This window comes from Pseudomonas sp. LBUM1652 (genome assembly GCF_059716105.1).
This window is the reverse complement of record NZ_CP166804.1, coordinates 646,544-704,214: the sequence shown is the minus strand read 5'-3', so window position 1 is coordinate 704,214 and position 57,671 is coordinate 646,544. Positions and strand designations below refer to the sequence as shown.

Genomic DNA, 57,671 nt, shown 5'->3' with positions numbered 1-57,671 from the left:
ATTCTGCATTCGTTGTCCGGCACCATGGCGATCTCCGAAACATCGCTCAAAGACATGGCGCTGATGACCATCGACGAGATCAACGCCAAGGGCGGCGTCAACGGCAAGATGCTTGAACCTGTGGTGGTCGACCCGGCGTCGAACTGGCCGCTGTTCGCCGAAAAGGGCCGGCAGTTGCTGACCCAGGACAAGGTAGCGGTGGTGTTCGGTTGCTGGACTTCGGTGTCGCGCAAATCGGTATTGCCGGTGTTTGAAGAACTCAACGGTCTGCTGTTCTACCCGGTGCAATACGAAGGCGAAGAGATGTCGCCGAACGTGTTCTACACCGGCGCCGCGCCGAACCAGCAAGCGATCCCGGCGGTTGAATACCTGATGAGCGAAGAAGGCGGCAGCGCCAAGCGCTACTTCCTGCTCGGCACCGACTACGTCTACCCGCGCACCACCAACAAGATCCTGCGTTCGTTCCTGCACTCCAAAGGCGTGGCCGACAAGGACATTGAAGAGGTCTACACCCCGTTCGGTCACAGCGACTATCAAACCATCGTTGCCAACATCAAAAAGTTCTCGGCTGGCGGCAAGACTGCCGTTATCTCCACAGTCAACGGCGACTCCAACGTGCCGTTCTATAAAGAGCTGGCCAACCAGGGTCTGAAGGCGACTGACGTACCGGTCGTGGCGTTCTCGGTCGGCGAAGAAGAACTGCGCGGCATCGACACCAAACCGCTGGTGGGCAACCTCGCGGCGTGGAACTACTTCGAGTCGGTGGAGAACCCGCAGAACAAGAAATTCGTCGCGGACTGGAAAGCCTACGCGAAGAAACACAACCTGCCGGGCGCCGACAAAGCGGTGACCAACGACCCGATGGAAGCCACTTACGTCGGCATCCACATGTGGGCGCAAGCAGCTGAGAAAGCCAAGTCCACCGACGTCGACAAAGTCCGCGAAGCGCTGGCCGGCCAGACCTTCGCCGCACCGTCTGGCTATACGCTGACCATGGACAAGACCAATCACCACCTGCACAAACCGGTAATGATCGGCGAGATTCAGGCCGATGGTCAGTTCAACGTGGTCTGGCAGACCGAAGGGCCGATCCGCGCCCAGCCGTGGAGCCCGTTCATCGATGGCAACGACAAGAAGCCGGATTATGCGGTGAAGAGCAACTGAGTCACTGGATGTCAGCCTTGCGCTTGGCGTGGGGCTGATGCAATTCCCCTGTGGGAGCGGGCTTTTGTGGCGAGGGGATTTATCCCCGATGGGTTGCGAAGCAGCCCCCAATCCAGCAGTCGCGGTGTATCAGATTGATCGCGTCGACTGATTTCGCGACTGCTTCGCAGCCGATCGGGGATAAGTCCCCTCGCCACAAAGGCTCGCTCCCACAATGTCCGCGTCAAGGCGACTGACTATGCCCACTGCCCTCTACCGTTTTATCTGCGCCATCGCACTGTTGCTGCCGATGGCCACCCACGCCGGCGACGCCGAAGACTTCGTCGCGGCCAATCCCATGCAACAGGCCAAACTGCTCGAAGCCTGGGCCGCGCAGCCCGACCCGGCCCGTATCGAACTGATCAACGCCCTGCAACAAGGCGAACTGACCGTCGACGGCCAACCAAAAACCCTGCGCCTGAACAACCGCCTGCGGGGTCTGATCGACACCGCCATGGCCAGCCACCAATTGCTCGCCGCCGACGCCAAAATCCGTCTGACTGCCGCGCAGCAATTGCAGAAAAGCGCGAAACCCGCGCAGCTGAAATTCCTCGACCAGCAACTCGCTGGCGAAAAAGATGAAAGTGTCCACGCCGCTCTGAGCCTGGCGTTAGCCAATCTGCAATTGGTCGATACCGATCCGGCGGTGCGTCTGGCCGCCGTGCGTCTGCTCGGTGAAACCGGCGACCCACTGGCCCGCACCCGCCTCGAAGGCTTGCTCGAACCCGGCGTCGAAGGCGATGCTGGCGTGCGCACGGCCGCCGAAACCAGCCTCGCCCAGGTCAAACGCAAACTGCTGATCGGCGAAATACTCGGTCAGGCATTCAGCGGTATGTCGCTCGGTTCGATCCTGCTGCTGGCGGCCCTCGGCCTGGCGATCACTTTCGGCTTGCTCGGCGTGATCAACATGGCCCACGGCGAGATGCTGATGCTCGGTGCCTACTCGACGTATGTGGTGCAGCTGATGTTCCAGCGTTACGCCCCGCAGGCCATCGAGTTCTATCCGCTGATCGCGCTGCCGGTGGCGTTTTTCGTCACCGCCGCCATCGGCATGGCGCTGGAGCGCACGGTGATTCGCCACCTCTACGGGCGACCACTGGAAACATTGCTCGCGACGTGGGGCATCAGCCTGATGCTGATTCAGCTGGTGCGCCTGCTGTTCGGTGCGCAAAACGTCGAAGTGGCGAACCCGGAGTGGCTGTCCGGCGGCATTCAAGTGCTGCCGAATCTGGTGCTGCCGTACAACCGCATCGTCATCATCGCCTTCGCGCTGTTTGTGGTTGTCCTCACCTGGCTGCTGCTGAACAAGACTCGCCTGGGCCTCAACGTCCGCGCGGTCACCCAGAACCGCAACATGGCCGCTTGCTGCGGTGTGCCGACCGGACGCGTCGACATGCTCGCCTTCGGACTTGGCTCGGGCATCGCCGGCCTCGGTGGTGTAGCGCTGAGCCAGATTGGCAACGTCGGCCCGGACCTGGGTCAGAGCTACATCATCGACTCGTTCCTCGTGGTGGTGCTCGGAGGTGTTGGCCAGTTGGCCGGCAGCGTGCTCGCGGCGTTCGGCCTCGGTATCGCCAACAAGATCCTTGAACCGCAGATCGGTGCGGTGCTCGGCAAGATCCTGATCCTCGCGCTGATCATTCTGTTTATCCAGAAACGTCCGCAAGGCCTCTTCGCACTGAAAGGACGGGTGATCGACTGATGAACCAGCCTCTGTTAGTCACGGCCACGCAAAAGGCCGGCCCGAAAGTCACGATTGCCATCGGCGCGGTGATTCTCGCGTTACTGATCGCATTGCCGTTGCTGTCGCTGTTGTCGCCGGACAGCGCGCTGCACGTCTCCGCTTACACCCTGACGCTGGTCGGCAAAATCCTCTGCTACGCCATCGTCGCCCTGGCGCTGGATCTGGTCTGGGGTTACGCCGGTCTGTTGTCTCTTGGCCACGGTTTGTTCTTTGCGCTTGGCGGTTATGCGATGGGCATGTACCTGATGCGTCAGGCCGCCGGTGATGGCTTGCCGGCGTTCATGACCTTCCTGTCGTGGACGGAGTTGCCGTGGTACTGGACCGGCACGAGCAGCTTTGTCTGGGCCATGTGCCTGGTGGTGTTGGCGCCGGGTTTGCTGGCGCTGGTGTTCGGCTTCTTCGCCTTCCGTTCGCGGATCAAGGGCGTGTACTTCTCGATCATGACCCAGGCCCTGACCTTCGCCGGCATGCTCCTGTTTTTCCGCAACGAGACCGGGTTTGGCGGCAACAACGGCTTCACCAATTTCCGTACGATTCTGGGCTTCGGCATCACTGAACCGGGCACTCGCGCGGTGCTGTTTCTGGCGACCGTACTGCTGCTGGTGGCGAGTCTGTTTATCGGCTGGCGTCTGGCGCAGAGCAAGTTCGGCCGGGTGCTGACCGCGCTGCGCGATGCGGAAAACCGTCTGATGTTCTGCGGCTACGATCCGCGTGGTTTCAAGCTGTTCGTCTGGGTACTGAGCGCGGTGCTGTGCGGTTTGGCCGGTGCGCTGTATGTGCCGCAAGTGGGGATCATCAACCCGAGCGAAATGTCGCCGACCAACTCGATCGAAGCGGCAGTCTGGGTCGCCCTTGGCGGTCGTGGCACGCTGATCGGGCCTTTGCTCGGCGCCGGTGTGGTCAACGGCATGAAGAGCTGGTTCACCGTGGCTTTCCCGGAATACTGGCTGTTCTTCCTCGGCGCGCTGTTCATCGTCGTGACCCTGTACCTGCCCAAAGGCGTGATCGGTCTGCTGAAGAAACGAGGTGAATCATGAGAGTCACGGCAAGCGCTGAATTCATGCTGGAGCCAGCCTTCTTCCCCGTCGAGCCGAACAAGGACGCCGGCACCAGCCGCGATTCCATCGGCCTCGGCCAACGCGTCGGCCCGGGCCTAGATACCCGCCACGGCACGATCCTGACCCTGGAAGACATCAGTGTCAGCTTCGACGGCTTCCGCGCGTTGAACAATCTGAACCTGTACATCGGCGTCGGCGAGTTGCGCTGCATCATCGGCCCCAACGGCGCGGGCAAGACCACGCTGATGGACGTGATCACCGGCAAGACCCGCCCCAGCCACGGCAAGGCATGGTTCGGCGAAACCCTCGACCTGACACAGATGAGCGAAGTGCAGATTGCCCAGGCTGGCATCGGCCGCAAGTTCCAGAAACCGACGGTGTTTGAAGCGCTGAGCGTGTTTGAAAACCTCGAACTGGCGCAGAAGACCGACAAGTCGGTGTGGGCCAGTTTGCGGGCACGGTTGAGTGGTGAGCAGAAAGATCGCATCAGCGAAGTGCTGGAGACCATTCGCCTGACCACCTCGGTCAATCGCCCGGCGGGCCTGTTGTCCCACGGCCAAAAGCAGTTCCTGGAAATCGGCATGTTGCTGATGCAAGACCCGCAACTGCTGCTGCTCGACGAGCCGGTGGCGGGCATGACCGATGCCGAAACCGAGTTCACCGCCGAGTTGTTCAAGTCGCTGGCAGGCAAGCATTCGCTGATGGTGGTGGAACACGACATGGGCTTTGTCGGCTCGATTGCCGACCATGTGACGGTGTTGCACCAGGGCAGCGTGCTGGCCGAAGGGTCGCTTGAGCAGGTGCAGGAAAACGAGCGGGTGATCGAGGTTTACCTCGGCCGCTGACTTTCCCCTGTAGGAGCTGCCGGAGGCTGCGATCTTTTGATCTTGCTCTTCCACAACAAGATCAAAAGATCGCAGCCTTCGGCAGCTCCTACATTGGGACTTGAGGAGAATTTGAGAATGCTGCAAGTCGACAAGCTGCACCAGTATTACGGCGGTAGCCACATCCTGCGCGGCCTCACGTTTGACGTGAAGGTCGGCGAAGTCACCTGCCTGCTCGGCCGTAACGGCGTGGGCAAGACCACCCTGCTCAAATGCCTGATGGGCCTGTTGCCGGCCAAGGAAGGCGCAGTGAATTGGGAAGGCAAACCGATCACCACGTTCAAGCCACACCAGCGGGTACACGCCGGTATCGCTTATGTGCCACAGGGCCGGGAGATTTTCGGGCGGCTGACGGTGGAGGAAAACCTGCTGATGGGCCTGTCGCGTTTTCCCGGCGCCGAGGCCAAGGAAGTCCCTGCGTTCATCTACGAACTGTTCCCGGTGCTGTTGCAAATGAAGCAGCGTCGGGGCGGTGACTTGTCCGGTGGCCAGCAACAACAGCTTGCGATTGGCCGCGCACTGGCCAGCCGTCCGCGCTTGCTGATCCTCGACGAACCCACCGAAGGCATTCAGCCGTCGGTGATCAAGGAGATCGGCGCGGTGATCAAGAAACTGGCGGCTCGCGGCGACATGGCGATTCTGCTGGTCGAGCAGTTCTACGATTTCGCCGCCGAACTGGCCGATCAATACCTGGTGATGTCCCGGGGTGAGATCGTCCAGCAGGGTCGCGGAGAAAATATGGAGGCCGAGGGTGTGCGTGGGCTGGTAACCATCTAACCTGTAGCTTCCTAACGATAATTAGAAAATATGAACTCGACTGTCTCACCTGCCCTGTTTACCCCGAGCTGGCACGCCGAGCTGGAGCTGGCCTACGCCCGTTTCGGCGACTGCACGCGCCCGGTCATGCGCCGCCACCTCGGCCCGCTGCGGGTGCAAAAGCATCTGTACGCCGAGGGCCCTGAGGTCTGTCAGCACATCATCGTCCACCCACCGGGCGGGATTGCCGGCGGTGATCGGCTCGATATCAGCGCCCGTGTCGAACAAGACGCCTGGGCACAGATCACCAGCCCCGGCGCAGCCAAGTGGTATCGCGCGGCGGGCCCCGCTTATCAGAAGCTCGACTTGAAGGTGGCTGCCGGGGCGACACTGGAATGGTTGCCGCAAGAGACCATCGTCTACAGCGCTGCGCAGGCTGAACTGACCACCTCGATCGATCTTGAGGGTGATGCGCGGCTGTTCTACTGGGATGTGGTTGCGCTGGGTCGACCGGCCAGTGGCGAGCGTTTCGACCTCGGGCATTTTCAATCGCACCTGGATATTCGTCGCGATGGTCGATTGCTCTGGCATGAGCGTCAGCGCATTGTCGGCGGTGACGGTTTGCTCGATTCGCCGATCGGGCTGGACGGGCAACCGGTGTTTGCGACGCTGTTGGTCACTGGCGAAATTGATGCCGAACTGCTGGAGCGCTGCCGCTCGCTGGGGCATGAAGTGCGCGGGGATCTGACGCAGCTGCCGGGGCTTTTGGTTGCCAGGTGTCTGGCCAGTGAGGCGTTGTTGGCGCGAGGCTGGTTGATTGATCTGTGGCGATTGCTCAGACCCGCCCTGCTCGGTCGCGAGGCCATGCCCCCACGAATCTGGAACACCTGAAATGCAATCTAATGTGGGAGCGAGCCTGCTCGCGAAAGCGTCATGTCAGCCAACAAATTCGCTGAATATGAGTCCGTATTCGCGAGCAGGCTCGCTCCCACAGGGATCTGTGCCAACAGTCCCGACTCTTTTCAATCTGCCCTGATGGAAATCCACAATGGACCTGACCCCACGCGAAAAAGACAAGCTGCTGATCTTCACCGCCGGCCTCGTCGCCGAGCGCCGACTGGCTCGCGGTGTGAAGCTCAACTACCCGGAAGCCATGGCCTACATCTCCGCCGCGCTGCTCGAAGGCGCCCGTGACGGCCGGACCGTGGCCGAGCTGATGCACTTCGGCACCACTCTGCTTTCCCGCGAACAAGTGATGGAAGGCATCCCGGAAATGATCCCGGAGATCCAGGTCGAAGCGACGTTTCCCGACGGCACCAAACTGGTGACCGTCCACCAACCGATCGTCTGAGGCCGCGCCATGACTTACAGCATTCGCGATGCGCTGCACGCCGACCTGCCGGCGATCCGCGACATCTACAACGACGCCGTGCTCAACACCACGGCGATCTGGAACGAATCCGCCGTGGACCTCGGCAACCGTCAGGCGTGGTTCAGCGCCCGTCAGTCGCAGGCCTATCCGATTCTGGTGATCTGCGACATCGACAACACAGTGCTCGGCTACGCTTCGTTCGGTGACTGGCGGCCCTTCGACGGCTTCCGCCACACCGTCGAGCATTCGGTTTACGTACGCAGCGACCAACGCGGCAACGGTCTTGGCCCGCAACTGATGACGGCGCTGATCGAGCGGGCAAAAAACTGCGGCAAGCACGTGATGGTGGCCGCCATCGAAAGCGGCAACGCCGCCTCTATTCGTCTGCATGAACGTGCCGGTTTCATCATCACCGGACAGATGCCGCAAGTCGGCACCAAGTTCGGCCGCTGGCTCGATCTGACCTTCATGCAACTGACCCTCAACCCTGGCGCGGAGCCGCCCGAAGCCAACAAGGAGTGACACCGATGAACGCCGCCCAACTGCGCCGCGTCAACGCTGAAAGTTTTGCGCACTATCGTCAGGGCCTGATCGATCTGTTGCTCGATGCGGTGGGCTATGGCGCGAGTGTCGGCTTCATGGCCGACCTCGACGCCGCCCAGGCCCGCGCCTACTTCGATGACGTTCAGGACAACGTCAACAAGGGCAGCGTATTGCTCTGGGTGGTGGTCAAGGACGAGCAGGTGCTGGCCAGCGTGCAACTGGGGCTGTGCCAAAAGGCCAACGGTCTCAATCGCGCCGAGGTGCAGAAACTGCTGGTGCGTGAACACGCCCGTCGTCGCGGCCTCGGCCAACAATTGATGCATGCGCTGGAACTGGAAGCGCCCAAGCACAAGCGCGGCATGCTCTTCCTCGACACCGAGGCCGGCTTCCCCGCTGAAGATTTCTATAAAGCCCTGGGTTACACCCGCGCCGGCGAAATACCCGACTACGCCTGCGACCCGAACGGCACGTATCGACCGACCGCCCTCTACTACAAGATTCTGCAAGGAGCCCAGTGATGATTCCCGGTGAATACCAGATCCAGCCCGGCGACATCGAACTCAACGTCGGCCGCCGCACCGTCAGCCTGAAAGTCGCCAACAGCGGCGACCGGCCGATCCAGGTGGGTTCGCACTATCATTTTTTCGAAACCAACGACGCGCTGACCTTTGATCGCGCGGCCAGCCGTGGCATGCGTCTGAATATTCCGGCCGGCACGGCGGTACGCTTCGAGCCGGGGCAAAGTCGCGAGGTTGAGCTGGTGGATTACGCCGGGCATCGACGGGTGTTCGGTTTTGCCGGGCGGGTCATGGGTGATCTCTGAATTGCGTGCGCACCGCTGCCCCTCACCCCAGCCCTCTCCCGAGGGAGAGGGAGCCGAGCACCGATAGCCGCCACACCGCGATCAGTCCCCTCTCCCTCCGGGAGAGGGCTAGGGTGAGGGTCGACGGCTCACCACTATTTTCCTGAAGGACGCAGCATGAAAATCTCCAGACAAGCCTACGCCGACATGTTCGGCCCCACGGTCGGCGACAAGGTGCGCCTGGCCGATACCGAGCTGTGGATCGAAGTCGAAAAAGACTTCACCACCTACGGCGAAGAAGTGAAATTCGGCGGTGGTAAAGTCATCCGCGACGGCCAGGGCCAGAGTCAACTGCTCGCCGCCGAAGTGGTCGACACACTGATCACCAATGCGCTGATCATCGACCACTGGGGCATCGTCAAAGCCGACGTCGGCCTCAAGGACGGCCGCATCGCCGCGATCGGCAAGGCCGGCAACCCGGACGTGCAGCCCAACGTGAACATCGCCATCGGCGCCAGCACCGAAGTGATCGCTGGCGAAGGCATGATCCTCACCGCTGGCGGCATCGACACGCACATTCACTTCATCTGCCCGCAGCAGATCGAAGAAGCGCTGATGAGTGGCGTCACCACCATGATCGGCGGCGGCACGGGACCTGCCACCGGCACCAACGCCACCACCTGCACCTCGGGCCCATGGCATCTGGCGCGCATGCTCCAGGCCGCCGATGCCTTCCCGATGAACATCGGCCTCACCGGCAAGGGCAACGCCAGCCTGCCGGAGCCGCTGATCGAACAGGTCAAGGCCGGCGCCATCGGCCTTAAGTTGCACGAAGACTGGGGCACCACCCCGGCGAGCATCGACAACTGCCTGAACGTGGCCGACCAGTACGACGTACAAGTGGCGATCCACACCGACACCCTCAATGAATCGGGGTTTGTGGAAACCACCCTCGGCGCCTTCAAGGGCCGCACCATCCACACCTATCACACCGAAGGTGCCGGTGGCGGTCATGCGCCAGACATCATCAAGGCCTGCGGTTTTGCCAACGTGCTGCCGAGTTCGACCAACCCGACCCGGCCGTTCACCCGCAACACCATCGACGAACACCTCGACATGTTGATGGTCTGCCACCACCTCGACCCGAGCATTGCCGAAGACGTGGCGTTCGCCGAGAGCCGCATCCGCCGCGAGACGATTGCCGCCGAAGACATCCTCCATGACCTTGGCGCGTTCTCGATGATCAGTTCCGACAGCCAGGCCATGGGCCGCGTCGGCGAAGTCATCACGCGCACCTGGCAGACCGCCGACAAGATGAAAAAGCAGCGCGGCCCCCTGCCCCAGGACGGTGAAGGCAACGACAACTTCCGCGCCAAACGCTACATCGCCAAATACACGATCAACCCGGCGATCACTCATGGCATCAGCCATGAAGTGGGCTCGATCGAAGTAGGGAAATGGGCGGACCTGGTGCTGTGGCGCCCGGCGTTTTTTGGCGTGAAGCCGACACTGATCCTCAAGGGTGGCGCCATTGCCGCCAGCCTGATGGGTGATGCCAACGCATCGATTCCGACACCGCAACCGGTGCACTACCGCCCGATGTTTGCCAGTTATGGCGGTTCGCTGCACGCTACCAGTCTGACCTTTATCAGTCAGGCCGCGCAGGAGGCCGGGTTGCCGGAAACGCTGGGGCTGAAGAAGAAAATCGCCGTGGTCAAAGGTTGCCGCGAGGTGCAGAAAACCGATCTGATCCACAACGATTACCTGCCGAACATCGATGTCGATCCGCAGACTTACCAGGTCAAGGCCGACGGCGTGTTGCTGTGGTGCGAACCGGCAGACACCCTGCCGATGGCTCAGCGCTATTTCCTGTTCTGACCTCAACGCCATAAAACAGGCCCCGATGCCGTGCCCTGAGCACGGTCTCGGGGCCTTTTTGATGGCGGTAGAAAACCGCCGCACAAACGGTCGTGTATTTCCCGCCAAAGGGACTAATATTCGATTCGCTTCACTATTTTCAGGGACCGCCCATGCGTCTTTCCGAGTTCATCGTGGCCAACATCGACCCTATCGTCGATGAGTGGGAACAATTTGCCGCTACCATTACCCCGGCCGCCGACCATCTGGACTCCACCGCGCTGCGCGATCACGCCAGCGAAATTCTGCGGGCCGCCGCTCGCGACATGAACAAACCACAGAGCCCCGCCGAACAGGCTGCCAAAGCCAAGGGCGAAGGCCCGGAGAAAACCCCAAGCCTGGACGAGGCCGGCGCCAGCCATGGCGAGTTGCGCCACACCGTGGGTTTTGATCTGGTGCAGATGACCAGTGAATTCCGCCATCTGCGGGCCTGTGTGATTCGCCTGTGGGTCAACAGCCTGCAATCCCCTGACGTCGCCTATTTCCAGGACATGATCCGCTTCAACGAAGCCATCGACGAAGCCCTGGCCGAATCGACCGCCGCCTATGCCGAACAGGTCAACCGTTCGCGCGACATCTTCCTTGCCATCCTTGGCCATGACCTGCGCGCGCCGCTGCAAGCGGTGAGCATGTCCACCGAATTGCTGCTGCGCAAAACCCGTCTGGAAGGCGATGCCCTGACGTGCGCCCTCAATATCAAACGTGGCGCACGACACATGGCGGCCATGGTCAGCGACTTGCTGGAACTGGTGCGCAGTCGTCTGGGCAGAAGCCTGCCGATCGAGCCGGCGCCGATGGACATGGCCGACGCGGTGCGGGCAGCGATTGCCGAGGCTTGCGCGGGCAATCCGGAATGCGATCCGACGCTGACTGTAGAAGGCGATACCAGGGGAACATGGGATGCCGGGCGCATCGATCAACTGCTGCAAAACCTGATTGGCAATGCCTTGCAGCACGGTTCAAACCAGCACGACGTGACCGTGAGCCTCAGCGCAGAAGGCGATAGCGTGTGCCTTACGGTGCATAACTTCGGCACACCGATTCCCGAAGAAGCAGTCGGTACGATCTTCGACCCGCTGGTGCGCAGCGCCGACGAACAGCTCGGGCAGCCTTCTACCAGCCTCGGTTTGGGGTTGTTTATCGTCAAGGAAGTAGTCATCGCCCATGGCGGGACAATCGAAGTCAGCTCGAACGCGGCTGACGGGACGCTGTTCAGTGTGGTGTTGCCCAGAAAGGTTTAAGCAGATAAACCGAGGGGAATTCATCGCTGGCAAGCCAGCTCCCACAGGGTTCTGCGTCGGTTGCAAAATATGCATTCGACGCGATACTTGTGGGAGCTGGCTTGCCAGCGAAGAGGCCCTTCAGTGCAAACTGTAAACAACGGTAAAACTACTCGACCACCAGCCGCCCCAATCGCTGGCGCAACATACGGTTCTCGGCCCGCAGTTCCTTCACTTCTTCCAGCAGATTCAACGCCAGGGCGACGCCTTCCCACTCCAGATCCAGGTCGCGCCGCAGCTTGGCGGCGCGTTTGGCCAGAGTCAGCTCGTAATCGGTGAAACGCCATTCCCGGGGCTGCGCGCCCTGAGGTTCGAGGATGCCGTGTTCGACGATTTCGATCACGTAGACGTCCGACAAATCGGCTGCCTCACAGAATTCTGCCATGTCCAGTTGAACGATCAGGGGGCTGCTCATGATGGGCTACTCCGTCGCTGGGTTCAGAAGTTCTCTCGCGGATTGAAGGCGGCTTTTTTCGCCAGTTCCTGCCACAACGCTTTGACGTCATCGTCCGCTGCTTTCGGCATCACGGCCTTGAGCTGCACGAACAGATAACCTCGCTCGCCGGCCTTGTTTTTCAGACCATGGCCCTTGGCGCGCATGCGCTGACCGTTCTGACTGCCGGCCGGAACCTTGAGGTTGATCTTGCCGGTCAGGGTCGGCACGGCCACTTCAGCGCCCAACGCCAACTCCCACGGTGCCAGCGGCAACGTAATGATCAGGTTTTCGCCTTCGACATCGAACTTCGGATGCGGCGCGAAACGAATGGTCAGGTACAGATCGCCATTCGCCCCGCCACCTGCGCCAGGTGCGCCCTGACCTTTGAGGCGGATGCGCTCGCCGTCGGTCACGCCCGCCGGGATCTTCACGTTCAGGCTCTTGCTGGTGTTGCTGAGGTGCTGGCCGTTGGCGTTGTATTGCGGCACCTGAAAGGTGACCTTCTTCGATTCGTTCGAGAGCGTTTCCTCGAGGAAGATCGGCAGTTCCATTTCCACGTCTTGCCCTCGGCGCCCTGCACTGCGTTGTTGCCGACCTTCACCGCCACCGAAACCGGGGCCGCGATTGCCGAAGATCGAACTGAAGAAGTCCGAGAAGTCGCCGGTGTCGCCACCGCCGCCGCCAAAACCGCCCCGGCTCTGCCAGCCCGGTGGCCCCTGGAACGGCTGACCGTGCTGGCCATAGCGGCGCAGCTCGTCGTATTCGGCACGTTTGTCGGCGCTTTTCAGCGCTTCATAGGCTTCCGAGGCGTCCTTGAACTTGGCCTCGGCGTCCTTTTCCTTGCTGACATCGGGGTGGTATTTGCGCGCCAGCTTGCGATAGGCAGCCTTGATTGCCTTGTCGTCTGCTGTCGGCTCCACGCCGAGTATCTTGTAATAGTCTTTGAAGTCCATTGAAGGAATCACCGTCCGTTATCGATTTCGCGCCGATGCCAGCATGCGCCGATTCGCGCATGCCGGGTTGACCGATCTCAAACTTGTGACCGGGTGGCGCAGCAGAAGTTTATCGGCAGTGGGCGACGGTTCTTGCGACCGCCGGTATGTCTGCCGGCCCATGCCAGCAAGTTTGGGGCGAAGCTGCGAGTTTCAACCCAGTCTAGTCGCGAAATAGCTGATGACCGGCCTTCGAATCTGCCGCGCACTGACATACACTGCGCGGCCGTTTTTTGACCGGAACCCGAAAGACATGAATAACGCCTCTCCAGCCCGTGCCTGCGGCATCGACTTCGGCACCTCCAACTCCACCGTCGGCTGGCTGCGCCCCGGCATGGAAACGATGATCGCGCTGGAAGACGACAAGATCACCCTGCCGTCGGTGGTCTTTTTCAACATCGAGGAGCGCCGCCCGGTCTACGGTCGCCTGGCGCTGCACGAATACCTGGAAGGCTACGAAGGCCGCCTGATGCGCTCGCTCAAGAGCCTGCTCGGCTCCAAGCTGATCAAGCACGACACCAGCGTTCTCGGCACGGCAATGCCGTTCAAGGACTTGCTCGGCCTGTTTATCGGCCAGCTCAAGAGCCGCGCCGAAACTGCCGCCGGTCGGGAATTCGAACAAGTGGTGCTGGGGCGTCCGGTGTTCTTCGTCGATGACGATCCGCTGGCCGACCAGGAAGCCGAAGACACCTTGGTGGAAGTGGCACGCAAGATCGGTTTCAAGGACGTGTCGTTCCAGTACGAACCGATTGCCGCAGCATTCGACTACGAGTCGACCATCGAAAAGGAAGAGCTGGTACTGATCGTCGACATCGGCGGTGGTACATCCGACTTCTCGCTGGTGCGCCTTTCGCCCGAGCGTCGCGGTGTGGAAAACCGCCACGACGACATCCTCGCCACGGGCGGCGTACACATCGGCGGGACCGACTTCGACAAACAACTGAGCCTGCAAGGCCTGATGCCGCTGTTCGGCTACGGCAGTCGCATGAAAAGCGGCGCCTACATGCCAACCAGCCACCACATGAACCTGGCGACCTGGCACACGATCAACTCGGTGTACTCGCAGAAATCCAGCCTGGCGCTGGGCAGCATGCGCTACGACATCGAAGACACCGGCGGCATCGATCGCCTGTTCAAGTTGATCGAACAACGCGCCGGCCACTGGCTGGCGATGGAAGTGGAAGAAACCAAGATCCAGCTGACCCACGCCGACAGCCGCCATGTGCCGCTGGATCGGATCGAACCCGGGTTGAGCGTGGAACTGACGCGGGCTTTGTTCGAGTCGGCGATTGATGCATTGCTGGAGCGCGTGCGCGGCAGCGTCACGCAGTTGTTGAACGACGCGAATGTGTCAGTGGCTCAGGTCGATACAGTGTTCTTCACCGGCGGTTCCAGCGGCATCCCGGCCCTGCGCAACAGCGTTTCGGCGATGTTGCCGAATGCGCGGCATGTCGAAGGGAATATCTTCGGCAGCATTGGCAGCGGTCTGGCGATTGAGGCGATGAAGCGTTACGGCGCAATGGCCTGACCCAGAATCGGCGGCGCGCCCTTCGCGAGCAGGCTCGCTCCCACAGTGGATCGCATTTCAACTGAAGGAATGCGCTCAACATGTGGGAGCGAGCCTGCTCGCGAAGAGGCCAGCTCAAACACTACAAATTCTGAATCAAACCATCCCGCCCAGCTTCAACTCACTCTTCAGATACGCATAGTAAATCGGCCCCGCCACTACTCCCGGCAGGCCGAATGCGGCCTCGAACACCAGCATCGCCAGCAGCAACTCCCACGACTTCGCACTGATCTGCCCGCCAACAATGCGCGCATTGAGAAAGTATTCGAGCTTGTGGATAAAAATCAGATACCCCAACGCCGCCAACGCCACCCAGATCGACAGCGACAGGCCGACGATGGTGATCAGCGTGTTCGATATCAGGTTGCCGATCACCGGCAACAGGCCGAGCAGGAAGGTCAGGACGATCAGGGTCTTGGTCAGCGGCAGATGGATGCCGAACATCGGCAGGATCAACGCCAGAAAGATCCCGGTGAAGAAGGTGTTGAGCAGGGAAATCTTGATCTGCGCGAAAACGATGTTACGAAACGCCTGCACCAGCAGGTGCAGGCGATCGAACAAAGCGGCGGCCAGCGGCTTGCGTTTGGTGACATCCGGTATGCGCTGCAGGGCAATGATTGCGCCGAGCACCATGCCGATCAACAGCGTCACGAACATGTGCGCCGCGTCCTTGCCCACCAGTTGCAGGTCGGCCAGGTGCTTGCTCGCCCATTCGCCAATCGCTACGCGAAATTCCGCGGCACTGGCCGGCAGATAAGCGTCGATGAACGGCGGCAACTGACCGCGCGCGCGGTCGACCACTCCCATGAATTTGTCGAGGGAAGCCCCGGGATTTTCCGCTTCGTGCAGGAGGAAACTGATGGCGCCGGCGAAGATCAGCGCCAGCACACTGACCACCAGCGTGCCCAACAGCGCCACCGCCAGCCAGCGCGCGCGCCGGCCTTCGATCAGCCGTTGCAGTTGCGGAGTGAGCATGTTGACCAGCTCGAACACCAGCAACCCCGCCAGCAGGCTGGGCAACAAGCGCAGCGGGAGCACCAGCAGCAAACCGCCGAAAATAATGATGCAACTGACCCAGAACACAACATGACGCTCAGAAAACGTTGGCATACAGCCTCAAAACGAACGGCGTAAAAGGATTGGCAGTCTGCCAGCGATCCGGGGGGAGCACTAGGGATATGCGGTGTTTGCAGCCCTCACCCTAGCCCTCTCCCAGAGGGAGAGGGAACTGATCGGGGGATGCTGAGGATATCCGGCGACCTGAAAGAGCTGATTGAATCCATAATCAACAGCTTTGTTCTGGTCGACGAATGTCTTGAGACAACGCGGTCAGTCCCCTCTCCCTCCGGGAGAGGGTTAGGGTGAGGGCGAATCTCAAGACGGACTCAAAAAACTCAGGCAGTACGCGAACCCGTTTATTTTTTCTTCAGGCATTCACTCATGAACGTCTTGCGCGCATCACCGGCCAGCGCCTTGGTTTTCGCATCGGCATTACACGTTTTCATCTTTTCCTGCTGCGGGGTCAGGGCCTTGGCGTCGTTGGCTGCCGGCGCTGCCTTGAGGCAGGTGCTCATGAAGGTTTTGCGCTCATCGCCTTTCAGACTCTTGGCGGTCGCATCGGCATTGCAGGTGGTCATTTTGTTCTGTTGCGCCGTGGCGGCGAAACCTTGGGAACACAGGAGCAAACCAATCATCAACAAAGGGACACGCAACATCTTCATGGAGTTTTCTCCTTGTCGCCGCTTCGATGGAGGCGGCCTCTTCGGCAGTGTAGCCAAATCTTGTTACACCTTCCTGCCTTCCAGGTGGCTGCGGCGGTACTGCTCCGGCGTGCAGCCCGCCTGACGGGCAAACATGGCGATAAAAGCCGAGCCGCTGCTGTAACCCAGGTCGAAAGCGATCTCCTGCACACTGCGCGAAGTTTCCAGCGCTTCGATCGCGGCGAGATAGCGCAGGCGCTGGCGCCACTCGCCAAAACTCATCCCCAGTTCGCGAGCAAACTGCCGCGCCAGCGTGCGCTCGCTGACATGCACCTGCGCCGCCCAGTGCGCCAGCGGTTGATTGTTGCCAGGCTCAGCCTGCAACGCTTCGAGGATCGCCAGTAACCCGGGATGGCTCGCATAGGGCAGATAACACTCATGCACCGGTGCCTGTTGCAGTTGATCGACCAGCACTTGGGCCAGACGCTGATCGGCATCGAGTTCGGGGATCTTCACGTCGCGGGCGGCGAAGTCTTTGAGAATCGCCTTGAGGATGTCGCTGATCGCCAACGTGCAGGCGCGCGCCGGCAATTCGGCACAGACCTTGGGATCGAGACACACCGCACGATAGTTGACCGGTTGATGGCTGTAGAAACTGTGCTCGACCTGCGGCGGCACCCAGACTGCGTATTGCGGCGGCGACATGAAACGACTGCCGTCGACGTCCATGTGCAGCACGCCATGGGCCGCGTATTCCAGCGTGCCCCACGGATGACGGTGGGGCGCGGCGAATTCGTGGGCGTTGAAGTCGGCGTAGCGGAAGTACACCGCCGACGGCAGTTCGCTGAAATCCAGCAGATCGATGTGTTTACTGTTCATGCTGTCCGGTTTCAGAGGCAGGTTGTCCGGTTCGAAGTATAGGCCTGCATCCAGACAAGGGATAATCGCGCTTCATCAACGTAATGGTTTCAACGCATGCAATACGCTTTTCCTCTGCTGGCGATTTTTATCTGGGCCGGCAACACCGTGATCAACAAACTCGCGGTCGGTGCGATCTTCCCCGCCGAGATCGGTTTTTACCGCTGGCTGCTGGCGGGTCTGTTGTTCACGCCGTTCATGCTCAAACAAGTCATCGCGCACTGGCCGCAAATTCGCCCGAACCTGGGCAAGATTTTCGTCCTCGGCGTACTCGGCATGGCGGTCTATCAGAGCCTCGCCTACTTCGCCGCGACCCTGACCACCGCCACCAACATGGGCATCATCTTGTCGCTGATGCCATTGATGTCGCTGGCCATGGCGATCATCAGCCTCGGCCAGCGCCTGACAGCCGGTGCGCTGGTGGGTGCGGTGTTCTCGTTCGCCGGCGTGCTGGTGGTGGTGTCGTCCGGCAGCCTCGGCGCGCTGTTGCAACACGGGGTGAACCTGGGTGACGCGATGATGCTGATTGCCACGCTGGCCTACGCGATTTACAGCACATTGCTGAAAAAATGGCAGCTGCGCCTGCCGCCGCTGGTGTTGTTGTATTTGCAGGTACTGGTGGCGATTGTGGTGTTGTTTCCGCTGTATGCCACTTCGCCGAAAACCGGGCTGACCCTGCAGAATATTCCGCTGGTGCTGTACGCGTGTCTGCTGGCTTCGATGCTCGCGCCATTGGCGTGGATGCAGGCGGTGCAGCGCCTGGGGCCGAGCCGGACGACATTGTTCTTCAATCTGCTGCCGTTGATTACGGCGCTGATTGCGGCGGTGGTGTTGAAAGAACAACTGGCGATGTATCACCTGGTCGGCGGCTTGTTGACCTTGGGTGGGGTGATTTTGTCTGAGCGCTGGACGACGGTGCTGAGCCGCAGAGTGAGCGTTACCTGATCCGGCCTGTGGTGAGGGGATTTATCCCCGATGGGTCGCGAAGCGGCCCCTCTCTTCATCCAATAATTGGGGCTGCTGCGCAGCCCATCGGGGATAAATCCCCTCGCCACAAAAGCACAGTCAGACCCCGGCTGCTTTAAGCCGCGCCGCATGCTCGACAAACAGCCGCACCGGATCGGCGCCCTTGCCCACCAGCCCCAGCGACTGGTTGACGATGTCGAAATGATCCAGCGGATAGTCATCGCCAATCACTGTGCCCAAGTGCGAACTGTAACGCCCGACCATGCCATCGCACTGCCCAGGTTCACGCACGAATGTCTTGGCGAACAACCGGCAACTGCGATTGGTCCCGTCAAACAGATTGCCGCCACGATCCGTCTTGCCCGGCTGCAACGTCCCCGACCACGAGTAATACCTCACGCCGTTGACCTCTTCCGGCCCATGCCCGCCCCAGGTTTCGGGCAGGCCCTGTGGATAACGCTGATTGAACAGCGCCACACCTTCAAAGGTCAGCGATTGGTGCGAGGCGTGGATATCCACCGGCAGTTTTGGCCCGTGATAGCCGGTCTCCAACAGCGCCATCAACCAGCCGACAAAGCGCAGCAGCGCTTCAAGAATGCGCCCCTTGGCGCTGTCCGCCGGGTAGTGCTTTTGCAGATAGTCGGCCAGTTCGGAACCGTGATTAGGCCCGGCGACCGACGTCACAGAAGCCACCAGATCCGGGCGTTTCGCCGCGGCATAACGCGCCGTCAGCGAGCCTTGGCTATGACCGAACAGATTGACCTTGGCCGCGCCGGTTTCGCGCAGGATCTCCTCGATCCGTGTCAGCAATTGCTCGCCACGCACCTCGGTCGAATTCAACGGCGACACCTGCACGGCAATCACCGTCGCACCACCACGGCGCAACGCTTTGATGATCCCGTACCAATATGGATAGAGAACGAGCCGGATAAACCCGAGCATTCCCGGCACCAGCACCAGTGGATAACGCGTACGCGAGGCGTGCGACATGGGCAAACATCCTTGTGGTCGGTGAATGGATGCAAGGCGTGCAAAACGCCCGCCAAGCATCCTCCCTGAACATGACAACTCGATGAGCAGCCTACTTCAGCCCCACCACCCCCGCCACAATCAGGCCTACCGACAGCAGCTTGACCAGCGTCAGGCTCTCGCCGAGCAAGGCAAAGCCGAGAAACACTGTGCCCAGCGAACCGATGGCGGTCCAGATCGGATAGGCGATACTCACCGGCAATTCACGCATGGCCAATGTCAGGAAGTAGATCCCGCCGACCGCAGCGACCACGGTGATCATCGACGGCCAGAGCCGGGTGAACCCTTCCGCGTACTTCATGCCCATGGCGAAGGTCACTTCAAACCCCGCGGCGATCAGCAGGAACAGCCAGGCCACCTAGAACGCCCGGGCGAGGTCGAGCAAACGCTGCTCGGCCTCGGCCAGCGACACCGCGAAGGTGCGTTCGGCAGACTCTTCGCCCTCGGCCGCGACTACCGTGACGTCGTTGATGCCGATAAATCCCAGCGCCGTGCGCAGCCATGGATCGGCGTGGTTCAAAGCCTCCAGCTCACCGCCGGGACCGAAGCCGAAACCGCCGCGACTGGTGACGATCAAGGCTTTCTTGCCCTGCAACAGCGGCGTGTACTGGGCAATGCCGTTGTCCAGCGTGTGGTCAAACGTCAGGCCCAGCCGCACGATCTGATCGACCCAGGCCTTGAGGCCACTGGGCACGCTGAAGTTGTACATCGGCGTGGAAATCAGCAGCAGGTCGTGGTCGAACAACTCGCCGACCAGTTGATCGCTGAGCGCCAGATCGGCCTGCATCGACAATGGACGCGCCTCGGGTTCCGGGTAAAACGCCGCCGCGACGAAGGCCTCGTTGACCGCCGGAATCAGCGCCCGACCAACTTCACGCCGAGTTACCTGAGCCTGCGGATGGCGCACTTGCCAGGCACTGAGAAAACCTTCCGTCAAACGCCGCGAATGGGAACGGTCGCCACGGGGGCTGGCATGAAGCGCAAGAATCCTGTTCATCTATAAATCCTCCGGACTAGAATCAACCTGCTTGTGGCTTGCAGCTTGAGGCGCGTCACGGCATCTCTTCAAATGAACAGAAATCAGTCTGGATGAGTTTATTTCATCCATGGAGTAACAAATGTTCGCCTCGCTGCCGCTAACCGCCCTGCGCGCCTTCGAATCCGCCTCGCGCTTGCTGAGCTTCAAGGCTGCCGCTGAAGAACTGTCGGTGACACCCACAGCGATTTCCCATCAGATCCGAGCGCTGGAGGACTGGCTGGGCGTCGCGTTGTTCGAACGCCTGCCGCGACAGGTACGCCTGACCGAGGGCGGTGAACGGTTGTTCCGCAGTCTGCACGGCGCCTTGCTGGAAGTGGCGCAAAGCGTCGACACCCTGCGCCCGCAACGCAGCGGCAGCAGCCTGACGCTGTCGACCACCGCCGCGTTCGCTGCGCTGTGGCTGGTGCCGCGACTGGGGCGGTTTTATGCGAAACACCCCAACATCAACGTGCGTCTCGACACCCATTGTGAAGTGATCGATCTGCATCAGGACGCCAGTGTCGATCTGGTGCTGCGCTACAGCCTCGATGACTACCCGAATCTGTATGGCCTCTGCCTGTTCGATGAATCGTTCGGCGTGTACGGCTCGCCGGAGCAAGTGGCACTGGCCGCACGCCGCACACCGACCTTGATCAGCGTGCACTGGCACAACTCCAAGCTGTATGCCCACGGCTGGGAAGCCTGGTGCGCCAAGTCCGGCGAGAACTGGCTGAATCAACATCCGGCGATCCGCGAATACGACGAAGAGCATTACGCCCTGCAAGCCGCGATTGCCGGGCAAGGGCTGGTACTGGCGAGCAATATTCTGGTCTCGGAGAGCGTCGCCAGCGGTTTGCTGGTGCCGTACAAGGGCGAGGTTCAGGTCGATGGGGCCGGCTACAGTGCGTTGTGTGTGCCGGGGCGCGAGCGGCATCCGCCGGTGCGCGCATTTTTTGCGTGGTTGCGCGACGAAGCGCAGCTTTCAGGGTTGGCGCCGAGGTTGCCGAAAATCCCGTAAAACTTTTTGCATCGCTCAAGACTCACAACCTGGGTAGGCGATCACGTCAGTAGAGCGTGACGCCAATCGGATTAGCCTCCAGGAGACTGAAATGAGCGACCTGCATTTATCTGATGTTCAAACCCTGCGCGAGCGCGCACGACAAAACGTGGAAAACGGCGCGGTGACCGAGGGTTACAGCGCCAACCGTGAAGAGGTGCTGCGCTTGCTCAATGAATCGCTGGCCACTGAACTGGTCTGCGTGTTGCGCTACAAGCGCCACTACTTCATGGCCAACGGCCTGAAAGCCCACGTGGCCGCTGAAGAGTTTCTCGAACACGCCACCCAGGAAGCCGAGCACGCCGACCGCCTGGCAGAGCGCATTGTGCAACTGGGCGGCGAACCAGAGTTCAACCCCGACTTGCTGTCGAAAATGTCCCACGCACAATATGTCGCGGGGAACACTTTGAAAGAGATGGTCTACGAAGACCTCGTGGCCGAGCGGATCGCCATCGACAGCTACCGCGAGATCATTCAGTACATCGGCGAGAAAGACCCGACCACTCGACGCATCTTCGAAGACATCCTGGCGCAGGAAGAAGAGCATGCCGATGACATGGCCGACATCCTCAACGACCTCTAAACCTTAAACGCAAAAGATCGCAGCCTGCGGCAGCTCCTACACTGATCTCTGTAGGAGCTGCCGCAGGCTGCGATCTTTTGATCTGCTGTTACTTGCTTGGCTTGACGGTCACCGGCGCCTTGCCCGCCTTCATCTGCTCCAGCAGCGGCGCACACTGATTGGGTTCCCCGCCACTCGGCGCGACCAGCGCCAGCAGCCCGGCCGCCGGTGCGGCAATCACACCCAGCGCTACCATCCCCGCCCCGCGCAGCAACAACGGCACGGCTTTCACGCCCGCGTCCGGCTTGATGAACTTGCCGCGCACGTACAGTGGCGAACGCAGGGATATCAAACGCCAGCCTTTGGATTCCGGCGTCACCGTCAGGTCCAATTGCTCGGTGGCCATGTTCGCCGTGCCGTCGATGTAGATGATCGCATTCTCGGTATCGAAGACAAACAGCCGCGTGGTTGCCAAACCCGCCTTGATATCGAAGTCCGCCGCCGCGCAATTGATCTTCACTTCCTTGTCGCCAAAGATCTTGCCGATCACATAGTTACCGACGTTAAGCCCCGCCAGCTCCATCAGCTCACGGCTGATCGCACCGTCGTTGATCAGCATCTTCAGATTGCCATTCGCACCGCCCAGCAGCTTGGCCACCGAGTTACCGCGACCGGTGATATCCGCATCGCCGTTCAGCTCGCCGAAACTGGTTTTCATCGGTTCGAAAGTCGGGAACAGCTCCTTGAGCTTGAATCTGCGCGCCGTCAGTTTGGCCCGGCCTTCCAGCGGTTCGGTGCGACCGTTGAGGCGGATCTGCGCGTCCAGATTGCCGCCAGCCACGCCAAAGCGCAGCGGCTCCAGGCTGAGCTCGCCGTCGTTGAGTTTCAGGTGGGTATAAAGGTCGGTGAATGGCAGCTTTTCACTGTGGACGATGCGCTTGCCGGTGAATTCGACATCGGCATCCATTGCGCGCCAGCGGTCAGTCTTGAACTCTTCTACCGGCAGCACTTTGTCAGCCGGTTGCTTGCTCTCGCCGCCACGGGCCTTTTGTTTGTCGTTCGAATCAGCACCGATCAATGGTGCGAGGTCGGCGAACAGCAGTTGATTGGACAACAGCGCGCCGCTGAGTTTTGGCCGTGGCTGGCTGGCGACGTAGGTCAGGTCACCATGGATGTCGCTGCCGCCGATCTTGCCATTGAATTTTTCATAGGTGAATTTTGCGCCAGCCTCGTCATGCAGCTTGGCGATCAGGTGGCCATCGGTGGAGTAAGGTGGCGTGTCCGGCAGGGTCACGCCGGTCAGCGGGTAGAGATTGCCAAGGCTGGCACCGGCCAGCTTCAGTCGCAGGTCGAGGGCGCCGAGGTTGCGCGGATCGGTGAGGGTGCCGGCCAGTTCAATGCGGGTGTCACCGATTTTCGCTTGAGCCTGCAGCGGAAACAGTTTGCTCGCATCCTGCAAGGCCAACAGGCCGCCGATCTTGCCCTGGCCGGTCAGATTCTGGCCGTGATACTGACCTTTAACCTTTAATGCGAAGGCATAGTCCTGCGGTGCGCCGCCCTTGTCCTGCGCAGTTTTCGCTGCTTTGTCACCGACGATTTCGCTGAACGGAATCGGTTTGCCCAGCGGATCGATCAGCACATCGAGATTGGTCTTGAGGGTCTGGTCATCGAGGGTAACGTGGCCCTTGTCGAACTTGATGGCGCCTATGTCGACAACCCAGTTCGACGGCTCAGCATTCGGGTCCTTGGGATCGAACTTGAACGTCCAGTTGGCGCGGCCATCGGCCAGACGCTGCAATTCGGCGTTGGGTTCGGTCAGGTCAATACGCGGGATCACCACCCGTTGCGCCAGCAATGCCAGCGGCGAGATGCGCAGCTCAACGCGCTTGAGCGTGACCATCTGCGGTTTCTTCGACCAGTCCGGATTACCCAGGCTCAAATCCTCGGCGACCACGTGCGGCCACGGCACCCAGGCGCGCCAACCGCCCTCCTCCGGCTCGCGCTGCCAGATCACTGCGAGGTTCCCGTTGATGGCAAAGGGTCGGTGCAGTTCTTCCGAGACTTTGGCGTTGAGCGGCGGTTTGATCCGGTTCCAGTCGAAGAACACGATGATCAGCACCAGTACGGCCAGTAGCAATAAGAGGATGGCGAAGGTCCAGCTGAAGATTTTTCCAGTGCGAGTCATGCACAAAGCTCCTGATCACGACCGCGCGCCGAAAACGCGGCGCACAGCTGAAACGGCGGGCCAAAGCGGCCCATATGAAATCTGTGACTGGCAAAAGGCCCGCAGGTTTAATCAAAAGACAGATTAAGACGCAAAAAACCGCGCGCAATCTGACCAATCGGTCGAACAGCGTTACCGCCCCCGCAATTTTGCGAAGCGCGAGTGGGTCGAAAATACCCACTACGGTGCAAAAGCATCCCTCTGAAAGGCCCGTTCTAGAGCCTCTCCGCAGAACAATCAATTCTGTTGATTATTACCATTGCGTTTATGAACTTTTATATCGACTTATCGAGAGTAGCATTGCCCTCGTACCCACTTTATCGCCCTCCCAAGGAGCAACCCATCATGAAACGCCAATTACTGCTCAGCCTTACCCTGTCGATGCTTGCCAGCACTGCTTTTGCCCTGCCCGCTGCCGACCAGGCTACTCCGCAAGTAAAAGACAGCCACTCGGTGTTCAGCCAAACCCTCGCCGAAGACGGGTATGACAAAACCCCACAAGGTCAGACCCTGGCTGAAGATGGTTACGACAAAACCCCACAAGGTCAGTCGTTAGCAGAAAACGGCCGTAATCGTCTGGAAGAAAAAGGTCTGGTCGAAGACGGCTACGACAAAACTCCACAAGGTCAGGCTGTCGCCGAAAACGGTCGTAACCGCTTGGAAGAAAAAGGTCTGGTCGAAGACGGCTACGACAAAACCCCACAAGGCCAAGCTGTTGCCGAAGGTGGTGGTGACCGTGTCATCGAACGCAACAGCGCTTTGAGCTAAGCCCATGGCGGCCCTGAAAAAAAGCCCAATCCCCGGATTGGGCTTTTGACTTTTCAGCCGCGGCTATTAATAAGTCGCTATTTCCCCGCTGCATCCCCCCGCTGCCGTTCGACGCCGTTAAAGCCGATTTGCTAGAGTGCTGCGCTTGTCCTGCCGAAGAACACACCTTGCGATGCTGCCCCGCGCCGAACAGAAACAACAGACCCGCAACGCCCTGATGGATGCTGCCCGCCACTTGATGGAAAGCGGCCGAGGATTCGGCAGCCTCAGCCTGCGCGAAGTGACGAAAACCGCCGGCATCGTGCCCACCGGTTTCTATCGGCATTTTGCCGATATGGATGAACTCGGTCTGGTGCTGGTCAGCGAAGTCGGCCAGACCTTCCGCGAAACCATCCGCCTGGTACGCCACAACGAATTCGTCATGGGCGGCATCATTGATGCGTCGGTGCGGATCTTTCTCGATGTGGTCAGCGCCAACCGTTCGCAGTTTTTATTTCTCGCTCGCGAGCAATACGGCGGCTCGCTGCCGGTGCGCCAGGCGATTGGCCGTTTGCGTGAGAACATCAGCTCCGACCTTGCGGCCGACCTGACAATGATGCCCAAGCTTCAGCATCTGGACGCGGCCGGGTTGAGCGTGGTGGCGGATCTGATCGTCAAATCGGTGTTTGCCACCCTGCCGGACATCATCGACCCGCCGGCCGAAGCCTTGCCTGAGCATTTGACCCCGCAAGCAAAGATCACCCAGCAATTGCGCTTCATCTTTATCGGGCTCAAGCATTGGCAAGGGCTCGGTAGTACGGAATAAAGATCAAAAGATCGTAGCCTTCGGCAGCGCCTACAGAGATCAAGGTAGGAGCTGCCGAAGGCTGCGATCTTTTTTGTGCGCCGCAAATTGGTGCATGAAAAATTCTTAACGCACCAAAACCTCTCAAATCCCCGCAACATTCCGAAACATCTACTACGATCCGACAGGGATTTCCTACATCTCGTCCGATTGGCAAGCCCCTTGCTCTAGCCTGAGTATTGTCCACTGCTGGAAGCTTTCCGATGCTGGTGATTCATCGCAGAATCGACCCTCAACCTGTCTGGGCCGCCGAGTTGCACCTGACCTTCGAAGCACGGAGCAAAAGCCGTTTGCGCTGTTTCAGTGCCGAGAATGAAGACGTCGGGTTGTTTTTGGAGCGCGGTCAGCCGCCGTTGTATGACGGCGAATGCCTACAGGCTGAGGACGGCCGAATCGTCCGTGTCTGCGCCCGCCCCGAGCAACTGCTGCACGTCACTTGCGCCGACGCTTTCGAATTGACCCGCGCCGCGTATCACTTGGGCAATCGCCACGTCGCCCTGCAAGTCGGCGATGGCTGGCTGCGGTTGCTCGACGATTACGTGCTCAAAGCCATGCTTGAACAGCTTGGCGCGCAGGTCGAAGCCATTGAAGCACCGTTCCAGCCGGAACACGGTGCCTACGGCGGCGGCCATCACCATTCACGTCACGGCGACGAAGACTTCAACTACGCGCCCAAACTCCATCAGTTCGGCGTACGCCTGTGAATCCGGCCTGGGCGCTGCTGCGCCTGGCCAGTCCGCAATTGCCGATTGGCGGCTACAGCTATTCCCAAGGTCTGGAAATGGCGGTGGATAACGGTCGCGTGAACAACCCGGACAGCGCCCGCCGCTGGATCAGCGATCAATTGCTGCTCAACCTCGCCCGCTTCGAAGCGCCGCTGCTGCTTGCCCATTGCCAAGCCGCTGCCGAGGAAAAATGGGACGACTTGCTGCGCATCTGCGAAACCCACCGCGCCAGCCGCGAAACCCGCGAGCTGCATCTGGAGAGCCGGCAGATGGGCTATTCGTTGCAGCAACTGCTCAACGGCTTGCCTGAACTCGACGCACCAGCGCGCCACTTTCTCGATCTATGCGCCGAACCGCACCTGGCACTTGGTTGGGCACTGGCGGCCCGCGCCTGGGGCATCACTCCGCAGGACGCTCTCGCCGCGTGGCTGTGGAGCTGGCTGGAAAACCAGCTCGCCGTCCTGATGAAAACCCTGCCGCTGGGCCAGCAAGCCGCCCAGCGCCTGACCAGCGAACTGCTGCCGCTGCTGCAACAAGCCCAGCAGGACGCCACCCGAATCAACCCCGAACACATCGGCAGTGCCGCGTTCGGTCTGTCCCTGGCGTGCATGGCCCATGAGCGCCAGTACAGCCGCCTGTTCCGTTCCTAGGGCCTGTTATTTTGGAGAAGCATATGAACACACAACCTCTGCGCGTCGGCATCGGCGGCCCGGTCGGTTCCGGCAAAACCGCGTTGACCCTGGCCCTGTGTCTGGCGCTGCGCGAGCGCTACAACCTCGCCGTGGTGACCAACGACATCTATACCCGCGAGGACGCGGACTTTCTGGTGCGCAACGAAGCGCTGGCACCGGAACGCATCATCGGCGTGGAAACCGGTGGCTGTCCGCACACGGCAATCCGCGAAGACGCCTCGATCAACCTCGAAGCGGTGGATCAATTGAACCGGCGCTTTCCGGGGCTGGATCTGATTCTGGTGGAGTCCGGCGGTGACAACCTGTCGGCGACCTTCAGCCCGGAATTGTCCGACCTGACCATCTACGTGATCGACGTTTCTGCCGGCGACAAGCTGCCGCGCAAGGGCGGGCCGGGTATTTGCAAGTCTGACCTGCTGGTGATCAACAAGATCGACCTGGCGCCGCTGGTCGGTGCCTCGCTGGAGATGATGGACAGCGACACAAAACGCATGCGCAACGGCAAGCCGTTCGTGTTCAGCAACCAGAAAACCGGCCAGGGCCTGGAAGACATCATCGCCTTCATCGAACGACAGGGCCTGCTGACCGCAGCCTGATTCAATTATCAACAAGGAAGCTTATCCATGACACTCAAACGCATTCTTGGTGCAATCGCACTGTTGCTGACCCCGGCACTGGCCTTCGCTCACCCCGGGCATGGCGACAGCGGTTTGATCGCCGGGATCAGCCACCCGATCGGTGGCCTTGATCATTTGCTGGCGATGATTGCCGTCGGTTTGTGGGCAGCGCAGCAGCAAGGTGCGGCGCGCTGGGCGCTGCCGTGCACCTTCGTCGGCACCATGTTGATGGGCGGCATGCTCGGTTTTGAAGGGCTGGAATTGCCGGCGCTGGAAAGCGGGATTGCCGCGTCGGTGCTGGCGCTCGGCCTGGCCGTTGCGTTGGCGGTGCGTCCGCCACTGGTGATGGCGGTGGCGGCCACGGCGTTGTTTGCATTGTTCCATGGTGTCGCGCATGGCCTGGAGTTGCCGGACATGTCCAGCCCTTGGGCGTATGCCGCAGGATTTGTAGCAGCGACCGCTGCGCTGCATGCTGCAGGTTATGCGGTGGTACGTTTCCTGCCTCAGGCTGCTGCGCCGCTGGTGCGACTGGCGGGTGCGGCTTCGGCAGTGACTGGCGCATGGCTGATGGCCGGTTGATCTCTGTCGCCTGATACGGCCCCTTCGCGAGCAGGCTCGCTCCCACATTGGAATGCATTCTCCTGTGGGAGCGAGCCTGCTCGCGAAGGCGGACTGACAGACACAACCTCTCTCTAACCGGTCTCTCTGCTACCATGTCGCGCAATCGCCCCAGCCGTGACGACGTCCGCCCATGCCCCACGCTTCTCGCTCCAAATCCCTGCCTGAATTGACCGCCCTGTTCAGTGAGGTGCAACAGCACTTTTTGAACGTGATCGTGCCGCTATGGCAAGGCCCGGGCTGGAACGCCGACATGGCGCTGCCTTACGAGGCGCTGGACGCCACGCATCAACCATTGCCACCGCAACGCTATCGGGCGATGGCCTGCGCGCGGCAGCTCTATCTGTTTTCCAGCCTGATCGGCGTTGTGGATAACGCCGAAGTCCGCGCGGCGGCGCTGTTCCGCTCCCTGCAACGGCATTTCCATGATGCCGAGCATGGCGGCTGGTTCTACAGCATCGATGCGCAGGGCAAACCGCTGGATCAGCGCAAGGATCTCTACACCCACGCTTTCATCCTGTTTGCCTGCGCGCATTACTGGGAAAAGTCCCGCGAGCCGCTGGTGGAATCGACGCTGAACGCCGCGCTGGAAGTCATCGGCCGACGCTTTGCCACCGGTGATGGCCTGTACGAGGCCTGCCTGAATCGAGACTGGAACACGCTGGAAACCGGCCCGCTGCAAAATCCGTTGATGCATCTGGCCGAAGCCTTCCTCGCCACCCTTGCCGTACGCGAAGACGCGGCAACGCAACAGGCCCTCACCGAGTTATGCACAGCGATGCACAAGCGCTTCGTCGACCCGCAACATGGCGTGTTGATGGAGAAACCGTTGGGGGCTGTGGATAACTGGTACGAGCCGGGGCATCAGTTCGAGTGGTATTTCCTGCTGGAATCGTCACCACTATTGCGCGGGTCGAAACTGCATACGGCGCTGGACAAGGCCTTCGCGTTTACCGAGCAGTTCGGCGTGGTACAGCCGTCCGGCGCGGTGCGGGCGATGCTTGATCTGGAGATGGACGGACGCCCGAGAGATTCGACCCAACGGATCTGGGCTCAAGCTGAATACCTGCGCGCACTAACGTTGCGCCCGGACAGCGAAGCCGTGGTGCTGCATCAGTTGCAGGCGCTGCAACAGCGTTTTCTGCATACCGGTGGCTGGTATGAGTGCCGCGATGAGCAGGGTGAGATCAGCCGCAAGGACATGCCGTCGACGACGCCGTATCACTTCGCGACTTGCTACAGCGGCCTGGCTGAATATCTTCGCTGATCTCATGGCAATTGAGATTTATCGTGGCGAGGGGATTTATCCCCGATGGGCTGCGCAGCGGCCCCGCTCTTTGCAGGGCCGCTTCGCGCCCCATCGGGGATAAATCCCCTCGCCACAAACTGTGTTCTCAGTAGAGAGCCGGGTTACCTCAGGCAATCCACTTCTTGTCACCGGTAAAGCTGATGGTCAACCAGCGCGCCGCATCCGGCGTGCCCAGCTTCGCCGAAATCCCCTCGCGCAATGCATCCAGCTGACCGACACTGCTCAGCGCATAATCCGCCGGCAACACCACATGAATCTCGATAAACCGCGCCCGCCCGTGTTTCTGCACGTAGGACACGTAATCGTCGAAACCATGCTCGGCCTTGGCCACTTCCATCACCTGCCGAACCTGGTCATCAAGGGTATCCGGCGCAATCCCGAGCACATCGCGCAACGCCGGGCGAAGAATCTTGAACGCCGGAGTCAGCATGGTCAGCGCCAGCACGATCAGGATCAGCGGATCGACAAACTTCGCCCACTCGCCATAGCCCTGGGACTTGAGCAGCAGCGCTGCAAGGAAACTGATCAACAGGCCGACCGACAGCATCGCGTCCACCAGCCAACTGATGTTGTCGAACTGGATCAGGCTGGATTTGAGCTTGCGATTACGCCGACGCACATAGAAGAAGTAGGCGAATTCAACAACGGTAAACACTGCCGCATAGATGATCACCAAACCCAACTCGATCTCGCGACCGCCGTTGATGATGCCGAACACGCCGTTGAGAAACGCGTAGATGGCGATCAACAGCAGGAAACTGCCTTCGATCAGCAGCACCATTGGCTCCAGATGCCAGAAACCGAACTGGAAGCGGTGATTGCTTTGTTTGGCGATCAGCTTGGCGGTGATCAGCATCAGGACTTTGATGAACGTTGCAATCAGCGAGAAAAAACCATCGAACAGGATGGATTGGGAACCAGATACAAAACCGGTGACGATCCCGGCGATCGCCACGGCGAACATCAGGATGGTCGATTGTTTGAGCAGCGACTGCTCACCTCGGTTACTCACTTTAACTCCTCGAAAAACCTTGAAAACCGCAGGGTGCGGTGGGGTTGTTACGAGAGGAGTTTACCTTATCGCCATGTTTTGGCCGATTTGGCCTCTTCGCCAGCAGGCTCGCTCCCACATTCGAACGCGATCTTATGTGGAAGCGAGCTTGCTCGCGAATGGGCTCACTGGGGTCTTAAGCCTTGTTACGCTCGATAGCAAAACCCGCCCAGGTCTGGCTCACCGGCATCAACTCAAGGCTGTTGATGTTGATGTGCGCTGGCGTATTCATCACCCAGAAAATCGTCTCGGCGATGTCCTGCGGCTGGATCGGCTCGGCACCGGCGTAGGTGGCGTTGTAGCGTTCCTGGTCGCCAGCGAAACGTACCAGCGAGAACTCGCTCTCGCACAGACCCGGCTCAATGTTGCTGACCCGCACACCAGTGCCCTGCAAGTCGCAGCGCAGGTTCAGCGAGAACTGTTTAACGAATGCCTTGGTCGCGCCGTACACGTGGCTGCCCGGGTACGGGTAGTTACCGGCAATGGAGCCGAGGTTGATGATGCCAGCGCCACGGCCATGGGCGATCAGGCGCGGCAACAGCAAACGGGTCGCGTACATCAGGCCTTTGACGTTGGTGTCGACCATGGTGTCCCAGTCATCCAGATCGCATTTCGGCGCAGGGTCCACACCCAGTGCCAGCCCGGCGTTGTTGATCAGGCCACGCAACTTGGCGAACGACGGCGGCAGGTTGGCTATCGCCTCCTCCATCGCCTTGCGATCACGCACATCGAGCACCAGGCCATGCACTTCGGTCTGCTTCGACAGTTCGGCGCACAGGGCATTGAGACGTTCTTCACGACGGCCGGTCAGCACCAGTTTCCAGCCAGCCTCGGCAAAACGACGGGCACAGGCTTCACCAAAACCGGACGTCGCGCCGGTGATAAACAGGGTGTTGGACATCGTGTTCTCCTCGCTTCGGCTGCCGGAGCAGCCCTTGAATAGAAAATCAGCACGCAGCATGCCCGGCCCCGCATTCACGGGCAACTCCTCTAAGCTGTACAAAAAACAACCAACACGAGCAACGCCTTAACCAACGTGGCTTGTAGCCATGTGCACGCACGTTATCCACAACCCCTTCCACAGTTTCCGGGGGCAAGTGGAAACGCGCAAAGCCGCGCCACACAAGGCTTTGCGAGGGAAATAGAAAGTTTTTTGCTTGACCCTGAACTGACAGATGTGCGGGACATGGCATTTTGCACGACCGAGCAGTTACCGGGGTGATTGCGCGGGGCCAGTAATTACGGCCCTTAGCGCGGTCTTTCCAGAGTTTAATCACAGACTTATCCACAGGACTGCGCATAGGGAAATGTCTGTTCCGGGGCGACCACAAAAAGGTTGACAAAGGCGCCTTACGCTATCGCCAAAACGCCTGATCAAAAAACAACCACAAGCCTGCAAGCCACGGCCTGCAAGGCTTTCAGCCAGCTACTCCCACGTTATTCACAGCCAGCTCCACAGCAAACGGGGACAAGTCAAAACTGTGGAAAAACAGCCATTTGCAGCGTCTATATGTCGCGCTTTGGCAGGTTGGGGAATTTGTTTTCCACAATTTCACAATCGACTTGATATGGAAGATGGATTCACGGTAGGAGCTGCCGAAGGCTGCGATCTTTTGATCTTGTTTTCCAAAGTCAAAAGATCGCAGCCTTCGGCAGCTCCTACAGGGTTTTTCGGTGTTTTGGAGATATAAAAAAGCCCCGGGACTCGCGTCGCCGGGGCTGTGTGTATCCGGGGATAACTCAGTGCCCGCCCAGATAGGCGTTACGCACCTCTTCATTCACCAACAACTCTTTCCCGGTGCCGGTCAAACGAATCTCGCCGTTGACCATCACATACGCCCGATCCGACAGCTTCAGCGCATGGTTGGCGTTCTGCTCGACGAGGAAAATCGTCATGCCGGTTTTCGCCAGTTCACGCAGGGTGGCGAAAATCTGCTTCACCACGATCGGCGCCAAACCCAGGCTCGGTTCATCGAGCAGCAACAGCTTCGGCCGGCTCATCAACGCCCGGGCGATGGCGAGCATTTGCTGCTCGCCGCCGGACATGGTCATCGCCCGCTGGTTACGCCGCTCCTCCAGCCGCGGGAACAGCGCGAACATCCCCTGCATATCCTCTTTGGCGTACTTGTCGCCAATCGGAATGGTGCCCATCAGCAGGTTTTCCTCGACGGTCATGTCGGGGAACACCCGCCGGCCTTCCGGCGACTGGGCGATGCCGTTGGACGCGATGTAGTGCGATGACTTGTGGGTAATGTCGACGCCTTGATAAAGAATCTGCCCACTCGCCGCCCGTGGCTGGCCGAAGATCGACATCAGCAACGTCGACTTGCCGGCACCGTTGGAGCCGATCAGGCTGACGGTTTCGCCTTCGTTGATCTCCAGCGAAACACCCTTGAGGGCCTGGATCGGGCCGTAGAACACGTCCAGGTTTTTGAGTTCGAGGATCGGTTGGCTCATACCAGCTCCTCTTCGTCAGCGCCCAGGTAGGCGGCGATCACTTTCGGATCGTTACGGATGGCTTCAGGGCCCCCTTCGGCGATAACGATGCCGTGGTCCAGCACCACGATGTGGTCGGAAATGCTCATTACCATGCCCATGTCGTGTTCTATCAGCACCACGGTCAGATCATGCTCATCGCGCAGCAGCCGGATCATCGCGCTCAGCGCTTCGGTTTCCTGAGGGTTAAGGCCGGCGGCCGGTTCGTCGAGGCAGATGATCTGCGGCCGCGTGCACATGGCCCGGGCAATCTCCAGACGGCGTTGCTGGCCGTAGGAGAGTTCACCGGCCAGACGGTTGGCGCAGTCCACCAGATCGACCACTTCCAGCCAGTAAAACGCGCAGTCCAGCGCGTCGCTTTCGGCCTTGCGATAGCCCTTGGTGTTGAGGATGCCGGCGAGCATGTTGCGGTTGACCCACATGTGCTGGGCCACCAGCAGGTTTTCCAGCACCGACATTTCCTTGAACAGGCGAATGTTCTGGAAAGTCCGGGCCAGGCCTGCACGGTTCACCAAGTGAGTACCGCCGAACATCTTGTAGTACAGGCGACTGAGGAAGCTTTTCGGCGAAACGAAATCGGTCGGTTTGAACGACTCGCCCAGCAACTGGATGACGTTGGTCTGCTGGCCGCGCACGTTGAGTTCGATCTTGCCGCCGGACGCCTTGTAGAACCCGGTCAGGCAGTTGAACACCGTGGTCTTGCCGGCGCCGTTGGGGCCGATCAGGGCGAAGATCGAGTTGCGCTTGACCTTCAGGCTGACATCGCTCAACGCCTTGATGCCACCGAAATGCATCATCAGTTTTTCAACAGAGAGTACGACTTCACTCATGGCGCAGTCCTCTCATAGTGAATGGCACCTTTGCGTGGTTTGACCCCGGTACGGCTGATGCGAATCAGCCCGCGTGGTCGCCAGATCATCATCAACACCATCAGGATGCCGAACAGCAGCACGCGATATTCAGCGAAGCCACGCAGCAGTTCCGGTGCGACGGTCAATACGAACGCTGCGATCACCACACCGATGGTCGAGCCCATGCCGCCGAGCACGACGATGGCGAGGATCAGCGCCGATTCGAAGAAGGTGAACGAGGTCGGGTTGACGAAGCCTTGATAAGTGGCGAAGAACACCCCGGCCAGACCGGCAGTCGAGGCACCGATGGTGAACGCCGAGAGTTTGACCAGTACGTGGTTCAGGCCCATCGAACGGCAAGCGATCTCGTCTTCACGCAACGCTTCCCAGGCACGGCCCACGGGCATCTTCACCAGACGATGCTTGATGTACAGCACGGCCAATACCACGAGGAACAACACTGCGTAGATGAAGTAGTACTTCACGTCCGGGTTGTAGGCGATGCCGAAGAACTCGTGAAACGGCACCCCGCCATCCTTCGCTCGTTTGCCGAACTCCAGACCGAAGAACGTCGGCAGCGGCGCCGGCATGCCGTTCGGGCCGCCGGTCAGGGACAGCCAGTTGTTGAGGACCAGGCGAATGATTTCACCAAAGCCCAGGGTCACGATCGCCAGGTAGTCGCCGTGCAGGCGCAGCACCGGAAAACCGAGGATGCAGCCGGCAAGACCAGCGGTGATCGCCGCCAACGGCAGCACCGTCCAGAAGCCCAGGCCGAGGTACTGATAACCGAGCGCCAGACCATAAGCACCGATGGCGTAGAACGCCACGTAGCCTAGGTCAAGCAGACCGGCCAGACCGACCACGATGTTCAGCCCCAGGCCCAGCAGCACGTAGATCAAGCCGAGAATGACCACGCCCAGCAGGTAGGAATTGGAGACAAACGGCACCGCCACAGCAATCACAATCAACAGCGGGATGATCCAGCGCAGACTGGATTTGTGATCGCTCGGCAGCACATGCACACCGGAACCGGTGCTCTCGAATCCGTCGAGAATTTTCAGGCCCTTGGGCGTTTGCAGAAACAGGCTGAGGGCAAAGCGACCGATCATGACAATGCCGATAATCCACGCCACGCGGGTCGGCTCAAGATTGAAGCTGTAGCCTTCGAGCACGACGCCGACAATCGGGCCGAACACGATCAAGGCAATAAGGCCGGCAAGAATCGCCTCAACCAGACTTTTTTTGATATCGATGGGTTTTTGGGTGGTTGAAGACATCGCTTACACCTTCGACACAAGAGGACGGCCCAACAGGCCCTGCGGCCGGAAGACCAGAACAAGTACGAGCAGCGAGAAGCTGAACACGTCTTTGTAGTCGGAGTTGACCAGACCGGAGAACAGCGACTCGGAGATCCCGAGGATGATCCCGCCGAGCATCGCGCCGGGCAATGAACCGATCCCGCCAAGCACCGCTGCGGTGAACGCCTTGATGCCGATGATGAACCCGGCATAGAAGTCGAACGTGCCGTAGTTCATGGTGATCAGCACACCGGCCAGCGCCGCCATGGCCGCACCGATGATGAACACGTAGGAAATCACCCGGTCGGTGTTGATCCCCAGTATCGAAGCCATCTTGCGGTCTTGCTGAGTGGCGCGGCACATGCGGCCAAGCTTGGTGTACTTGATCACGTAGGTCAGCAGGCCCATGCCCACAAACGCCGCGATCAGAATGAACACCTTGGTGTAGGTCAGTTGCACGAAGCCAGTGCCGATCTCGACACGCCAGGCACCGGTGAGCAACGTCGGAACCCCTTGTTGCTTCGCGCCTTGGGCAATCTGTGCATAGTTTTGCAGGATCAGCGAGATACCGATGGCGCTGATCAGCGGTGCGAGTCGGGTGGAGTTACGCAGGGGTTTGTAGGCAACACGCTCGATGACCCAGCCATACACCGCCGTGACGACGATGGTGAAGATCAGCGTGCCAAGCATCAGCAGCGGGAAGGATTCGATACCGAAGTACGCCAGCAGAGCCAGACTGATTGCCGCCAGGTAAGCGGAAATCATGTAAACCTCGCCGTGGGCGAAGTTGATCATGCCGATGATGCCGTAGACCATTGTGTAGCCGATGGCGATCAGGCCATAGACCGACCCGAGGGTCAGGCCGTTGACCAGTTGCTGCAGGAAAATACCATCCATAACGCAATCTCACGCAGTGAGAACCTGCACACCCTGAGGTGTGCGGTTCTTCTAAGGAAAATACAGATTTACGTCGGAGTAATGTCAGAGCGCGATCCGCCCGTCCCACACCGTTCCTGTGGGAGCGAGCCTGCTCGCGAATGCGGTCGATCATTCAACACATGTGTTGGCAGTCATTCCGTCTTCGCGAGCAGGCTCGCTCCCACATTGGATTGGTGGGGATCAGCTGATCGCGTCAGCCCTTACTTCTGTTTTTCCAGCTGGTGATATTTGCCGTCCTTGTCCCACTGGTAAACCACGTAGTCGGAGACTTTCAGGTCGCCCTTGGAGTCCCAGGTCTTCTCGCCCATGACGGTCTTGACCGGGTTTTTCTTCAGCCAGGCAGCCGCTTCTTCGCCCTTGTTGGACTTGGCGCCGTTGAAGGCGGCGGCCAGGGTCTGTACCGAGGCGTAGGCGTACAGGGTGTAGCCTTCAGGTTCGGTGCCGGCCTTGCGGAAGGCGTCTACCACGGTCTTGCTGTCTGGCAGCAGGCGTGGGTCGGCGCCGAAGGTCATCAGCACGCCATCGACGAATTGCGGGCCACCGGCGGTGGTCACCAGTTCGTCGGTAACGATGCCGTCGTCGGACATGAACTTGACGTCCTTCAGGCCTTGCTCACGCAGTTGGCGAACCAGCGGACCGGCTTCCGGGTGCAGACCACCGAAGTACACGACATCGGCGCCGGCACCACGGATTTTGGTAACGATGGTGCTGAAGTCTTTTTCGCCACGGGTCAGGCCTTCGTACAGCACCGGAGTCACGCCGCGCTTGACCAGTTGGGCCTTGGTGGCATCAGCCAGACCCTGACCGTAGGTGTCCTTGTCGTGCAGTACGACAACCTTTTTACCCTTGAGCACGTCGACGATGTAGTCGCCGGCGACGATGCCTTGCTGGTCGTCACGCCCGCACATGCGGAACATGGCGCTCAGGCCGCGCTCGGTCACTTGCGGGTTGGTGGAGCCCGGAGTGATGGCGATGATGCCGGCTTCGTCGTAGATCTCCGACGCTGGAATGGTCGAAGAGGAGCAGAAGTGACCGACCACGCCAGCGACTTTCTGGTTGGTGAGGTCCTTGGCGACCGTCACGGCCTGCTTCGGTTCGCAGGCGTCATCGCCCTTGACCAGTACGATTTTTTCCCCGTTGACGCCGCCAGCCGCGTTGACCGCATCGGCCGCCGCCTGTGCACCCTTCATGTACTGCTCGCCAAATGCCGCGTTGGCGCCCGTCATTGGACCCGCTACACCGATTTTCACATCAGCTTGAGCAAACGCAGAAACACCCAACGCAGTAGCCACTGCGAGGGCCAGAAAGCCTTTCTTGTAAAACGTCTGGGACATGAGGTGGTGCTCCAAGGTTTTTTTTAGTTGGCACTGCGACTTCACTTCACTGAATGCTCAGAGCAAGGGCCGTGCCATCGGTTTTTTATTCTTCAAAAAGTCGCTGCTTTCTTGTTATTTCGACTGTTTCGTTCCCATTTTCATTGGGCGTGCAACCGTCTAAACCGCGGAAGGTGAAACCATTTATTTTTTCAGGCGCAACCCGCACGCGCCATCATTGCAACCGCGGCGCCAAACGACGTGCAACCAGCCTGTAACAGCCCGCGTCACCGAACTGCACACTGCTGGTGCGGGACTGCTACAACCCGCACCATTACAGGCTAGTCGTTACGTCGAAAAGCGCCGCTTCCAGCAACATATTTCAACACTCAAATGACGATGCGCAGGCACTGGCCTGCGTGATACAGCGAGAAACCAGCCTCATAAAGGCAACTGCGCAAACCCACGCCCGCCAGGGGCTGCATCGGTGCAAAAGGAATCGGCAGGGCTTGAGGGTTTCCGTTGCACAGGTAATCAGCGAAAGCCTTGCCGACTACGGTGCCGGTGGTCACGCCACGGCCGTTATAGCCGGTAACGGCCACCAGTCCCGGTGCCGGTTCGAACAGCCGCATCAAGTGATCGGGCGTGAAAGCGATGCGCCCGGTCCAGGTGCATTCCCACTCGACGGGTTTCAGATTGGGGAAGTAATGCTGCTGCACCCTGTCGGCCCAGGCCTTGAGAAACCAGGTCGGCTTCTGATTGCCGTTGCCGAGGCTGCCGAGCAATAGCCGCCCTTCTTTGTCGCGGCGGATGCTGCTCAATACCTGACGCGTGTCCCATGAGCCCTGCCCGCCCGGGAGGATTTCCTGGGCGGCATCTTCAGTCAGCGGCACCGAAGCGACCTGGTAGTAGTAACCGGGGAAAAAGTTGCGTTTGAGTTCGGTCCAGTCACCTTCGGTGTAGGCGTTGGAGGCGATGACAACCTGCTCGGCCAACACTGAACCCTGCTCGGTCTGCACCGACCATTTTTGACCCACGCGTTCGAGACGGGTGACCGGGGAATGATCAAACATCTGCCCGCCCAGACCGATCACCGCATTGGCGAGCCCGGTGACATAAGCCATCGGATTGAGCGTACCGGCGCGTCGATCGAGCAATGCAGCAGCAATCTTTTGCGTGCCGGTGGCTTGCTCGCATGCCTTGCCGGTCAGCAATTCGACCGGTGCACCACGGCGTTTCCATTGCTGCTCACGACTGCGCAGATCCGCCCCGCCCTTGGCGTTGTGTGCCATGTGCAGCGTGCCTTCGCGGCGTAACTGGCAATCGATGCCGTACTTGTCCACAAGGCTGAACACCAGCGCCGGCGCCGCACCGAGCATGCGGTTGAGCTGGCTGCCAACGGCTTCGCCGAACCCCGCTTCGATCTCGTCCGGAGGGATCCACATGCCGGCGTTGACCAGCCCGACGTTGCGCCCGGAACCGCCGTGGCCGGCGCGATGGGCTTCCAGCACGCAGATGCTTTTGCCTTTTTCCAACAGATGCAGCGCCGCCGACAAGCCGGTAAACCCGGCGCCAATCACGCACACATCGACTTTGACTTCACCCTTGAGCGCCGTGTTATCGGGCCTTTGCGGCGTGAGTTTTTCCCACAGACATTCTTCGCGTAACGGCATTGCCAGACTCCAACAGAAACCTGCCAAACACATTGTTCACATTGTGGGAGCGAGCCTGCTCGCGAAAGCGGCATATCAGACAACATTGATGTCGACTAACTCACCGCCTTCGCGAGCAGGCTCGCTCCCACAGGGTATGGGGGGTCGCCCCGACATCAGTCGAAGGTAATGCCCTGCGCCAGCGGCAGCTCCAGCGAATAGTTCACGGTATTGGTCTGCCGACGCATGTACGCGCGCCATGCATCCGAGCCCGACTCACGACCGCCGCCGGTCTCTTTCTCACCGCCAAACGCACCACCGATTTCCGCACCGCTCGGGCCGATGTTGACGTTGGCGATGCCGCAGTCACTGCCGACCGCCGACATGAACTGCTCGGCCTCGCGCACGTCAGTGGTGAAGATGCACGACGACAGACCTTGCGGCACTGCGTTGTTCAGGCGCAGCGCCTCTTGGAAGTCGCTGTAGCCGACCACATACAGAATCGGTGCGAAGGTTTCGCTGCAAACCACGTCGCTCTGCTCTGGCATTTCAACAATCGCCGGCGAGACGTAGTAAGCGTTGGGGAATTGATCTTGCAATTGACGCTTGCCGCCAAACACCCGGCCGCCCTCGCTCAGCGCCTGTTCCAGGGCATCTTGCATGTTTTCGAAGCTGTGTTTGTCGATCAGCGGGCCGACCAGATTGCCTTCCAGCGGATGGCCGATGCGCACTTTCGCGTACGCGGCTTTGAGGCGGGTGACGATTTCTTCTTTCACCGATTCATGGGCGATCAGGCGACGCAGCGTGGTGCAACGCTGGCCGGCGGTGCCGACAGCGCTGAACAGAATCGCGCGCACGGCCATGTCCAGATCGGCGCTTGGGCCGAGGATCATCGCGTTGTTGCCGCCCAGTTCAAGGATGCTGCGGGCAAATCGCGCGGCGACTTTCGGCGCCACTTCTCGGCCCATACGGGTGCTGCCGGTGGCGCTGATCAGCGCGACACGTGGGTCATCGACCAACGCTTCGCCCGCGTCACGGCCACCGATAATCACTTGGCAGAGACTGGCCGGCGCATCGGTGAAATTCTTCACCACGCGGTCAAACAGCGCCTGACAGGCCAGCGCCGTCAACGGGGTTTTCTCCGACGGTTTCCACACCACCGGGTTGCCGCAGACCAGCGCCAGCGTGGTGTTCCACGCCCACACCGCGACCGGGAAGTTGAACGCACTGATCACGCCGACCACGCCCAGCGGGTGCCAGGTTTCACGCATGTGGTGGCCCGGGCGCTCGGAGGCGATGGTCAAACCGTACAACTGGCGGGACAGGCCGACGGCGAAGTCGCAAATGTCGATCATCTCCTGCACTTCACCCAGGCCTTCCTGAGTAATCTTGCCCGCTTCCCAGGAAACCAGTTCGCCGAGATCAGCCTTGTACTCGCGCAGCACTTCACCGAATTGACGCACCAGTTCACCGCGACGCGGTGCCGGAACCTTGCGCCAGGCCTCGAACGCATGATCTGCGCGACTGATGTGCTGCTCGACTTCGGCCGGGCCTTCCCAGTTCACGGCGGCGATGCGGCTGCCGTCGATCGGCGAATGCACCGGCACTTTGCCGTTCTGATAAAGGGCCGGGTTCACACCAAGACGATCAAGCAATGCGGCAACCATGGGTCACTCCTCAAGCAAAAAACTGAATGTGTGCGGTCGCCATTTCACGACCGGGCAGGCCTTTAGTTGTAGCGTCAGTACGGCAAGGCAACAAACGACCTTTACGCGAGATATCATTCCGTTTATTCATGCTGCGCATAGAAAGACAAGAAAAGGATCCGCCATGCTGAACAAACGCCACTTGCCATCGATCACCGCGCTGCAGTGCTTCGAGGCCGTGACCCGGCACCTGAGTTTTACCCGGGCCGCCGAGGAACTGAACCTGACCCAGAGTGCGGTCAGCAAACAGGTCGCGCAGCTTGAGGAATTGTTGCAGCACTTGTTGTTCCGTCGGGTACGCCGCCGCTTGCAGATGACCCCGGCCGGGGATTTGTACTTGGTGGAGGTCAGAAAAATCCTTACCCAGGTTGAGATGTCGACGCATTACCTGCGTTCCTACGGCGGTGAGACCGAAGTCCTGCGTGTTTCTACCCCCTCAACTTTCGGCGCCCGCTGGCTGGTGCCGCGCCTGAAAGGCTGGCGCTTGCGCCATCCATCGATCCATCTGGATTTATGCAACGAGCAAGAAGCGGATGATTTGCTGCAGGGTCGCAGTGATTTGGCGTTCTATTACGGTCAGGGTTCGCGCCCCGGTACCGAATGCCTGAAGCTGTTCGGCGAAGAGCTGGTGCCGGTGTGCGCGCCGGGCAGCCTGCCTGAAACGCAGTTCACGGATCCGACGCAACTCACCGATCTGGTGTTGCTGCAGAATGCCTCGCGCCCACAGGCCTGGCACGACTGGTTCGACAGTCAGGGCTACCAGACAGAGCACAGCTATCACGGGCCGCGTTTCGAAACCTTTTACATGTGCATCCGCGCCGCACAAGTCGGCTGCGGCGTGGCGCTGTTGCCGAGGTTTCTGGTGGAAGAGGAATTGGCCGACGGCAAACTGGTCATTCCCTGGCAGCATGCAATGCCCAGCACCGACTCCTATTACCTGGCGTACCCGGAACATTCGGCGGAAGTGCCCAAGGTCCGAGATTTTGTGAAGTGGATGCTCGAACAAATCGACAACCCAGGCTGAAACCTGGCCCCTGTGGCGAGGGGATTTATCCCCGATGGGTCGCGCAGCGGCCCAAAAATTTCAAGAGCGACGACTGCTTCGCAGCCGGTCGGGGATAAATCCCCTCGCCACAATTGACCTCACTCAGAATAGAAATCGCTGGCAATCCCCACTGCTGATATGCGCCACTAGCACCACTGATTGAGACCGCGCAACGGCGCGGCGCACCTGGAGACCCCGTTATGAGCGAGAGTGTGTTTGCCGATCGCATCGTGCAGAACCTGCTCGACACCGACTTTTACAAACTGACGATGATGCAGGCGGTGCTGCACAACTATCCCAACGTCGAAGTCGAATGGGAGTTCCGTTGCCGTAACAGCGAAGACTTGCGCCCGTATCTGGCCGAGATCCGCTATCAGATCGAGCGCCTTGCCGAGTTGAGCCTGAGTGCCGATCAACTGAGTTTTCTCGAGCGCATCAGCTTTCTGAAACCGGACTTCCTGCGTTTCCTCGGTCTGTTCCGTTTCAACCTGCGCTACCTGCACACCGGCATCGAGAACGGCGAACTGTTCATCCGCCTGCGCGGGCCGTGGCTCCATGTGATCCTCTACGAAGTGCCGCTGCTGGCCATCGTCAGCGAAGTTCGCAACCGTTACCGCTACCGCGAAACCGTGCTTGAGCAGGCGCGTGAGCAGCTTTACCGCAAGTTCGACTGGTTGACCGCCAACGCTTCCGCCGACGAACTGTCGCAGTTGCAGGTCGCCGATTTCGGCACCCGTCGCAGGTTTTCCTACCGCGTGCAGGAAGAAGTGGTCAACGTGCTCAAGCACGACTTCCCGGGTCGATTCGTCGGCACCAGCAATGTGCACCTGTCGCGCGAACTGGATATGAAACCGCTGGGCACCATGGCCCACGAATGGATCATGGCGCACCAACAACTCGGCCCACGCCTGATCGACAGTCAGATCGCCGCGCTCGACTGCTGGGTGCGCGAATACCGTGGCTTGCTGGGGATCGCCCTCACCGACTGCATCACCACGGATGCCTTCCTCGGCGATTTTGATCTGTTTTTCGCCAAGCTGTTCGATGGCCTGCGCCACGATTCCGGGGATCCTGTGACCTGGGGCGAAAAATGCATCGCCCACTATCACAAGCTCGGCATCGACCCGATGAGCAAGACCCTGGTGTTCTCCGACAGTCTGACCCTGCCCAAGTCGCTGGAAATATTCCGCGCGCTGCACGGGCGGATCAACGTGAGCTTTGGCATCGGCACCAACCTCACCTGTGACATTCCGGGTGTCGAACCGATGAGCATCGTGCTTAAAATGACCGCCTGCAACGGCCAACCGGTGGCGAAGATCTCCGACGAGCCAGGCAAGACCCACTGCAAAGACCCCAATTTTGTTGCCTATTTGCGACACGTTTTCCAGGTTCCTGCCGATTCCAGTCTATCTAGCAAGGAGTGAATTCATGCAAGCCGTACAGCGTGAGATTGCTGAACAGCTCAAGGTGCAACCGCCGTTCGCTGACTACAAGGCCCTGCAAGCCGAAGTCGCCAGGCGCATTACCTTCATTCAGGACTGCCTGGTCAATTCCGGGCTCAAGACGCTGGTGCTAGGCATCAGCGGCGGCGTCGACTCGCTGACCGCGGGCCTGTTGGCCCAGCGCGCGATGCGTGAACTGCGCGATCAAACGGGCGACCAGAGCTACAAGTTCATCGCCGTGCGCCTGCCGTATGAAACCCAGTTCGACGAACACGACGCTCAGGCCTCGGTGGATTTCATCGCCCCGGACGAACGCCACACCGTCAACATCGGTCCGGCGGTGAAGGCCCTGGCCAGTGAAGTGGCGGCGTTCGAAGGCAAGCACGCGGTGTCAGTTGATTTCGTGCTAGGCAACACCAAGGCGCGGATGCGCATGGTTGCGCAATACACGATTGCTGGCGCGGCGGGCGGTCTGGTGATCGGCACCGACCATGCAGCGGAAGCGGTGATGGGGTTTTTCACCAAGTTCGGCGACGGCGCCTGCGACCTCGCCCCGCTCAGCGGTCTGGTGAAAAATCAGGTGAGGGCGATTGCCCGCAGCTTCGGCGCGCCGGAGTCGCTGGTCGAGAAGGTCCCGACTGCCGACCTGGAAGACCTGTCGCCGGGCAAACCGGACGAAGCGTCACATGGCGTGACCTACACCGAGATCGACGCCTTCCTGCACGGTGAGCCACTGCGAGAGGAAGCGTTCAAGATCATTGTTGATACGTACAACAAAACCCATCACAAACGAGTGATGCCGTTTGCACCGTAAGCCATACCGCGCCACCTTCAGAAACGAGAAAAGCGTCCCGAGCAGGACGCTTTTTTTGTGTCTGAATAAATTACTTCAGGGTCACAGTGCCTTTCATCATCGAGATGTGGCCAGGGAACGAGCAGAAGAAGCCGTATTTTTCGCTGGCATTAAGCTTGGACACGTCGAAGGTCACCGAATCGGTTTCCTTGGCGCCGATGATTTTGGTGTGGGCGATGACGCGTGCGTCACCGTCCTTCAGGTAGTTCTTGTCGATGCCGGCAGCCAGGCCATCGGTAGCGATCGGCTGCATGTCAGCTTCTTTACTGATCACCAGGTTATGGCCCATGACATTCTTCGGCAGGCTGCCGGAGTGGGTCAACTCGACGGTGAAGGTCTTGCAGCTCTTGTCGATCACGATTTCCTTGGTGTTGAAGGACATCTGATCGGTGGAGTCAACGGTGGTTTTGCACTCGGCAGCCATCAATTGGCTGCTGGCTAGCGCCAGCAGGGATACCGCAACAACTTTGGAAAACATGGTGAATCTCCAAGGCAGGGTTAACAAAATCACGAATGGTTGGAAGACTGCCTGAAATCTTCGCAAGTTCCTATGACTTGCGTCAAAAATTGTATACAACTTTCAGGCTATGACACTCATCGACACAATCTAACGGCTAAACCATCTGGCCCGCCCTATGATCGGCCCATCCCTTGAGACGGAGTGCCTGTCATGTTCTTTAACGGTCTGTTGTGCAGTTTGCTCGCCGCCTACGCCTGTGGCGCCAGCGGTACCTTTGAATCACCGGAACCCGAAGTTTAGACCTTGGATCGAGGCCTGCCAGCCATTACCCTGTGACGGATTGACCCAGGAGGAAGGCATGTCTTTGAAATCCGTTTGTGTATTCTGCGGTGCCAACGCCGGCACCGACCCGGCTTACACCGAAGCCGCCGTCGCCCTTGGCCGGGCATTGGCCGAACGTAAGTTGACCCTGGTCTACGGCGGTGGCGCCGTCGGTTTGATGGGTATCGTCGCCGATGCCGCGCTGGCTGCCGGTGGTGAGGTGATCGGCATCATCCCGCAAAGCCTGATGGACAAGGAAATCGGTCACAAGAGCCTGACACGTCTGGAAGTGGTCGATGGCATGCACGCGCGCAAGGCGCGGATGGCTGAACTCAGCGATGCGTTTATTGCGCTGCCCGGCGGCCTTGGCACGCTGGAAGAGTTGTTCGAAGTCTGGACCTGGGGCCAGCTCGGCTACCACGGCAAACCGTTGGGTCTGATGGAAGTGAACGGTTTCTACAGCAAACTCACCGCTTTTCTTGACCATATCGTCGGCGAAGGCTTCGTTCGCGCGCCACACCGTGACATGCTGCAAGTGAGCGAATCGCCGCAAACACTGCTCGAGTCCCTCGATAACTGGAAGCCGACCGTCACGCCCAAGTGGGTCGACCAAAAACCCGGCTAACCGCCGGGCACCGATACAGGGCAGAATACGCGCCGCTCAACCTCACCTTCGACCCAAGAGGATCGCCCATGGCCAAACCCAATTACTCCTTCGCCAAACGTCAACGAGACCTGGAAAAGGAAAAGAAGAAAGAGGAAAAGCTTCAGCGCAAGAAACAATCAGCTGAAGACGCGGCACTGAACCCTGATGGTGAAGTGGCGACTGACAACGATGTTGATACCGATGTAGATGCACCGAAAGATCAGGCGCCTGACGCCTGAGCTGATTGTTGGTTCGCTCCCTGAGGGAGCGATCTGTGGCGAGGGGATTTATCCCCGATGGGTCGCGAAGCGGCCCCTGCGTCCGGCCAACCCGAATGAGTTGTCTGGACTGAGCGACTGCTTCGCAGCCGATCGGGGATAAATCCCCTCGCCACAAAGCTCCCCATACGATTGTGCTTATTCCAAAGGCATCACCGTGACCCTGACTTCAGGATCATGACTGCCGCCCCCCAGAATCACCCCCCGCAACGGCGACACATCGGAAAAATCCCTGCCCCATGCCAACGTGATGTGTTCCAGCGCCGGCTGCACATTGTTGGTCGGATCAAAATCCACCCAGCCCAGCACCGGACAAAACACCGAAACCCAGGCATGCGACGCATCGGCGCCGATCAGCCGTGGCTGCCCCGGTGGTGGCTGGGTCAGCAGATAACCACTGATGTAACGTGCCGCCAGCCCTCGAGAGCGCACGCAGGCCAGCATCAAGTGGGCGAAGTCCTGACAAACCCCACGCCGACGTTCCAGCACTTCCACCAGCGGCGTCGCCACCTGGGTTGCCTCGGCATCAAAGGTGAATTCACTGAAAATCTTCTGCATCAAGGCCTGCACACCCAGCAGCAAAGGACGACCGGGAGGGAAACAGCTCTGCGAAAACTCGACGAAGCTACGCTTCAAGTGCACATACGGTGACTGGAATCGATAGCGGCAAGCTTCAAGCAATTCGGCAGACAACGGCTGACTGCTGTACGTCAACGCATTGCGCGTCAGCTCCCACGCAGGGGACTGGTTGAAATCCAGCGCCGGTCGCGCCAGCACCTCAACGGTCAGCCGCGCGTTGACCTGCAATTCATCATGCGGTCGCTCGAAGGCCAGTCGGGTCAGCGGATTGCCGAACACATCCAGCTCATCACGGCGCGCCGTTGGTTCCGGACTGATCAGCAACTGCTGCTCGGTGCAGCGCTGCCAACTGCATTCACGCGGCCACAGGTGCGCCAATTGCTGCGCCAGGGAAACCGGGCTGTCGTAGTGATAACAGGTGTCATGGAAGATCTGGTAATGCGCGTTCATCAGACGGACACCGTACGCTGGCTGACATCATCGACATGGGCGAAATGGCGCAGGGCCAGGCGATCGGATACCTGCCCGCTGGCATCGGCGATCTCTTGCAGCAAATCCGCCAAACCATCGAGCGCCGCGCGCACGCTGGACTCGCCGAACAACGGGTTCTCCAGACACCCCAGATCAAACCGCGCCAGACGCTCGACCAGTTGCGGCAACCCAGCCTCCCTTGGCACACCGAAATCGTCATTCAAACGTTTCAGCGTGCGGGTGACCAGTTTCAACTGGAACAACACGGCGTGGGGGTTTTGCTCATCGAGCAGTAACAGGTCGAGTACCGGAATCAACTGCGCCACCGCCAGATAGCGTGAGCGGTAAGTGATGCTGCTGTTGCCCAGTTCCAGCAGCCATTCCAGGCCGGCCTGGTCGAAAGCCCCTGCGCCGCGCAGAAACGCCGCCAGGCTGCTGCTGAGAAATTGCAGACGCTCAATGCGCCGGCCAATCATCAGGAAACGCCAGCCTTCGTCGCGGGTCATGTCGTCCAGTGCAAACCCGGACAGCGCAGCGAGCGACATCACCAGACGATTGAGAAAATCCAGCAACTCGCCGAAATCCGGCTCGTCGGTGTCCAGTTCCGTCGCTTCACGTTGCAACTCCACCAACGCCTGCCAGTTCTCCCGGGAGAGCTTGCCGCGCACCTGCGAAGCCGCCCACTGCAAGCGTTGCAGGTTGGCCCGCAGGCTGAACGACCAGTCTTCGCCGAGCAGCGCTGCCAACAGGCGCTCCGGCAGCTCACCCTCGTCCGGCAACAGCGCCAGCCGCTCGCCGAGATCGACAGCCGCCAGCAGCGCTTGTGGATCATCACCGTCCACATAGCGCGTCAGCATGATTCGCAGCAGACGTGCGCTGTCATCACAACGCTCGCAGTAACGGCCGAACCAGAACAGGTTTTCCACCACCCGCGAAGGCAGGTAAGGGTCGCGCCGCACAAGATCGTGTACACCGACGTTGCGTTGCGCCTTCCATTGTTCGCCGCTCGGCGGCCGGTCGCCCAACACCCACGTGTCCTTGCTCGCGCCGCCGCGCTGCATCGAGACCACTTCGGCATCGGCTTCGGCGGCCACCCGGGTCAGACCACCGGGTAGCACACGATAGCCGTCATGACTGGCCACCGCGTACATACGCATGCCGATGGCCCGGGGTTGCAGTTGACCATCCTCGGCTTGCCAGATCGGCGCTTGGGACAGTTGGGCCAGCTCTTGCGCAACATAGGCATAAGGCCGTGCCTGCATGCGCTCGGCGAGGGATTGACGCTGTTTTTCACTCAGATCACGGCCAAATACCGGCGTGAAGCTTTGCGAGGGGAATGCCGGTTTGATCAACAGTTCCGGCAGCTTTTCCAGGGCTTGGGCCAATACCGGTGCCTCACCACACCACCATGTAGCGATGGACGGCAGGATCAGTTCTTCGCCGAAGAGGAATTGGTTGATCTTCGGCAAAAAACCCAACAATCCCGGAGACTCCAGCACACCGCTGCCGAGCGCATTGGCGACCAACACCCGCCCCTGTCGCGCCGCTTCCAGCAAACCGGGAACACCCAGCGCGGAATCCGTGCGCAGCTCCAAGGGATCGCAGAAGTCGTCGTCGAGCCGCCGCATGATCGCGTGCACCCGGCGCAGGCCACTGAGGGTTTTCAGGTAGACCGTGGCATCACGCACCGTGAGGTCGCCGCCCTCCACCAGCGGATAACCGAGCTGTCGGGCGAGATACAAATGTTCGAAATAGCTTTCGTTGAAGCGCCCCGGCGTCAGCAACACCACCAGTGGCGCGTCGTCATCGCTGGGCGCCTGACGGGCCAGGGTTTCCTGCAGCGTACGGAAGAAACCGGCCAGATGTTGCACCTTCAGATCCCGGTACAACTCGGGGAAGGCGCGCGACACGATGGTGCGGTTTTCCAGTGCATAACCGGCCCCGGATGGCGCCTGAGTGCGATCCGCCGTCACCCACCAGCGCCCGTCCGGAGTGCGCGCCAGATCCACGGCGTACAGATGCAGAAAGGCATCGTCCGGCGGAAGAATCCCCTGACACGGCCAGAGAAAATTGTTGTGCCCGAATACCAGTTCCGCCGGCAACAGACCTTCGCTGATCAACCGTTGCGGGCCGTACAAGTCGGCCAGCACGGCATTGAGCAATCGCGCTCGCTGAGCAATACCCGCTGACAATTGCTGCCACTCGTCCGCTGCGATCACGTGCGGCAGCAGATCCAGTTCCCACGGGCGATCTGCACCCTTGGGATCGGCGTAGACGTTGTAGGTGACACCGTTTTCCTGAATCTGCCGGGCCAGCAAAGCCTGACGCTGCAGCAGTTGCGCGGGGGTGTTGCGCTGCAACTGGTCGAACAGCCGCTGCCAGTGCGGACGCACCGCACCACTGTCATCCAGCAGTTCGTGATAAGTGCCCGCCGTCAGCGGGTAGCGGTCTAGCAGGTCAGGCATGGAAAGCTCGGCAGACAGCAGGGAACGGTCAGACTAACGCAGGCACATGACGCCCGGATAGACGAAAAATCCGGGCGTCGCGTAGGACTTAAAAGCGTCGTAAATCGAGAGTCATCGGTAGCTCGTCAGACAATGTCAGGTTCGGTATCGGAAGTTTCCCTGGCGTGTGGCCGATGCGGAAGAAACGCGCCATGCGCCGGCTCTCCGCTTCATTGGCGTTGACCGGCAACGTCTCGTAGTTACGGCCACCGGGATGCGCGACGTGGTACTGACAACCGCCCAGCGAACGCGCCATCCAAGTGTCGAGCAGGTCGAACACCAGCGGCGCGTGCACCGGGATCGTCGGTTGCAGACAGTTGGCCGGTTGCCAGGCGCGGTAACGTACGCCAGCAACGAACTCACCGACCCGCCCGGTCGGATGCAGCGGCACGGGGATGCCGTTGCAGGTCAGCAGATAGCGCTGCGGCGGCAAACCCTTGAGCTTGACCTGCAAACGCTCCAGCGACGAATCGACGTAACGCACCGTGCCACCCACCGCGCCCTCCTCGCCCAGCACATGCCATGGCTCGAGCGCCTGCCGTAGCTCAAGCTCGATGCCGTTCACCGCGTAATCGCCGACCTTGGGAAAGCGAAACTCCAGATGTGCTGCAAACCACTCGGCGCGCAACGGATAACCGGCGCTGTTGAGCTCAACGATGACGTCGGCGAAATCCTGTTCGATAAAGTGCGGCAACATGAACCGATCGTGCAACTCGGTGCCCCAGCGCGCCAGTTTCGGCGGCGCATACGGCTCGCGCCAGAAGCGCGCAACCAGCGCCCGCAGCAACAATTGCTGCGCCAGGCTCATGCGCGAGTGCGGCGGCATTTCAAAGGCGCGCAGTTCCAGCAGCCCGAGGCGACCGGTAGCGCCATCCGGCGAATACAGTTTGTCGATGCAGAATTCGGCGCGATGGGTGTTGCCAGTGACGTCGATCAGCAAGTTGCGCAGCAGTCGATCCACCAGCCACGGCGCGCACTCCTCGCCCGGTTCAGGCATCTGTGCAAAGGCGATTTCCAGCTCATACAACGCATCGTTGCGCGCTTCGTCGACCCGTGGTGCCTGAGAGGTCGGGCCGATGAACAACCCGGAAAACAGATACGACAACGACGGGTGGTTGTGCCAGTAACTGATCAGGCTGCGCAGCAGATCCGGTCGGCGCAGGAACGGTGAGTCCGCCGGCGTTGCGCCACCGAGGACGAAATGGTTGCCGCCGCCCGTGCCGGTGTGGCGGCCGTCGATCATGAATTTCTCGGTGGTCAGGCGAGTCTGGCGTGCCTCTTCATAGAGAAACTCGGTGCGCTCGACCAACTCGTCCCAGCTTGCAGACGGCTGCACGTTGACCTCGATCACGCCGGGATCCGGGGTGATGCGGAAATTGCTCAGACGCGGGTCGCTCGGCGGCTCGTAACCTTCCAGCAGCACCGGGCAATGCAGCTCTTCGGCGGTGGCCTCGATCGCTGCCACCAGCTCCAGATAATCCTCGACCCGTTCCAGCGGCGGCATGAACAGGTACAAGCGCCCTTCGCGGGCCTCGGCGCAAAACGCGGTGCGCGTCAGCCAATCGGCGGATTCGTCGATTTTCGGCAGGCGCTCGTCAGCGTTGGCCGGATCGCCGTGACTGTTGAGTTGCGCGGTATCCGGTAGCTCCGGGAAGTCCTGATTCGGGTCCTGCGGATGAACAAACGGATATTCGGCCGCTTTCACCCACGGCTGCGAACCGAGCGGCAAGCGGTAACCCAGCGGCGAATCCCCCGGCACCAACCGACAATGCTCGTCACGCAGATACCAGCGCCCGCTCTGCCATTGATCGCCCTTGGCAGTACGCGCCAGCGGCAGCACCTGACCGATTACCTTATCGAGCCCCTGACTGAAGACTTTGCGCAGTCGTGCGCGCTCCAACGGCTCCTCCAGACGCGAATCCTCAGCGCTGACGTTGCTCGGCAACGAGCCCTCACGCCAGAGGTAATAGAAATTGTCCTCGTAGGCCGGAAACACAAAGCGCGCAGGCAACTTCAGCCGTTCGGCGACACTGGCCAGAAAGCGCCCGGCGAGTTCGCCATTGGCGCTGTAATCCTGTTGTTCGTCGGCGATCAGCGCGTCGTTTTGCCAGATCGGCACGCCGTCGCGGCGCCAATAACAATTGAGCGACCAGCGCGGCAATTGCTCGCCGGGATACCACTTGCCCTGGCCGAAATGCACCAGCCCCTTGGGGGCGTAATGCTTGCGCATGCGCTGGAACAGCTCGGCGGATAGCCGGCGCTTGTCCTCGCCCAGGGCCGCGGTGTTCCACTCGGCGCCATCCGGGTCGTCGATGGAGACGAAGGTCGGCTCACCGCCCATGGTCAGGCGTACATCGCCCTCAAGCAGGTCGGCGTCGATCTGCCGCCCCAGTGCCTGAATCGCCAGCCATTGCTCATCGGTGTACGGCTTGGTAACCCGCGGCGCTTCCCAGATTCGCTCCACCGACATTTCGTGGCTGAACTGTGTCTCGCAAGGTTCGACCATCCCGCTGATCGGTGCCGCCGACGACGGATCAGGACTACAGGCCAAGGGAATATGCCCTTCACCGGCGAACAGCCCGGAAGTGGCGTCGAGGCCGATCCAGCCGGCACCCGGCAAATACACTTCGCACCAGGCGTGCAGGTCCGTGAAGTCCACTTCAGTGCCGGAGGGGCCGTCGAGGCTTTTCACATCCGCGGTCAGTTGAATCAGGTAACCAGAGACAAACCGTGCCGCCAGCCCCAGATTGCGCAGCAGTTGCACCAGCAGCCACGCCGAATCGCGACAGGAACCGGAAGCGTGTTCGAGGGTGTGTTCCGGGGTTTGCACGCCCGGTTCCATGCGGATCAGGTAACCAATGTCTTCGCTCAGGCGCTGATTGAGTGCCACCAGAAAGTCCACGGCCGGCAGCGGCGTGCGGTCGATGCCGTCCAGATAGGCTTGGAACTTCGGCGTCAGCGGCAATGTTTCGAGGTACGGCGCCAGCTCTTTGCGCTCATCGGCGGCGTAGGCGAAGGGGATTTTCGCGGCGTAAGGCTCGAGGAAGAAGTCGAACGGATTGAACACCGCCATCTCGGCCAGCAGATCGACTTCGATGCGCAGTTCATCGGTTTTCTCGGGGAAAACCAGCCGCGCGAGGTAGTTGCCCTGCGGGTCTTGCTGCCAGTTGATGAAGTGCTGCTCGGGCGAGACTTTCAGCGCATAGGACAGAATCCGCGTGCGGCTGTGGGCGGCCGGGCGCAGGCGAACGATCTGCGGGCCGAGTTCGACAGCGCGGTCGTAGCGGTAATGCGTGACGTGATGCAATGCGACATGAATCGACACGGCGTGCCTCCTGCGAGCCTTAAGCGTATTCGAAAGCGCGCAAGAGTTATGCCATGCACAGGCTTGGGCGCTTTCCCGGAATGCTCAAGGCAGTACAGCACCAAAATCGGGCGATGCGGGGAAATGCTTTGGCAAAGTTGCGCCTAAATGTGGCGACATTGGTTCATGCAGTGTTTGATCGGGCGCTTTCGCGAGCAGGCTCGCTCCCACATTTGGAATGCGGTCACCTGTGGGAGCGAGCCTGCTCGCGAAGGGGTCGGCCGCGCCACCACATGTCGGGAGAGCTGAAATGCAGAACGCCAACCCGAAGGTTGGCGTTCTGTTTTAGCGTGGGACGACCGGCTTGCGAGCCGGCTTCGGCCCTTTGCCCTTGGCCGCGTCCTTGCGCTCCTTGGCAGCCTGCTGGTTGCGGGCGAACGCCGCAGCCTTGGCCTGTTCACGCTTGTCCCACGGATTACCACCATCACTGGCACGCGGTGGCAGACCGGTGTGCTGGGTGAGGATCTTGGTGGTTTTCTCTTTGCCTTCTTTCGCCACTTTATGGCTGCCAGCCGGCGTTGAGTTCTTGCGACGGGCGCTCTGGTAGCTGTCGGTGGACGGCTGATGCAGCGGAATCAGTTGATCCTTGCCCGGCCCGATCAAATCAGCGCGACCCATGCGCTGCAGCGCTTCACGCAGCATCGGCCAGCCTTTAGGGTCGTGATAACGCAGGAACGCCTTGTGCAGACGACGCTGCTCTTCGCTCTTGACGATGGTCACGCCGTCACTCTTGTAAGTGACCTTGCGCAGCGGGTTCTTGCCCGAGTGGTACATGGCGGTGGCGGTGGCCATCGGCGACGGGTAGAACGCCTGCACCTGGTCGGCGCGGAAGCCATTGCCCTTGAGCCACAGGGCCAGGTTCATCATGTCTTCGTCGGTGGTGCCCGGGTGCGCGGCGATGAAGTACGGAATCAGGTACTGCTCTTTGCCCGCTTCCTTGGTGTACTTCTCGAACATGCGCTTGAACTTGTCATAGCTGCCAATGCCCGGTTTCATCATCTGGTTGAGCGGACCTTCCTCGGTGTGTTCCGGGGCGATCTTCAGGTAACCGCCGACGTGGTGGGTCACCAGCTCTTTGACGTACTCCGGCGACTCGACCGCGAGGTCGTAACGCAGGCCGGAGGCAATCAGGATTTTCTTCACGCCCGGCAACGCACGGGCACTGCGGTACAGCTGAATCAGCGACGAGTGGTCGGTGTTCAGGTTCGGGCAGATGCCCGGGAACACGCAGGACGGCTTGCGGCACGCGGATTCGATTTCCGGCGTTTTGCAGGCGATGCGGTACATATTCGCAGTCGGGCCGCCGAGGTCGGAAATGACGCCGGTGAAGCCTGGCACCTTGTCGCGGATCTCTTCGATTTCGCGAATGATCGACTCTTCGGAACGGTTCTGGATGATCCGGCCTTCGTGCTCGGTGATCGAGCAGAAGGTGCAGCCACCGAAGCAGCCACGCATGATGTTCACCGAGAAACGGATCATGTCGTAGGCCGGGATCTTTTCCTTACCGTACGCAGGATGCGGAACACGTGCGTAAGGCATACCGAACACGTAGTCCATTTCTTCAGTGGTCATCGGAATCGGCGGCGGGTTGAACCAGACGTCGACTTCGCCATGCTTCTGTACCAGCGCACGGGCGTTGCCCGGGTTGGTTTCCAGGTGCAGCACGCGGTTGGCGTGGGCATACAGAACGGCATCGCCACGGACCTTTTCAACCGACGGCAGGCGGATCACGGTTTTGTCGCGAGTCATGCGCGGGCTGGCCAGGATCTGCACGACCTTGGCTTCTTCCGGATCATCCACTGGGCCCTTTTCCTGCTCGATGGCGCAGGCCTGGGTGTCCTGGGTATTCACGTACGGGTTGATGATCTTGTCGACCTTGCCCGGACGGTCGATACGGGTGGAATCGACTTCGTACCAGCCCGCCGGCGTGTCACGGCGAATGAACGCGGTGCCGCGCACGTCGGTGATGTCTTCGATCTTGTGACCGTAAGACAGACGCTGGGCAACTTCGACGATGGCCCGCTCGGCGTTGCCGTACAGGAGGATGTCGGCGCTGGCGTCGATCAGGATCGAGTTACGCACGCGATCCTGCCAATAGTCGTAGTGGGCGATGCGACGCAGGGAGGCTTCGATGCCGCCGAGCACGATCGGCACGTGCTTGTAGGCTTCCTTGCAGCGCTGGCTGTAGACCAGGCTCGCACGATCCGGACGCTTGCCGGCCATACCGCCCGGGGTATAGGCGTCGTCGGAACGAATTTTCTTGTCGGCGGTGTAGCGGTTGATCATCGAGTCCATGTTGCCGGCCGCGACGCCGAAGAACAGGTTCGGCTCGCCGAGCTTCATGAAGTCGTCTTTGGACTGCCAGTTGGGCTGCGCAATGATCCCGACGCGAAAGCCCTGAGACTCCAGCAGCCGGCCAATGATTGCCATGCCAAAAGACGGATGATCGACGTAGGCATCTCCCGTAACAATGATGATGTCACAGGAGTCCCAGCCAAGCTGATCCATCTCCTCCCTGCTCATCGGCAGGAATGGCGCTGGCCCGAAACATTCGGCCCAATATTTTGGATAGTCAAATAACGGCTTGGCTGCTTGCATGTCGGTCGACCGGTGTTGAGATGAAAAATCGCGGGCGCGGAATATAGCACAAAATTTGACCAATTCCGACGGCAATGGTCGGTTTCTCTTTGTGACCCTGCCCTCGGCATCACGCAGTGCATTCGTGTGCTGTCATTACCCCCACATGGATGCAAAAACCGCTACCCAAATCCAATTCACCATCAGCCAACGATTTGCGATTGCTGATATGACAACCCTTCAAGGATGAAGAAATGTCACCAAAACTACCCATCAAGGGCTCCGTTACCAGCGGTGCTCATACACGCCCGGCGCCGCAGGTGGATACCGATACGCCGCGACCCGTTATTTCTCCGCCCATGGATAGCGGCCCATCAACCCCTTCTGCGATACGGAATGCTCCGGGGTCGAGCCCCCGCTCAAGTGAGCCTCCCCGCGAGGGAGTTTCAACCACTCGGGCCACGACTCATCCGATAGCGTCGACCTCCGCCGGCGCTCCCTCGTCAGGAAAGCGGTCACTCGAGCACTATTGGATACCTGTCGAAGTCAGCCTTCCCGATGTCGATGCACTGGGATTCAGAACCCTGCACGGACGCCGCTACGTCGATGTGCCGGGCGGCCGCAACGTTCAGGTCGTGATCGACCCGGACATGGGCCTGTATCGAGCCAAATTGATGACCGAAAGAGCATTCGGCCCAGTGTTGGTACGCGACCATGACAGCAAGCTCTGGCACCCGCTTGAGGATTCACCGGGTTCACTGCCACTGCGTCCAATCGATGCGCTCAATCAGGAACTGGACGCCCACATCACCACGATCACGCAGGCGGTGAAGCTCACGGAAGAACTAAGGGCCGCCTGGCATGCACAGGCCAGGAAAGAAGGGGAAAAAAACGCCTTGGTCAAATTCGAAATCCAGTGTCAAAGACAACTGGCGACTCTGGAAAAGGCCGTGAATTTCTACATCAGGAACCAGGCCTCGCTTCTCTTGTACAAAGGGCGCTTTTCCTACGAGACAGAGCTGGTGGGCGTTCAGAAGCGGCAAGTCGAAGTCTATTTCGATGTCCTGGAAGCCGGAGATCTGCGTAAATCAATCGACGTATCGTCCTACTATGACCGTCCCCTCGAGGCCCATCGCTCGATGGCAGGGTATTTGAAAGGCAAATTGGCCAACTTGCGCAAATGCCAACTCATTGTTGACGACATCCTGACCCGATCCCCCCACCTGAAAGTCGAATTGATCGAGCTTGGCTACGACCCGGTAAAAATCCATACAAACACGGCCAACTGGATTCATTCCAAAAGCCACTTGCTGGCCAGCGAACCGGTGCCCGACGCCGCGCAATACGTTGTGTTGTCGAGTTCGTTTTCAGAAGCAACGCGCACCTTCCGCAATATCGAAAGCATCCCGGAAGGCGCGCGCATTCCGGTAATGAGCTGTCTGATCGACCAATGCGCAGCAATCAGGGCGTCGTACGAAGAGATGTCATTGCCAGCCGATACTCTCCTGGACAGCTCCCGGCGAGAAATAACCGAAGCCATTCAGGCTTTCGAAAACACCCTAGAACAGCGCATAGAGCTTTATCACCAGGAACTGGAGCGAACCTTAACCCTTCCCTCACTGGATGAGCCGATTGACTTCGACTTCATTCCGGCTCAGGTCACGAGTCCGTCTGCACATCCCTCAAGAAAGATGTTTCGCAGCAAACACCATGGCGTTTACAAGATCCGGATCGGGCAGTCACGTCGAACCCCCCAGGGCGAAGAGGTGATTGATGTCATGGATCCGCACAACCCCACGGAAGTCTTGCAAACCTATGAGCGCCGCGAAGGTGAATGGCAGCGGCGGGTTGCTCTGCAAGAAAGGCAGTTGTCGACGCTGACCGTCCAGGCCCAGCGACTTCTGGAACTATCGGAATCACATCTGACCAAGGCCCGGCAAGACGAAAGCGCAAAACGCAACGCCACCAACATCGTCGAGTTTCTGCAGGGCAAGGCCGAAGACCTCGATGATCTTCGTCAACAGATGGAACGGGCGCCGAATCCGGCCACCCTCGATATCGCGCCCCTCGCCCAGCAGCTCAAACATGACAGCGAGCGCCTGCGCAACGAAGGCGAAAAAATTCGCATCGCACTCTACAAGGACCCCACTTTCTTAAGCGTCGACCGTGTGGCGTATCTACTCAGCCAGGGCCACCTGAGTGTCAGCAAAGAGAAACCTGCGCG

Annotated in this window: 52 protein-coding genes (2 of these 52 running past the window's edge); 29 read left to right on the top strand and 23 right to left on the bottom strand. The window is 60.0% G+C overall.

Annotated elements, in window-relative coordinates; translation table 11 throughout:
- The 12 genes from urtA to ACA069_RS03060 all read left to right on the top strand — a co-directional run.
- Positions 1–1,164 carry the 3' portion of an urea ABC transporter substrate-binding protein gene (gene urtA, locus ACA069_RS03115; RefSeq protein ID WP_054044050.1) on the top strand. Its footprint begins 102 nt before the window's first position, so the window shows 1,164 of its 1,266 coding nt (coding positions 103–1,266); the start codon falls outside the window, past its left edge; it ends in the stop codon at positions 1,162–1,164.
- Between the two features lie 238 nt (positions 1,165–1,402).
- A complete protein-coding gene (urtB, locus tag ACA069_RS03110) occupies positions 1,403–2,905 on the top strand; it encodes an urea ABC transporter permease subunit UrtB (RefSeq protein ID WP_497616271.1) in 1,503 nt (500 codons plus the stop codon).
- Entirely contained in the window at positions 2,905–3,984 is a 1,080-nt protein-coding gene (gene urtC / locus ACA069_RS03105; RefSeq protein ID WP_187678548.1) for an urea ABC transporter permease subunit UrtC, read from the top strand. The genes urtB and urtC overlap by 1 nt, the downstream gene beginning before the upstream one ends.
- The gene (gene urtD, locus ACA069_RS03100; RefSeq protein ID WP_008078129.1) at positions 3,981–4,850 is read left to right on the top strand and encodes an urea ABC transporter ATP-binding protein UrtD; all 870 of its coding nucleotides are present in this window, start codon (positions 3,981–3,983) and stop codon (positions 4,848–4,850) included. Before urtC ends, urtD begins: the two co-directional genes overlap by 4 nt.
- Positions 4,851–4,967: 117 nt before the next feature.
- Positions 4,968–5,666, top strand: coding sequence for an urea ABC transporter ATP-binding subunit UrtE (gene urtE, locus ACA069_RS03095; RefSeq protein WP_129438890.1), 699 nt, complete (start codon positions 4,968–4,970; stop codon positions 5,664–5,666).
- 30 nt (positions 5,667–5,696) lie between these two features.
- Positions 5,697–6,536, top strand: a complete 840-nt coding sequence (locus ACA069_RS03090) for an urease accessory protein UreD (protein WP_497616269.1) — start codon at positions 5,697–5,699, stop codon at positions 6,534–6,536.
- A 157-nt stretch (positions 6,537–6,693) separates the two neighbouring features.
- Positions 6,694–6,996, top strand: coding sequence for an urease subunit gamma (ureA, locus tag ACA069_RS03085; RefSeq protein WP_008085431.1), 303 nt, complete (start codon positions 6,694–6,696; stop codon positions 6,994–6,996).
- 9 nt (positions 6,997–7,005) lie between these two features.
- Positions 7,006–7,539, top strand: coding sequence for a GNAT family N-acetyltransferase (locus ACA069_RS03080; RefSeq protein WP_187678550.1), 534 nt, complete (start codon positions 7,006–7,008; stop codon positions 7,537–7,539).
- A 5-nt stretch (positions 7,540–7,544) separates the two neighbouring features.
- Positions 7,545–8,078: a GNAT family N-acetyltransferase gene (locus ACA069_RS03075; protein WP_497616267.1), complete on the top strand. Its 534-nt coding sequence runs from the start codon at positions 7,545–7,547 to the stop codon at positions 8,076–8,078.
- Entirely contained in the window at positions 8,078–8,383 is a 306-nt protein-coding gene (locus ACA069_RS03070) for an urease subunit beta (RefSeq protein ID WP_007915947.1), read from the top strand. Before ACA069_RS03075 ends, ACA069_RS03070 begins: the two co-directional genes overlap by 1 nt.
- 156 nt (positions 8,384–8,539) lie before the next feature.
- Positions 8,540–10,240 (top strand): urease subunit alpha, encoded by a 1,701-nt coding sequence (ureC, locus tag ACA069_RS03065; RefSeq protein WP_401265940.1) that lies wholly within the window; start codon positions 8,540–8,542, stop codon positions 10,238–10,240.
- A 152-nt stretch (positions 10,241–10,392) separates the two neighbouring features.
- Positions 10,393–11,520, top strand: a complete 1,128-nt coding sequence (locus tag ACA069_RS03060; protein WP_497616265.1) for an ATP-binding protein — start codon at positions 10,393–10,395, stop codon at positions 11,518–11,520.
- 148 nt (positions 11,521–11,668) lie between these two features.
- On the opposite strand, the gene ACA069_RS03055 is transcribed toward ACA069_RS03060, so the two are convergent.
- Together ACA069_RS03055 and ACA069_RS03050 are read right to left on the bottom strand one after the other, a co-directional pair.
- Entirely contained in the window at positions 11,669–11,974 is a 306-nt protein-coding gene (locus tag ACA069_RS03055) for a chaperone modulator CbpM (RefSeq protein ID WP_401265935.1), read from the bottom strand.
- Between the two features lie 23 nt (positions 11,975–11,997).
- On the bottom strand, positions 11,998–12,948 hold the full coding sequence (locus ACA069_RS03050; protein ID WP_497616263.1) for a DnaJ C-terminal domain-containing protein: 951 nt from the start codon (positions 12,946–12,948) through the stop codon (positions 11,998–12,000).
- A 292-nt stretch (positions 12,949–13,240) separates the two neighbouring features.
- On the opposite strand from ACA069_RS03050, the gene ACA069_RS03045 reads away from it, so the two are divergent.
- On the top strand, positions 13,241–14,515 hold the full coding sequence (locus ACA069_RS03045; protein ID WP_187678557.1) for an Hsp70 family protein: 1,275 nt from the start codon (positions 13,241–13,243) through the stop codon (positions 14,513–14,515).
- A 135-nt stretch (positions 14,516–14,650) separates the two neighbouring features.
- Here ACA069_RS03045 and ACA069_RS03040 read toward each other — a convergent pair whose 3' ends face one another.
- The 3 genes from ACA069_RS03040 to ACA069_RS03030 form a co-directional block, all read right to left on the bottom strand.
- On the bottom strand, positions 14,651–15,664 hold the full coding sequence (locus ACA069_RS03040; protein ID WP_489880675.1) for an AI-2E family transporter: 1,014 nt from the start codon (positions 15,662–15,664) through the stop codon (positions 14,651–14,653).
- A 305-nt stretch (positions 15,665–15,969) separates the two neighbouring features.
- Complete coding sequence (locus tag ACA069_RS03035) at positions 15,970–16,275, bottom strand: PsiF family protein (protein ID WP_187678558.1); 306 nt, start codon at positions 16,273–16,275, stop codon at positions 15,970–15,972.
- A 63-nt stretch (positions 16,276–16,338) separates the two neighbouring features.
- Positions 16,339–17,133 carry an AraC family transcriptional regulator gene (locus ACA069_RS03030; RefSeq protein ID WP_497616259.1) on the bottom strand — a complete coding sequence of 265 codons (795 nt, stop codon included), beginning with the start codon at positions 17,131–17,133 and terminating at the stop codon, positions 16,339–16,341.
- 96 nt (positions 17,134–17,229) lie between these two features.
- On the opposite strand from ACA069_RS03030, the gene ACA069_RS03025 reads away from it, so the two are divergent.
- Complete coding sequence (locus ACA069_RS03025) at positions 17,230–18,117, top strand: DMT family transporter (RefSeq protein WP_497616257.1); 888 nt, start codon at positions 17,230–17,232, stop codon at positions 18,115–18,117.
- A gap of 120 nt (positions 18,118–18,237) precedes the next feature.
- On the opposite strand, the gene ACA069_RS03020 is transcribed toward ACA069_RS03025, so the two are convergent.
- The 3 genes from ACA069_RS03020 to ACA069_RS03010 all read right to left on the bottom strand — a co-directional run bounded on the left by ACA069_RS03020 (position 18,238) and on the right by ACA069_RS03010 (position 20,164).
- Positions 18,238–19,128: an esterase/lipase family protein gene (locus ACA069_RS03020; protein WP_187678561.1), complete on the bottom strand. Its 891-nt coding sequence runs from the start codon at positions 19,126–19,128 to the stop codon at positions 18,238–18,240.
- A gap of 91 nt (positions 19,129–19,219) precedes the next feature.
- A complete protein-coding gene (locus tag ACA069_RS03015) occupies positions 19,220–19,525 on the bottom strand; it encodes a DMT family transporter (protein ID WP_401265926.1) in 306 nt (101 codons plus the stop codon).
- A complete protein-coding gene (locus ACA069_RS03010) occupies positions 19,526–20,164 on the bottom strand; it encodes an FMN-dependent NADH-azoreductase (protein ID WP_497616255.1) in 639 nt (212 codons plus the stop codon).
- A gap of 121 nt (positions 20,165–20,285) precedes the next feature.
- Here ACA069_RS03010 and ACA069_RS03005 point away from each other — a divergent pair, with 121 nt between their 5' ends.
- Positions 20,286–21,203 (top strand): LysR substrate-binding domain-containing protein, encoded by a 918-nt coding sequence (locus ACA069_RS03005; protein ID WP_497616253.1) that lies wholly within the window; start codon positions 20,286–20,288, stop codon positions 21,201–21,203.
- A 91-nt stretch (positions 21,204–21,294) separates the two neighbouring features.
- Positions 21,295–21,825, top strand: a complete 531-nt coding sequence (locus tag ACA069_RS03000) for a ferritin-like domain-containing protein (RefSeq protein ID WP_401265918.1) — start codon at positions 21,295–21,297, stop codon at positions 21,823–21,825.
- A gap of 88 nt (positions 21,826–21,913) precedes the next feature.
- Here ACA069_RS03000 and ACA069_RS02995 read toward each other — a convergent pair whose 3' ends face one another.
- The gene (locus ACA069_RS02995; protein WP_497616251.1) at positions 21,914–23,989 is read right to left on the bottom strand and encodes an AsmA family protein; all 2,076 of its coding nucleotides are present in this window, start codon (positions 23,987–23,989) and stop codon (positions 21,914–21,916) included.
- 384 nt (positions 23,990–24,373) lie between these two features.
- Between ACA069_RS02995 and ACA069_RS02990 the strand changes: the two genes are divergently transcribed.
- The 7 genes from ACA069_RS02990 (at position 24,374) to ACA069_RS02960 (ending at position 29,559) form a co-directional block, all read left to right on the top strand.
- Positions 24,374–24,796, top strand: coding sequence for a hypothetical protein (locus ACA069_RS02990; protein WP_401265913.1), 423 nt, complete (start codon positions 24,374–24,376; stop codon positions 24,794–24,796).
- Positions 24,797–24,968: 172 nt separating this feature from the next.
- Positions 24,969–25,601, top strand: coding sequence for a TetR family transcriptional regulator (locus ACA069_RS02985; RefSeq protein WP_123530830.1), 633 nt, complete (start codon positions 24,969–24,971; stop codon positions 25,599–25,601).
- A 242-nt stretch (positions 25,602–25,843) separates the two neighbouring features.
- A complete protein-coding gene (gene ureE, locus ACA069_RS02980) occupies positions 25,844–26,344 on the top strand; it encodes an urease accessory protein UreE (protein WP_497616249.1) in 501 nt (166 codons plus the stop codon).
- Positions 26,341–27,015, top strand: a complete 675-nt coding sequence (locus tag ACA069_RS02975) for an urease accessory protein UreF (protein ID WP_497616247.1) — start codon at positions 26,341–26,343, stop codon at positions 27,013–27,015. The genes ureE and ACA069_RS02975 overlap by 4 nt, the downstream gene beginning before the upstream one ends.
- Positions 27,016–27,038: 23 nt before the next feature.
- Entirely contained in the window at positions 27,039–27,653 is a 615-nt protein-coding gene (gene ureG, locus ACA069_RS02970) for an urease accessory protein UreG (protein ID WP_187678571.1), read from the top strand.
- 27 nt (positions 27,654–27,680) lie between these two features.
- The gene (locus ACA069_RS02965; RefSeq protein ID WP_497616245.1) at positions 27,681–28,253 is read left to right on the top strand and encodes a HupE/UreJ family protein; all 573 of its coding nucleotides are present in this window, start codon (positions 27,681–27,683) and stop codon (positions 28,251–28,253) included.
- Between the two features lie 172 nt (positions 28,254–28,425).
- Positions 28,426–29,559 carry an AGE family epimerase/isomerase gene (locus ACA069_RS02960; protein ID WP_497616244.1) on the top strand — a complete coding sequence of 378 codons (1,134 nt, stop codon included), beginning with the start codon at positions 28,426–28,428 and terminating at the stop codon, positions 29,557–29,559.
- A 148-nt stretch (positions 29,560–29,707) separates the two neighbouring features.
- On the opposite strand, the gene ACA069_RS02955 is transcribed toward ACA069_RS02960, so the two are convergent.
- The 9 genes from ACA069_RS02955 to amaB all read right to left on the bottom strand — a co-directional run bounded on the left by ACA069_RS02955 (position 29,708) and on the right by amaB (position 40,868).
- Positions 29,708–30,613 (bottom strand): cation diffusion facilitator family transporter, encoded by a 906-nt coding sequence (locus tag ACA069_RS02955; protein WP_497616243.1) that lies wholly within the window; start codon positions 30,611–30,613, stop codon positions 29,708–29,710.
- A gap of 175 nt (positions 30,614–30,788) precedes the next feature.
- Positions 30,789–31,553 carry an SDR family oxidoreductase gene (locus ACA069_RS02950; RefSeq protein ID WP_100846416.1) on the bottom strand — a complete coding sequence of 255 codons (765 nt, stop codon included), beginning with the start codon at positions 31,551–31,553 and terminating at the stop codon, positions 30,789–30,791.
- Positions 31,554–32,392: 839 nt separating this feature from the next.
- On the bottom strand, positions 32,393–33,109 hold the full coding sequence (locus ACA069_RS02945) for an ABC transporter ATP-binding protein (protein ID WP_497616242.1): 717 nt from the start codon (positions 33,107–33,109) through the stop codon (positions 32,393–32,395).
- Complete coding sequence (locus ACA069_RS02940) at positions 33,106–33,978, bottom strand: ABC transporter ATP-binding protein (protein ID WP_007967487.1); 873 nt, start codon at positions 33,976–33,978, stop codon at positions 33,106–33,108. Before ACA069_RS02940 ends, ACA069_RS02945 begins: the two co-directional genes overlap by 4 nt.
- On the bottom strand, positions 33,975–35,276 hold the full coding sequence (gene livM / locus ACA069_RS02935) for a high-affinity branched-chain amino acid ABC transporter permease LivM (RefSeq protein WP_187681242.1): 1,302 nt from the start codon (positions 35,274–35,276) through the stop codon (positions 33,975–33,977). The genes ACA069_RS02940 and livM overlap by 4 nt, the downstream gene beginning before the upstream one ends.
- A gap of 3 nt (positions 35,277–35,279) precedes the next feature.
- Positions 35,280–36,194, bottom strand: coding sequence for an ABC transporter permease subunit (locus ACA069_RS02930; RefSeq protein WP_187681241.1), 915 nt, complete (start codon positions 36,192–36,194; stop codon positions 35,280–35,282).
- A gap of 242 nt (positions 36,195–36,436) precedes the next feature.
- The gene (locus ACA069_RS02925; RefSeq protein ID WP_007915892.1) at positions 36,437–37,570 is read right to left on the bottom strand and encodes an ABC transporter substrate-binding protein; all 1,134 of its coding nucleotides are present in this window, start codon (positions 37,568–37,570) and stop codon (positions 36,437–36,439) included.
- 368 nt (positions 37,571–37,938) lie between these two features.
- The gene (gene amaA, locus ACA069_RS02920) at positions 37,939–39,222 is read right to left on the bottom strand and encodes an L-pipecolate oxidase (RefSeq protein ID WP_497616239.1); all 1,284 of its coding nucleotides are present in this window, start codon (positions 39,220–39,222) and stop codon (positions 37,939–37,941) included.
- 155 nt (positions 39,223–39,377) lie between these two features.
- On the bottom strand, positions 39,378–40,868 hold the full coding sequence (gene amaB / locus ACA069_RS02915) for an L-piperidine-6-carboxylate dehydrogenase (RefSeq protein WP_401265892.1): 1,491 nt from the start codon (positions 40,866–40,868) through the stop codon (positions 39,378–39,380).
- A 163-nt stretch (positions 40,869–41,031) separates the two neighbouring features.
- Here amaB and ACA069_RS02910 point away from each other — a divergent pair, with 163 nt between their 5' ends.
- The 3 genes from ACA069_RS02910 to nadE all read left to right on the top strand — a co-directional run bounded on the left by ACA069_RS02910 (position 41,032) and on the right by nadE (position 44,208).
- On the top strand, positions 41,032–41,931 hold the full coding sequence (locus ACA069_RS02910) for a LysR family transcriptional regulator (protein ID WP_497616237.1): 900 nt from the start codon (positions 41,032–41,034) through the stop codon (positions 41,929–41,931).
- Positions 41,932–42,152: 221 nt separating this feature from the next.
- Positions 42,153–43,376, top strand: coding sequence for a nicotinate phosphoribosyltransferase (gene pncB / locus ACA069_RS02905; RefSeq protein WP_401265889.1), 1,224 nt, complete (start codon positions 42,153–42,155; stop codon positions 43,374–43,376).
- Positions 43,377–43,380: 4 nt separating this feature from the next.
- Positions 43,381–44,208 (top strand): NAD(+) synthase, encoded by an 828-nt coding sequence (nadE, locus tag ACA069_RS02900; RefSeq protein WP_489880341.1) that lies wholly within the window; start codon positions 43,381–43,383, stop codon positions 44,206–44,208.
- Positions 44,209–44,278: 70 nt separating this feature from the next.
- Here the strand turns inward: nadE and azu are convergent, their stop codons facing one another.
- Positions 44,279–44,725, bottom strand: coding sequence for an azurin (gene azu / locus ACA069_RS02895; protein WP_401265884.1), 447 nt, complete (start codon positions 44,723–44,725; stop codon positions 44,279–44,281).
- Between the two features lie 340 nt (positions 44,726–45,065).
- On the opposite strand from azu, the gene ACA069_RS02890 reads away from it, so the two are divergent.
- The gene (locus ACA069_RS02890; protein WP_497616234.1) at positions 45,066–45,653 is read left to right on the top strand and encodes a cytokinin riboside 5'-monophosphate phosphoribohydrolase; all 588 of its coding nucleotides are present in this window, start codon (positions 45,066–45,068) and stop codon (positions 45,651–45,653) included.
- 68 nt (positions 45,654–45,721) lie between these two features.
- A complete protein-coding gene (locus ACA069_RS02885) occupies positions 45,722–45,913 on the top strand; it encodes a hypothetical protein (RefSeq protein WP_187677864.1) in 192 nt (63 codons plus the stop codon).
- A gap of 177 nt (positions 45,914–46,090) precedes the next feature.
- Here the strand turns inward: ACA069_RS02885 and ACA069_RS02880 are convergent, their stop codons facing one another.
- The 4 genes from ACA069_RS02880 to ACA069_RS02865 all read right to left on the bottom strand — a co-directional run bounded on the left by ACA069_RS02880 (position 46,091) and on the right by ACA069_RS02865 (position 55,468).
- Positions 46,091–46,981, bottom strand: coding sequence for a transglutaminase family protein (locus ACA069_RS02880; protein ID WP_187677865.1), 891 nt, complete (start codon positions 46,979–46,981; stop codon positions 46,091–46,093).
- Positions 46,981–49,467, bottom strand: coding sequence for a circularly permuted type 2 ATP-grasp protein (locus ACA069_RS02875; protein WP_497616232.1), 2,487 nt, complete (start codon positions 49,465–49,467; stop codon positions 46,981–46,983). Before ACA069_RS02875 ends, ACA069_RS02880 begins: the two co-directional genes overlap by 1 nt.
- An 88-nt stretch (positions 49,468–49,555) precedes the next feature.
- Positions 49,556–52,831, bottom strand: coding sequence for a transglutaminase family protein (locus tag ACA069_RS02870; RefSeq protein WP_497616230.1), 3,276 nt, complete (start codon positions 52,829–52,831; stop codon positions 49,556–49,558).
- A 324-nt stretch (positions 52,832–53,155) separates the two neighbouring features.
- On the bottom strand, positions 53,156–55,468 hold the full coding sequence (locus tag ACA069_RS02865) for a YgiQ family radical SAM protein (protein WP_187677868.1): 2,313 nt from the start codon (positions 55,466–55,468) through the stop codon (positions 53,156–53,158).
- A 233-nt stretch (positions 55,469–55,701) separates the two neighbouring features.
- Between ACA069_RS02865 and ACA069_RS02860 the strand changes: the two genes are divergently transcribed.
- A protein-coding gene (locus tag ACA069_RS02860; protein WP_497616228.1) for a hypothetical protein crosses the window boundary here: on the top strand, positions 55,702–57,671 show its 5' portion. The gene runs 286 nt beyond the window's last position; only the first 1,970 of its 2,256 coding nucleotides appear in the window; its start codon is at positions 55,702–55,704; its stop codon lies beyond the right edge, outside the window.

Bases quoted from the DNA above. Each gene is read 5' to 3' on its own strand.
- ureA (WP_008085431.1), top strand. From the start codon at position 6,694: ATGGACCTGACCCCACGCGAAAAAGACAAGCTGCTGATCTTCACCGCC.
- ACA069_RS03005 (WP_497616253.1), top strand. From the start codon at position 20,286: ATGTTCGCCTCGCTGCCGCTAACCGCCCTGCGCGCCTTCGAATCCGCC.
- ACA069_RS02925 (WP_007915892.1), bottom strand. From the start codon at position 37,570: ATGTCCCAGACGTTTTACAAGAAAGGCTTTCTGGCCCTCGCAGTGGCT.
- urtC (WP_187678548.1), top strand. From the start codon at position 2,905: ATGAACCAGCCTCTGTTAGTCACGGCCACGCAAAAGGCCGGCCCGAAA.
- nadE (WP_489880341.1), top strand. From the start codon at position 43,381: ATGCAAGCCGTACAGCGTGAGATTGCTGAACAGCTCAAGGTGCAACCG.
- ACA069_RS02930 (WP_187681241.1), bottom strand. From the start codon at position 36,194: ATGGATGGTATTTTCCTGCAGCAACTGGTCAACGGCCTGACCCTCGGG.
- ACA069_RS03035 (WP_187678558.1), bottom strand. From the start codon at position 16,275: ATGAAGATGTTGCGTGTCCCTTTGTTGATGATTGGTTTGCTCCTGTGT.
- urtB (WP_497616271.1), top strand. From the start codon at position 1,403: ATGCCCACTGCCCTCTACCGTTTTATCTGCGCCATCGCACTGTTGCTG.
- urtE (WP_129438890.1), top strand. From the start codon at position 4,968: ATGCTGCAAGTCGACAAGCTGCACCAGTATTACGGCGGTAGCCACATC.
- ACA069_RS02865 (WP_187677868.1), bottom strand. From the start codon at position 55,468: ATGCAAGCAGCCAAGCCGTTATTTGACTATCCAAAATATTGGGCCGAA.
- ACA069_RS03070 (WP_007915947.1), top strand. From the start codon at position 8,078: ATGATTCCCGGTGAATACCAGATCCAGCCCGGCGACATCGAACTCAAC.
- ACA069_RS02950 (WP_100846416.1), bottom strand. From the start codon at position 31,553: ATGTCCAACACCCTGTTTATCACCGGCGCGACGTCCGGTTTTGGTGAA.
- ACA069_RS03050 (WP_497616263.1), bottom strand. From the start codon at position 12,948: ATGGACTTCAAAGACTATTACAAGATACTCGGCGTGGAGCCGACAGCA.
- ACA069_RS02945 (WP_497616242.1), bottom strand. From the start codon at position 33,109: ATGAGCCAACCGATCCTCGAACTCAAAAACCTGGACGTGTTCTACGGC.
- ACA069_RS03040 (WP_489880675.1), bottom strand. From the start codon at position 15,664: ATGCCAACGTTTTCTGAGCGTCATGTTGTGTTCTGGGTCAGTTGCATC.
- urtD (WP_008078129.1), top strand. From the start codon at position 3,981: ATGAGAGTCACGGCAAGCGCTGAATTCATGCTGGAGCCAGCCTTCTTC.
- ACA069_RS02910 (WP_497616237.1), top strand. From the start codon at position 41,032: ATGCTGAACAAACGCCACTTGCCATCGATCACCGCGCTGCAGTGCTTC.
- ACA069_RS02965 (WP_497616245.1), top strand. From the start codon at position 27,681: ATGACACTCAAACGCATTCTTGGTGCAATCGCACTGTTGCTGACCCCG.
- ACA069_RS03080 (WP_187678550.1), top strand. From the start codon at position 7,006: ATGACTTACAGCATTCGCGATGCGCTGCACGCCGACCTGCCGGCGATC.
- ACA069_RS03045 (WP_187678557.1), top strand. From the start codon at position 13,241: ATGAATAACGCCTCTCCAGCCCGTGCCTGCGGCATCGACTTCGGCACC.
- ACA069_RS02985 (WP_123530830.1), top strand. From the start codon at position 24,969: ATGCTGCCCCGCGCCGAACAGAAACAACAGACCCGCAACGCCCTGATG.
- ACA069_RS02875 (WP_497616232.1), bottom strand. From the start codon at position 49,467: ATGCCTGACCTGCTAGACCGCTACCCGCTGACGGCGGGCACTTATCAC.
- ACA069_RS02890 (WP_497616234.1), top strand. From the start codon at position 45,066: ATGTCTTTGAAATCCGTTTGTGTATTCTGCGGTGCCAACGCCGGCACC.
- ACA069_RS03010 (WP_497616255.1), bottom strand. From the start codon at position 20,164: ATGAACAGGATTCTTGCGCTTCATGCCAGCCCCCGTGGCGACCGTTCC.
- ACA069_RS03025 (WP_497616257.1), top strand. From the start codon at position 17,230: ATGCAATACGCTTTTCCTCTGCTGGCGATTTTTATCTGGGCCGGCAAC.
- azu (WP_401265884.1), bottom strand. From the start codon at position 44,725: ATGTTTTCCAAAGTTGTTGCGGTATCCCTGCTGGCGCTAGCCAGCAGC.
- ACA069_RS02995 (WP_497616251.1), bottom strand. From the start codon at position 23,989: ATGACTCGCACTGGAAAAATCTTCAGCTGGACCTTCGCCATCCTCTTA.
- ACA069_RS02960 (WP_497616244.1), top strand. From the start codon at position 28,426: ATGCCCCACGCTTCTCGCTCCAAATCCCTGCCTGAATTGACCGCCCTG.
- ACA069_RS03000 (WP_401265918.1), top strand. From the start codon at position 21,295: ATGAGCGACCTGCATTTATCTGATGTTCAAACCCTGCGCGAGCGCGCA.
- pncB (WP_401265889.1), top strand. From the start codon at position 42,153: ATGAGCGAGAGTGTGTTTGCCGATCGCATCGTGCAGAACCTGCTCGAC.
- ACA069_RS02885 (WP_187677864.1), top strand. From the start codon at position 45,722: ATGGCCAAACCCAATTACTCCTTCGCCAAACGTCAACGAGACCTGGAA.
- ACA069_RS02880 (WP_187677865.1), bottom strand. From the start codon at position 46,981: ATGAACGCGCATTACCAGATCTTCCATGACACCTGTTATCACTACGAC.
- ACA069_RS03020 (WP_187678561.1), bottom strand. From the start codon at position 19,128: ATGTCGCACGCCTCGCGTACGCGTTATCCACTGGTGCTGGTGCCGGGA.
- livM (WP_187681242.1), bottom strand. From the start codon at position 35,276: ATGTCTTCAACCACCCAAAAACCCATCGATATCAAAAAAAGTCTGGTT.
- ACA069_RS02940 (WP_007967487.1), bottom strand. From the start codon at position 33,978: ATGAGTGAAGTCGTACTCTCTGTTGAAAAACTGATGATGCATTTCGGT.
- ACA069_RS03075 (WP_497616267.1), top strand. From the start codon at position 7,545: ATGAACGCCGCCCAACTGCGCCGCGTCAACGCTGAAAGTTTTGCGCAC.
- ACA069_RS03090 (WP_497616269.1), top strand. From the start codon at position 5,697: ATGAACTCGACTGTCTCACCTGCCCTGTTTACCCCGAGCTGGCACGCC.
- ACA069_RS03060 (WP_497616265.1), top strand. From the start codon at position 10,393: ATGCGTCTTTCCGAGTTCATCGTGGCCAACATCGACCCTATCGTCGAT.
- ACA069_RS02990 (WP_401265913.1), top strand. From the start codon at position 24,374: ATGAAACGCCAATTACTGCTCAGCCTTACCCTGTCGATGCTTGCCAGC.
- amaB (WP_401265892.1), bottom strand. From the start codon at position 40,868: ATGGTTGCCGCATTGCTTGATCGTCTTGGTGTGAACCCGGCCCTTTAT.
- ACA069_RS03055 (WP_401265935.1), bottom strand. From the start codon at position 11,974: ATGAGCAGCCCCCTGATCGTTCAACTGGACATGGCAGAATTCTGTGAG.
- ureC (WP_401265940.1), top strand. From the start codon at position 8,540: ATGAAAATCTCCAGACAAGCCTACGCCGACATGTTCGGCCCCACGGTC.
- ureG (WP_187678571.1), top strand. From the start codon at position 27,039: ATGAACACACAACCTCTGCGCGTCGGCATCGGCGGCCCGGTCGGTTCC.
- ureE (WP_497616249.1), top strand. From the start codon at position 25,844: ATGCTGGTGATTCATCGCAGAATCGACCCTCAACCTGTCTGGGCCGCC.
- ACA069_RS03030 (WP_497616259.1), bottom strand. From the start codon at position 17,133: ATGAACAGTAAACACATCGATCTGCTGGATTTCAGCGAACTGCCGTCG.
- amaA (WP_497616239.1), bottom strand. From the start codon at position 39,222: ATGCCGTTACGCGAAGAATGTCTGTGGGAAAAACTCACGCCGCAAAGG.